The sequence below is a fragment of the Gemmatimonadota bacterium genome (assembly GCA_026706345.1).
In the GTDB taxonomy this organism is placed as follows: domain Bacteria; phylum JAAXHH01; class JAAXHH01; order JAAXHH01; family JAAXHH01; genus JAAXHH01.
The window spans coordinates 1-52,066 of the sequence record JAPOYX010000164.1 but is presented as its reverse complement, the minus strand read 5'-3'; the positions used below and the strand labels follow the sequence as shown (position 1 = coordinate 52,066).

General features: G+C 62.7%; 47 protein-coding genes and 1 pseudogene. 35 read left to right on the top strand and 13 right to left on the bottom strand.

Annotation, left to right across the window (positions count from 1 at the left end; all coding sequences use genetic code 11):
• Positions 1–326: 326 nt before the first annotated feature.
• The 4 genes from OXG98_10840 to OXG98_10825 all read right to left on the bottom strand — a co-directional run bounded on the left by OXG98_10840 (position 327) and on the right by OXG98_10825 (position 6,986).
• Positions 327–1,997, bottom strand: coding sequence for a thiamine pyrophosphate-binding protein (locus OXG98_10840; GenBank protein ID MCY3772500.1), 1,671 nt, complete (start codon positions 1,995–1,997; stop codon positions 327–329).
• 125 nt (positions 1,998–2,122) lie between these two features.
• Positions 2,123–3,484, bottom strand: a complete 1,362-nt coding sequence (locus OXG98_10835; GenBank protein MCY3772499.1) for a DUF4340 domain-containing protein — start codon at positions 3,482–3,484, stop codon at positions 2,123–2,125.
• Between the two features lie 2 nt (positions 3,485–3,486).
• A complete protein-coding gene (locus OXG98_10830; protein ID MCY3772498.1) occupies positions 3,487–6,237 on the bottom strand; it encodes a Gldg family protein in 2,751 nt (916 codons plus the stop codon).
• Entirely contained in the window at positions 6,234–6,986 is a 753-nt protein-coding gene (locus OXG98_10825; GenBank protein MCY3772497.1) for an ABC transporter ATP-binding protein, read from the bottom strand. Before OXG98_10825 ends, OXG98_10830 begins: the two co-directional genes overlap by 4 nt.
• Before the next feature lie 262 nt (positions 6,987–7,248).
• Here OXG98_10825 and OXG98_10820 point away from each other — a divergent pair, with 262 nt between their 5' ends.
• From OXG98_10820 to OXG98_10750, 15 genes are all read left to right on the top strand, one after another.
• A complete protein-coding gene (locus OXG98_10820) occupies positions 7,249–7,518 on the top strand; it encodes a hypothetical protein (GenBank protein ID MCY3772496.1) in 270 nt (89 codons plus the stop codon).
• Between the two features lie 332 nt (positions 7,519–7,850).
• Positions 7,851–8,486 carry a type 1 periplasmic binding fold superfamily protein gene (locus OXG98_10815; protein ID MCY3772495.1) on the top strand — a complete coding sequence of 212 codons (636 nt, stop codon included), beginning with the start codon at positions 7,851–7,853 and terminating at the stop codon, positions 8,484–8,486.
• A gap of 56 nt (positions 8,487–8,542) precedes the next feature.
• Positions 8,543–10,891 carry a TonB-dependent receptor gene (locus tag OXG98_10810; GenBank protein MCY3772494.1) on the top strand — a complete coding sequence of 783 codons (2,349 nt, stop codon included), beginning with the start codon at positions 8,543–8,545 and terminating at the stop codon, positions 10,889–10,891.
• Positions 10,892–11,102: 211 nt separating this feature from the next.
• Positions 11,103–11,372, top strand: coding sequence for a hypothetical protein (locus OXG98_10805; GenBank protein ID MCY3772493.1), 270 nt, complete (start codon positions 11,103–11,105; stop codon positions 11,370–11,372).
• 413 nt (positions 11,373–11,785) lie between these two features.
• Entirely contained in the window at positions 11,786–12,433 is a 648-nt protein-coding gene (locus OXG98_10800; protein ID MCY3772492.1) for a type 1 periplasmic binding fold superfamily protein, read from the top strand.
• A gap of 82 nt (positions 12,434–12,515) precedes the next feature.
• Positions 12,516–14,867: a TonB-dependent receptor gene (locus tag OXG98_10795; protein ID MCY3772491.1), complete on the top strand. Its 2,352-nt coding sequence runs from the start codon at positions 12,516–12,518 to the stop codon at positions 14,865–14,867.
• 4 nt (positions 14,868–14,871) lie between these two features.
• On the top strand, positions 14,872–17,157 hold the full coding sequence (locus OXG98_10790; protein ID MCY3772490.1) for a DUF5916 domain-containing protein: 2,286 nt from the start codon (positions 14,872–14,874) through the stop codon (positions 17,155–17,157).
• A 147-nt stretch (positions 17,158–17,304) separates the two neighbouring features.
• A complete protein-coding gene (locus OXG98_10785) occupies positions 17,305–17,664 on the top strand; it encodes a DUF2237 domain-containing protein (GenBank protein MCY3772489.1) in 360 nt (119 codons plus the stop codon).
• A gap of 141 nt (positions 17,665–17,805) precedes the next feature.
• A complete protein-coding gene (rpmG, locus tag OXG98_10780) occupies positions 17,806–17,967 on the top strand; it encodes a 50S ribosomal protein L33 (GenBank protein MCY3772488.1) in 162 nt (53 codons plus the stop codon).
• A 23-nt stretch (positions 17,968–17,990) separates the two neighbouring features.
• Positions 17,991–18,230, top strand: coding sequence for a 50S ribosomal protein L28 (gene rpmB / locus OXG98_10775; protein ID MCY3772487.1), 240 nt, complete (start codon positions 17,991–17,993; stop codon positions 18,228–18,230).
• Positions 18,231–18,241: 11 nt separating this feature from the next.
• The gene (locus tag OXG98_10770; GenBank protein ID MCY3772486.1) at positions 18,242–18,757 is read left to right on the top strand and encodes a molybdenum cofactor biosynthesis protein MoaB; all 516 of its coding nucleotides are present in this window, start codon (positions 18,242–18,244) and stop codon (positions 18,755–18,757) included.
• A 61-nt stretch (positions 18,758–18,818) separates the two neighbouring features.
• Entirely contained in the window at positions 18,819–20,273 is a 1,455-nt protein-coding gene (locus OXG98_10765; GenBank protein ID MCY3772485.1) for a M20/M25/M40 family metallo-hydrolase, read from the top strand.
• Between the two features lie 10 nt (positions 20,274–20,283).
• Entirely contained in the window at positions 20,284–20,832 is a 549-nt protein-coding gene (locus tag OXG98_10760; protein ID MCY3772484.1) for a hypothetical protein, read from the top strand.
• 2 nt (positions 20,833–20,834) lie between these two features.
• Entirely contained in the window at positions 20,835–21,407 is a 573-nt protein-coding gene (locus tag OXG98_10755) for a HupE/UreJ family protein (protein ID MCY3772483.1), read from the top strand.
• A gap of 116 nt (positions 21,408–21,523) precedes the next feature.
• On the top strand, positions 21,524–21,952 hold the full coding sequence (locus tag OXG98_10750; protein MCY3772482.1) for a SufE family protein: 429 nt from the start codon (positions 21,524–21,526) through the stop codon (positions 21,950–21,952).
• 137 nt (positions 21,953–22,089) lie between these two features.
• Here the strand turns inward: OXG98_10750 and OXG98_10745 are convergent, their stop codons facing one another.
• Complete coding sequence (locus OXG98_10745; GenBank protein MCY3772481.1) at positions 22,090–23,031, bottom strand: aldo/keto reductase; 942 nt, start codon at positions 23,029–23,031, stop codon at positions 22,090–22,092.
• A 378-nt stretch (positions 23,032–23,409) separates the two neighbouring features.
• Between OXG98_10745 and OXG98_10740 the strand changes: the two genes are divergently transcribed.
• The 6 genes from OXG98_10740 to OXG98_10715 all read left to right on the top strand — a co-directional run bounded on the left by OXG98_10740 (position 23,410) and on the right by OXG98_10715 (position 30,460).
• Positions 23,410–24,057 (top strand): DUF1326 domain-containing protein, encoded by a 648-nt coding sequence (locus OXG98_10740; protein MCY3772480.1) that lies wholly within the window; start codon positions 23,410–23,412, stop codon positions 24,055–24,057.
• A 60-nt stretch (positions 24,058–24,117) separates the two neighbouring features.
• Positions 24,118–24,999 (top strand): DMT family transporter, encoded by an 882-nt coding sequence (locus OXG98_10735; protein MCY3772479.1) that lies wholly within the window; start codon positions 24,118–24,120, stop codon positions 24,997–24,999.
• A 141-nt stretch (positions 25,000–25,140) separates the two neighbouring features.
• On the top strand, positions 25,141–25,668 hold the full coding sequence (gene dcd, locus OXG98_10730; GenBank protein MCY3772478.1) for a dCTP deaminase: 528 nt from the start codon (positions 25,141–25,143) through the stop codon (positions 25,666–25,668).
• 101 nt (positions 25,669–25,769) lie between these two features.
• Complete coding sequence (locus OXG98_10725) at positions 25,770–27,485, top strand: PfkB family carbohydrate kinase (GenBank protein MCY3772477.1); 1,716 nt, start codon at positions 25,770–25,772, stop codon at positions 27,483–27,485.
• A 62-nt stretch (positions 27,486–27,547) separates the two neighbouring features.
• Entirely contained in the window at positions 27,548–28,456 is a 909-nt protein-coding gene (locus OXG98_10720) for an HAD hydrolase family protein (GenBank protein ID MCY3772476.1), read from the top strand.
• 135 nt (positions 28,457–28,591) lie between these two features.
• Complete coding sequence (locus OXG98_10715) at positions 28,592–30,460, top strand: bifunctional homocysteine S-methyltransferase/methylenetetrahydrofolate reductase (protein ID MCY3772475.1); 1,869 nt, start codon at positions 28,592–28,594, stop codon at positions 30,458–30,460.
• A 114-nt stretch (positions 30,461–30,574) separates the two neighbouring features.
• Here OXG98_10715 and OXG98_10710 read toward each other — a convergent pair whose 3' ends face one another.
• Positions 30,575–31,276 (bottom strand): hypothetical protein, encoded by a 702-nt coding sequence (locus OXG98_10710; GenBank protein MCY3772474.1) that lies wholly within the window; start codon positions 31,274–31,276, stop codon positions 30,575–30,577.
• Between the two features lie 234 nt (positions 31,277–31,510).
• Positions 31,511–33,454 (bottom strand): DUF2339 domain-containing protein, encoded by a 1,944-nt coding sequence (locus OXG98_10705; GenBank protein ID MCY3772473.1) that lies wholly within the window; start codon positions 33,452–33,454, stop codon positions 31,511–31,513.
• 239 nt (positions 33,455–33,693) lie between these two features.
• Here OXG98_10705 and OXG98_10700 point away from each other — a divergent pair, with 239 nt between their 5' ends.
• The 6 genes from OXG98_10700 to OXG98_10675 all read left to right on the top strand — a co-directional run bounded on the left by OXG98_10700 (position 33,694) and on the right by OXG98_10675 (position 38,951).
• Positions 33,694–34,782 (top strand): Gfo/Idh/MocA family oxidoreductase, encoded by a 1,089-nt coding sequence (locus OXG98_10700; protein ID MCY3772472.1) that lies wholly within the window; start codon positions 33,694–33,696, stop codon positions 34,780–34,782.
• Positions 34,769–35,755: an aldo/keto reductase gene (locus OXG98_10695; GenBank protein MCY3772471.1), complete on the top strand. Its 987-nt coding sequence runs from the start codon at positions 34,769–34,771 to the stop codon at positions 35,753–35,755. Before OXG98_10700 ends, OXG98_10695 begins: the two co-directional genes overlap by 14 nt.
• Before the next feature lie 71 nt (positions 35,756–35,826).
• Positions 35,827–36,159, top strand: coding sequence for an L-rhamnose mutarotase (locus tag OXG98_10690; protein MCY3772470.1), 333 nt, complete (start codon positions 35,827–35,829; stop codon positions 36,157–36,159).
• Positions 36,160–36,828: 669 nt separating this feature from the next.
• Entirely contained in the window at positions 36,829–37,722 is an 894-nt protein-coding gene (locus OXG98_10685; GenBank protein MCY3772469.1) for a phytanoyl-CoA dioxygenase family protein, read from the top strand.
• Between the two features lie 61 nt (positions 37,723–37,783).
• Positions 37,784–37,969, top strand: a complete 186-nt coding sequence (locus tag OXG98_10680) for a hypothetical protein (protein ID MCY3772468.1) — start codon at positions 37,784–37,786, stop codon at positions 37,967–37,969.
• 115 nt (positions 37,970–38,084) lie between these two features.
• Positions 38,085–38,951, top strand: a complete 867-nt coding sequence (locus OXG98_10675; protein ID MCY3772467.1) for a peptidyl-alpha-hydroxyglycine alpha-amidating lyase family protein — start codon at positions 38,085–38,087, stop codon at positions 38,949–38,951.
• 82 nt (positions 38,952–39,033) lie between these two features.
• Here OXG98_10675 and OXG98_10670 read toward each other — a convergent pair whose 3' ends face one another.
• A complete protein-coding gene (locus OXG98_10670; protein ID MCY3772466.1) occupies positions 39,034–39,267 on the bottom strand; it encodes a hypothetical protein in 234 nt (77 codons plus the stop codon).
• Between the two features lie 87 nt (positions 39,268–39,354).
• Between OXG98_10670 and OXG98_10665 the strand changes: the two genes are divergently transcribed.
• The 3 genes from OXG98_10665 (at position 39,355) to OXG98_10655 (ending at position 41,884) form a co-directional block, all read left to right on the top strand.
• Entirely contained in the window at positions 39,355–40,185 is an 831-nt protein-coding gene (locus OXG98_10665; protein ID MCY3772465.1) for an amidohydrolase family protein, read from the top strand.
• Between the two features lie 125 nt (positions 40,186–40,310).
• Positions 40,311–41,081, top strand: a complete 771-nt coding sequence (locus tag OXG98_10660) for an NAD(P)-dependent oxidoreductase (GenBank protein ID MCY3772464.1) — start codon at positions 40,311–40,313, stop codon at positions 41,079–41,081.
• Between the two features lie 83 nt (positions 41,082–41,164).
• Positions 41,165–41,884: an NAD(P)-dependent oxidoreductase gene (locus OXG98_10655; GenBank protein MCY3772463.1), complete on the top strand. Its 720-nt coding sequence runs from the start codon at positions 41,165–41,167 to the stop codon at positions 41,882–41,884.
• Between the two features lie 7 nt (positions 41,885–41,891).
• Here OXG98_10655 and OXG98_10650 read toward each other — a convergent pair whose 3' ends face one another.
• Positions 41,892–42,146 carry a hypothetical protein gene (locus tag OXG98_10650; GenBank protein ID MCY3772462.1) on the bottom strand — a complete coding sequence of 85 codons (255 nt, stop codon included), beginning with the start codon at positions 42,144–42,146 and terminating at the stop codon, positions 41,892–41,894.
• A gap of 204 nt (positions 42,147–42,350) precedes the next feature.
• On the opposite strand from OXG98_10650, the gene OXG98_10645 reads away from it, so the two are divergent.
• Both OXG98_10645 and OXG98_10640 read left to right on the top strand, forming a co-directional pair.
• Positions 42,351–43,421 (top strand): lactonase family protein, encoded by a 1,071-nt coding sequence (locus tag OXG98_10645; GenBank protein MCY3772461.1) that lies wholly within the window; start codon positions 42,351–42,353, stop codon positions 43,419–43,421.
• A gap of 9 nt (positions 43,422–43,430) precedes the next feature.
• The gene (locus OXG98_10640; protein ID MCY3772460.1) at positions 43,431–45,455 is read left to right on the top strand and encodes an AMP-binding protein; all 2,025 of its coding nucleotides are present in this window, start codon (positions 43,431–43,433) and stop codon (positions 45,453–45,455) included.
• Between the two features lie 44 nt (positions 45,456–45,499).
• On the opposite strand, the gene OXG98_10635 is transcribed toward OXG98_10640, so the two are convergent.
• Complete coding sequence (locus OXG98_10635; protein MCY3772459.1) at positions 45,500–45,904, bottom strand: hypothetical protein; 405 nt, start codon at positions 45,902–45,904, stop codon at positions 45,500–45,502.
• Positions 45,905–46,216: 312 nt separating this feature from the next.
• On the opposite strand from OXG98_10635, the gene OXG98_10630 reads away from it, so the two are divergent.
• On the top strand, positions 46,217–47,338 hold the full coding sequence (locus OXG98_10630; protein ID MCY3772458.1) for a thiolase family protein: 1,122 nt from the start codon (positions 46,217–46,219) through the stop codon (positions 47,336–47,338).
• Positions 47,339–47,390: 52 nt separating this feature from the next.
• Here the strand turns inward: OXG98_10630 and OXG98_10625 are convergent, their stop codons facing one another.
• From OXG98_10625 to OXG98_10615, 3 genes and pseudogenes are all read right to left on the bottom strand, one after another.
• Entirely contained in the window at positions 47,391–47,678 is a 288-nt protein-coding gene (locus tag OXG98_10625; protein MCY3772457.1) for a hypothetical protein, read from the bottom strand.
• 12 nt (positions 47,679–47,690) lie between these two features.
• The gene (locus tag OXG98_10620) at positions 47,691–47,894 is read right to left on the bottom strand and encodes an integrase (GenBank protein MCY3772456.1); all 204 of its coding nucleotides are present in this window, start codon (positions 47,892–47,894) and stop codon (positions 47,691–47,693) included.
• A gap of 336 nt (positions 47,895–48,230) precedes the next feature.
• Positions 48,231–49,961 (bottom strand): annotated as a pseudogene (locus tag OXG98_10615) (putative LPS assembly protein LptD).
• 236 nt (positions 49,962–50,197) lie between these two features.
• Between OXG98_10615 and OXG98_10610 the strand changes: the two are divergent.
• Positions 50,198–50,371, top strand: coding sequence for a hypothetical protein (locus OXG98_10610; GenBank protein ID MCY3772455.1), 174 nt, complete (start codon positions 50,198–50,200; stop codon positions 50,369–50,371).
• Positions 50,372–51,348: 977 nt separating this feature from the next.
• Positions 51,349–51,828 carry a hypothetical protein gene (locus OXG98_10605; GenBank protein ID MCY3772454.1) on the top strand — a complete coding sequence of 160 codons (480 nt, stop codon included), beginning with the start codon at positions 51,349–51,351 and terminating at the stop codon, positions 51,826–51,828.
• Positions 51,829–52,066 lie beyond the last annotated feature (238 nt).

The following is a 52,066-nucleotide window of genomic DNA, read 5'->3' as shown; positions in this document are numbered from 1 at the left end:
CGCCTTCGACCCGACCGAGGTTCCCATGGCGTTGGCCACGTCGTTGGCGCCTATGGAAAAGGCCATGTAAAGGCCAAGTACCACGGCCAGTATGAGCGTAAATTCGGCTCCCATGGTCCCCGATCCTCCCCTTGCGTCCGGTCGATGTCAGGATAGCGTTCCGGCCCGTCGAGGACCGGAACATCTCAGGTGGGTACAATATGGCGGAACACACCCGTGCCCGCCATGTTTATTTTGCCCGATTTATTGAACGATTTATCGGCTGCGCGGAGGATCCCCGGCACCGGATTCGAAAGATGGAACCGGCAGGGTCTCATCCCGCGAACTCAGTATTTCAGTCCGGTATAGAGTCCTTCGTCCACGGGGACGATCAGGACCCGCGCCTCCCGGTGACGCACCCAGTGCCTGACGGCGTCGCGGACTTCTGCCAGGTTGCCGGCGGCCTCCGCGCCGACACCGAATCCTTCGGCGACCTTCACCCAGTCCACCGGCGCGAAGTCGACCCCCGTCTCGGGCAGCCCCCGGGCCTGCTGGGCGATCTTGATGACCGCCAGCGAAGCGTCGTACAGGACGACGAGCAGGGGCGAGATGCCCGTCCGCCTGATGGTTTCGAGTTCCTGCACCATCATGGCGAAGGCCCCGTCGCCCGTCACGGCCACCACCGGCCGTTCGGGACAGACCGTCGCGGCGCCCATGGCCGCCCCCACGCCGTAACCCATGGAAGAGAGGCCGTTGGACATGAGGAAGGTATCAGGTCCCGGCGCCAGCCAGCGTTGTCCCATGACGTTCTTGTGCGCGCCCACGTCCGAGGAGACGATGGTGTCTTCCGGCAGGGCATCCCGCAGGACGCCGACCAGGTGATAGGGCGACATGCCCTCCGGTCCCTCGGCGGCCGGGGGGTGGTAGACCGCGTCTACGCGCGCTCTCAGGTACCGGATGTCATCGTCCGTCCACGCGCCGCGCCCGGTATAACCCTCCGCGATCCGGCCGAGCAGGCCGGCCACCTCGCCTACGCAGGAAGCGGGCGGGCTCCAGGCGCCGAAGCCCACGGGGGCGTTGGTGACCACGTGCAGCGGCGCATCGAAGTGCCAGAGCCGGGAGATCTCCACGGGATCGAATCCGATGCCCAGGACGCAGTCGCTTTGCTCCAGCCATTCGATGATCCGGTCTTCGCCGGCGGCCGGTGCGATTGTGCCCAGGAATCCGGCTCCGCGCTCGTCGGCGATCCCCTTCGCCTGAACGGTCGTGGTATAGGGCAGGCCGGTATCCCGCAGGAAGCGCCGCACGGTCGGCGCGTCCCTTGTCGCGTCCATGGCGATGCCGACCACGGCAACGGGTCTCTCGGCTTCGTTCAGGGCGGACAGAATGCGGGAGAGATCGGCTTCGCCCGGGGGGGGCGGGAGAGGCGGATACCCTGGCTGGATCTGCCCGGCGCCGGCTCGATTTACAGATCCGCGGACGGCATCCCGATTCCCGGAATCGCCATCGACGGCCGGCTTCCCCGCCACGTCGGACGGCAGGGAAAGGTATACCGGACCCCGCGGCGGACCGGCGGAGGTGGACAGGGCGTTTTTAACGGTGTCTTCGACCGCGGCGTCTTCCAGGTCGGCAGACCATCGGGTGATGGGCGTGAACAGATCGATCAGGGGAAGGTTCTGCTTGTTGCTCCGGTGGTGCCGCTCCGTCGACGTCCGCGCGGAGATGGCCACGATCGGATCGCGGTCCAGGAAGGCGGTGCCGACGCCGAGAACCAGGTTGCATGCACCCGGCCCCAGCGTCGCGACGCACACCCCCGGAATCCCGGTCAGTCGTCCGGCGGCCGCGGCCATGAACGCCGCCGTGGATTCGTGGCCGGTCAGGACGAACCGGATGCCCGCGCGTTCGAGTGCGTCGATCAGTTCCAGCACTTCGCCGCCTGGATGGCCAAAGGCGACGCGGACGCCGGAGTCGTGCAGGGTGCGCGCGATGACCGCCGCGCAGGTCTGATCCTGGTTCAATCGGTCATCCCTGGTAGGGGTTCTTCGAACCGCGTGTACGTATCGTGGCGGGTATGGGATACGCTGTTATCGCCACGCGCGGCGCAATCTCTTCGCACGCGGCGCGATAGTGCCGGGTGAAGCGCTCACTCGGTGGCGACCAGGTCTCCGCGCCTGAGATGGATCCGGTCAAAGCTGTCCGCGGAGATCACGTAGTACCACCGTGCGAAGCGGGCGTTCAGGTCCGCGGAGGTCCGCCGCCCGGTATCCACGTTGCTTTGCCAGGCTTCATGTTTTTCCTGCAGATCGGCATTGGTCCGGTCGGCGTCGGTCCAGAGCGAGTCCGCCCGGCCCTGGAAAGCCAGGTCGCCGGGCCTGGGCGGTTCCGGGAACATGCCCGCGTTGAATCCGGTCGTGATGAACAGGTACCGATTTTCTCCAGGTTCGTCTGAACCTCCGACCCCGGCGCCGCCCGAACCGGCGGTAACCGCGTCTCCGGCCCCGTACACGATCTCACCGAAGCGTAGCGTGTATACGACCCCGTCCGCCGTGCGGACCTGCGTCTCCCCTTCGTTGGAAACCAGCTGGCCGTCCCGGGTGAAGAAGTAGCCTTTCTCCTGCAGGGAGGCCAGGTCGCCGCGGGTTATGTTGATGCCCTCGTTGTCCTCCAGACTCCTGGAAAGGCCGGCCGGCTTGGGACGGACCCCCACGATGGTCAGTTCATCCAGGGCCTTGAGCAGGTCTTCCATCTTCGCCCCGTCGACTTTCTCCCCGCTTCGCATGCGGTTGGCCGTCCAGTCGGGGTCGCCCCGCGTCAGGATGATCGTGTCGCGCTGGTTCAGGACCCGGGTGCGTTCGTCTATGGAGTAGTCCTTCAGGATGACCTGCTCGATCCGATTCTGGTCCACTTCCAGGAGGTCCTTCTCTATCCAGTCGCCGAAACGGGACGACACGTCCACGTCGAAGCGCGCCGCGTAGGTCCGTTTCTGTCCCGGCACCCGGAGGTAGCGGTACCTGCCCTCCCGTCCGGGTACGCTTTTGCCGACGATGAGGTCGGCGAGCAGGTTGTCGTTCCCGTCCTTGACCGTGACGCGCTTGCCCCGTCCGGCCAGGGAGGCGACAGCTTCGTCGAGCGGGTCCACCACGCCCAGGGCCTCGTGATCCGCGGCAACCTCGGCGACCACGTCGTCCTTGCGGACCTCGATGAGTCCCGCGGCGGTACGGGCCAGGCGGTCCCGATCATCGGCCGGGTAGTTGTGATGGGAAGGAATGCGCCAGCGCGTACCTTTGAACACCACGTTGAACGCGGCGACGCTCCCGGTGATCTCGTCGAAATCGATGACCTCCAGCGAGGCCGCTTCGTTGGGATCGGTGAACTCGGGAAAGAAGACCTCGCCCCGGTCGGAGAAGGCCTCCAGCGTCGGATCGGCCGGCGCCGCGAAATAGGCCGCGACGGTCACCAGCGCCGCAACGCCGACGAAGACCAGCGTCTTTCGGGTCTCTTCCATGGTCAGTTCCTCAGCCTTCGCGCGGCGGCGGCCGCATCGTTCTCCCGGCGCCTGCGCCGGAGGAAGATAAATACGCCCAGGAGGAAGACCGGCACGGGTGGAAGCAGGGCGGCGAGGTTCTTGATGGTGTTCTGAATCAGGCGGATCTGACCTTCCATCATTTCCTTGCCGTCCTGGATTCTGGCTTCCTTTTCGGCCTCGATGTTGGTCTTCAGCGTCTCGAACCGCCGGTTCTCCACTTCCTCCAGGTTCCGGACCATGATCCGGCGGGTCTGCTCGTCCAGGTCGGTCCGCTGCCGGACCTCGTCCACGCGGGCCGTGAGCCGGCGGCGGGCCTGGTCCAGGGCCGCCTGTGCCTCCTGTTCGGCTTCGTCCTCGTCCTCCGCCCGTTGCAGGGTGTAGGCCAGAGTCTGCTGTTCGACGGTTTCAAGCGTCCGGTACCGGACCCGCTTGCTGCGCAGCGCGATGAAGGATTCGTCGCCCACCAGTACGTCCATTATGTTCAGGAAAAAGGTGACGTTGTCGAAATTGAACCCCCCGGCGCCTACGCGGCGGATATCGAAGAACTGCTGCGACGCGAAATCCACGTCGGCCACGACGGTCAGGTTCACGGGTGCGGCTTCCCCGGCGCCTGCCGCGCTATTCGTCTCGGGTTCGCCCTCGCGCGCATCCGAAGAAAAGCTCGCGTCTGCCGAACTGCCCGCGCCCGCGAACCCCGCGACGTGGGCGGCGATCGTGTAGACGTTCTGGCTTGCCCGCCGCGGGACGTTGGACAGGACCAGTTGCGAACCGCCGAAGAAGTTGCGCTGAACGAGCTGGGAGTAGGCGGTAAGTCCCGAGACCGCGCCGCTCTGCACCAGGGACGTGAAGGTGAACTCCCCGTTCCCCGATGGCTGCAGCCGGCCCGGGAAGATGAAGACGAGTTCCTGTAGCGACGCGGTGCTGACGGCCTCCTGGTTGAAGGTGTCCGGGTTCTCGTTGCCCGGGGAGGCAAAGACCACTTCCGGCGGGAGGTGGGCCATGCCGGGGTGGGGATTGTAGCGGTCCCACACGATCAGACCGGAGTTCCATTCCACGCCGAAACGGCGAAGCAGACCCTGGATGTCGCCCTTCGGCGCAGGGGGCGGCTGCTGGTTGCCCGCGAAGGGGTTGGCGCCTGCGCCCTTCTGCTCCGAGGGGGACAGGGTCAGGTTGAACGACGGCAGGGGATCCAGGAGAAGCAGCGTGGGATGTCCCGCCGCGATGTAGTCCGAAAGCCGGTCCATGTCCGCCTGCGTCAACGTGTTGGGCAGGGCGACCATGAGCGCGTCCAGGTCGTCCGGATAGTCGTCCTGGGGCTGGACCTGCACCACGTCGTACTGCTTGCGAAGTTCCTCGGTCATGGCCCAGGGCTGCCGGCTCTGCATGGTGTTGAAATCGAATCCACCGAAGAGCCGCACGTCCGTGGAAAGTATGCCGAATTTCGCGCGGTCCGCACGGGCCACCACGCGAAGACTGCGTACCAGTTCGTACTCGACGGGCAGGCCCGTATCCAGGAATCCGATGACCTGTTCTTCCGGACCGCAGGTGACGGCGACCCCCGCGAAGACGTTCGCGAATCCGGACCGGGCGCTCCGCAGGTCCGGCAGTTCGCGGGGCGTGATGCCGAACCGATCCCGGGCTTCCCGGGCCTCGGGAGAGTACATCTCGGTTTCCTCGATGCGCACCTGGACGCGGGAGCCTCCCGCGGCGTCCAGTTCCTTGAGGACGTCCACCAGGTTCGAACGGGTCTGGAGATAGGACTCCGGTACCTCGGGACTCACGAAGGCCTGGATGAACACGGGACGCTCCGGGTCCAGTGCCGACAGCATCTGCACGGTCTCGTCGGAAAGCGAATGGAGCCCTTCGGCGGTCACGTCCACGCGGATTCCAGCACGGCCCAGGATGACGTTCAACCCGACAACCGCCGCGACAAGCGCAGCCGCCCTCGCGCCATGGTGGATTCCCATCCTGTACCCGCCGGCCCGCACGGGCCAGTGGCGCCTGCTGATCACTACCACATTGAGGTAAAGCATAAGGCCCGCGACCGAGACGAAATGGACCAGGCCGGAGAAACTGACGACGCCGCGCGCGAAGTCGTCGAAGGCATTGAAGAGACCCAGGGGCGACAGCAGATCCCGCAGCCCGTCGCTGATCCCGCCCGCGATGGGACCGATGAGCACGAAGGCGGCGCAGAACAGCGCGCCCAGGATGAAGGCGATGGTCACGTGCGCGGTGAGCAGGGACGCCAGCATGCCGACGGCGATGAGGGCGGCGCCGGCAAGCCAGTAGCCGAAGTAGTTGCCGGCCATGAGCCCGAGGTCGGGACTGCCGAGAAACATCAGCACCAGCACGTGACTCAGGGACAGCACGAGCGACGCCGTGTAGACGCCCACCACCGCGAGATACTTGCCCAGGACGACTTCCAGGTCCGTCGCCGGGAGCGTCAGCAGCAGTTCATCCGTTCCCTGCCGGGCTTCCTCGGCCCAGACCCCCATGGTCAGCGCCGGGATGAAAAAGAGCAAGAGGTAAGGGAACACGGCGTTCAACTGGTCGAGGTTTGCCAGGTTGTTCAGGAAGAACGGGACCTGCCAGAAGGCAGCGGCCGCGCTGAGGAATATGAAGAGCGTTACGAAGACATATCCCGTGGGATTGCTGAAGGCCAGGCGCATGTCGCGGCGGACGATGGCCGCCACCACCCCGGTGTTGAGACAGCTGAAAGCACCGACGTTCATTCGCTCGCCTCCCCGCCCTTCGTCGTCTCATCCTCCGCCTCCCCGCCGTCTGCGGTCAGGGCGTAGAAGGCGGCTTCGAGCGATCCGTCGCGGCCCAGGCCGGCGGGTGTGCCGTCGTAGACCAGCCTGCCCTCGTTGATCAGGAGCACGCGGTCGGCGATGACGTCCACTTCCTGGAGGATGTGGGTGGAAAGGAGGATCGTCTTGGTCTGGCCAAGCAGCCGGATGTCCTGTCGGAAATCCCGGATCTGGTTGGGATCGAGCCCGGCGGTCGGCTCGTCCATGATGAGCACGTCGGGGTCGTGGAGCAGGGCCTGTGCGAGGCCTACCCGCTGCTTGTTGCCACGGGACAGCTTGTCGATGGGTTTTTCGAGGGCCTCGTGCAGGTTGCACCGGTCGGTGACGTAGTCCAGGCGGCTGGCCAGCCGGAGCGGATCGAGTCCGCGGGCCTCGCCGAAGAACCGGAGGAGTTCGAGCGGCGTCATGTTCTGGTACAGCGGGCCGTTTTCGGGCAGGTATCCCAGGTGTCTCGACATGGCCAGGCGTTCGCGCCTCACGTCGAGCCCGGCGACTGCCGCGCTGCCCGCGCTCGCGCCGAGATAGCCGCTCAGCATCTTCATCGTGGTGGACTTGCCGGCGCCGTTGGGCCCCAGGAACGCCACGATCTGGCCTTCGGGAATGGTAAAGGTGATGTCTTGCACGGCGACGAACGAACCGTAGTACTTACAAAGCCCATTCGTCTCGATCATGGGTTTTTCGGACACCCCTGTTCTCGCTCCTTTTCAAGCCAAAATTGCAGATGTCCGCGTGTTTTTGGCGTTGCTTTATTTCGCGGCGCGGAATAATAACAAGGGGTCGGGTCCGTGTCAAGACCGTATTCGGCGAAGCCGCGAAATCACTTGACAAATCGGCTGAAATTGCACAGATTTAAGCAACTGAAAACTACTGTTGAAGCTTCGAATTCGTTCGCGATCTTCAGGATTGGTCCAGCCACCACGTGACGAGTCCGGCATGAGACTGCTTACCTTCACATCCGTCCTTGTTTTCGCCTTGCTTTTCGCCAGTGACCCGCATGACTGCGCCGCGCTGGAGACCAGCGCCGCTCATGTGGACCACTGCCAGGGCTGCCTTATTGCCGCCGCGTCCTTCGCGGTACTTGAAAAGTCCTCTTCTACCCTCCCGGACTACGAGTTTGTCTGCCCCGTGGCCGGCGAACCGGAACCCGGATACCCCCGGCTTCAGGACGCGCAACACCGAAACCGCGCGCCGCCCCTTCCCTGACCCGACAGCCTGCAGGCTCAGGCCTCCGGCCGATCGCCCGAATCCTATCGGCGCGGCCCGTGACCCTTCCAGACGTCCAGATTGGTAAGTCCAGACCGCTCGAATCGCCGGCCGTATCGATACCGCCCGGATGATTGCACGCAGGGGTCGAGGGCCGGTTCCAATCGCCGGCTCGGGGTTCACCCGCATCGGTCGGCACCGAAATCGGCAACAGAACCTGTAGTTTTCTGTCAGGGTTATCCGGACCGGCGCCGGATCGCGGTACCTGGTGCCGTTTATGTAAAAGCAGTTCATTTTACTTCACGCAGCACAGCAAAGAGGAGAAGCCCGACATGTTCAAGCATCGCTGGAACGTACTGTCCGTCCTTACCGTCGCGGTATTCGTCACCGCCGCGCTCACGTTCGCCTGCGCCGACGACGAAGAATCCAGTCCGACCGGTCCTACCGAACCGGAAGAACATGAAGAGGACGACCATGGACCGGGTGAAGAAGAACTCATCACGACGCTCAGGATCACGCTTACGCCCAGTGGCGGAGGAGCGCCGGTTACTGTGCAGTTCCAGGACCTGGACGGCGAAGGCGGTAATGCTCCGGTTGTGGGCACGCTGGTCGTAAACGCGGGTACGGATTACGACGGCGCGGTACAGGTGTTGAACGAGTTGGAAAGCCCGGCGGAGAACATCACCGAGGAGGTGGAGGAGGAAGCCGAGGCCCACCAGTTCTTCTATCGAACCCTCGGGGGTTTTTCGCCGGCCACCGTTACCTATGCGGACAAGGAATCCGATTATACGACGAACTCGGGCGCCGATCATCCCGTCGGAGTCGCATTCATGCTTTCTGTCCCCGCTAACGCGCAGGACGGCCAGCTTCGGGTCATTCTGAGTCACTATGATGAAGGGCCCAAGGACGGGGTGACCCAGAGCGACGAGACGGATATCGATGTGACCTTCCAAGTGGAGGTGCGCTAGCAGGTACTAACACGGTCGTGACCTATTCTTAGGAAACGCGCGTCCTGGGATTACCTATGAACGCAACGAAAATCCTGTGCGCCGTCCTGGCGATAGCCTTGTCCGGTCTCGTTCTTCAAGTCGAAGCGCAGACCGTCGCGGTGCGCGGCAAGGTGCTGAACGAATCAGGCGAACCCTTACCGGCGGTGACCGTCATGATGCCGGCGCTCGAGATCGGAGCGTTCACGGACGAAAAAGGCGAATTTCGCCTGGAGAACGTGCCGGCAGGCGCACACACGTTCGAATTCCGCTTCGTCGGCTACCGAACGGTCCGAAGCGAGATAGTCGTCACCGAAAACAGACCGACCGTGCTCGAAGTAGCCATGGAACCGGAGACCCTGATCGGTGACGAGGTAACCGTCACGGGTGACCGGGACCTGGCGGGCGAACTCACCGGGTCCAGTCAGTCCGTCCTTGTTCTGCCCCTGTCCGACCTGGAAGAACGCCGGGGCCAGACGGTGGGCGAGACGCTGGAATCCCTGCCGGGCGTATCCACCCTGACCACGGGTCCCGCCGTTTCGAAGCCGGTGCTGCGAGGCGTCCACAGCGCCCGGGTCCTGGTACTCAATGCCGGCATTACACAGGAGGGCCAGCAGTGGGGCGGAGACCACGCCCCTGAGATCGATCCCTTTTCCCCGGCCCGTATCGAGGTGCTCAAGGGCGCCGCCAGCGTGCAGTACGGCGCCGGCGCCATCGGGGGCGTAATCCGCATCGAACCGCCGGAACTGCCCACGAGACCGGGCCTGGGCGGCCGGATCAATACCAACCTGTTCTCAAACAACAGACAGGGCGCGGGTTCCCTCCTCCTGCAGGGTGCCCTGCGGCGACCGGGGGGACTCAAGTGGCGGGTGCAGAGCAGCCTGCGGCGGGCCGGTGACGCCCAAGCGCCGGTCCACGTCATACGGAATTCCGGGTTCGACGAGCGGGACTACTCGGTGGCACTGGGCTATACGACGGACCGCGTGGACACGGAGGCCTATTTCAGCCATTTCGGCACCTGGATCGGGATCTTCAAAGGAGCCCACATCGGCAACACAACGGACCTGAGAAGGACCATCGAGCGGGGCGAACCGACCATCGTAGGCTCTTTCACCTACGAAATCGACAATCCGCGCCAGCGGGTGGACCACGATCTCCTGTCCGTTCGATCTCTTGTACGATTCGAGGGGAAGGGCAATCTCGAACTCAGGTACGGACAGCAGTACAACCGGCGGGAGGAGTGGGACTCACACGCCAGAAGCGGCGGGGTGGCGAGGCCCGGGTTCTCCCAGGGACTGCAGACCCACAGCGGCGACGCGATCTTCCAGCACGGCAACCTCGGCAACTGGTACGGGAAATTCGGTATCAGTGGCATGCGCCAGGAGAACAAGCGCTTCAGTACCGGATTTCTCATTCCCGATTTCCTGGCCTACAGTGCCGGCGTGTTCGCCCTGGAATCCTGGACGAAGGGAAAGACGACGGTGGAGACGGGCCTGCGTTACGACTACCGGTGGATGGAGATCTACTCGAACACGGGCCGCCGCGCCACCGAGATCGTCGAGGGGGGCATATTCACCTACCGTAACATGACCGGTGTGCTTGGCCTCATCTACGAATTGACCCCGAATACGGCCGTCGCAGCCAATGTCGGCCGGGCCTGGCGGCCGCCGGGGGTGAACGAGTTGTACAGCCACGGCGTCCACCACGGCACGGCGCAGTTCGAAATCGGGGACAAAGAACTGCAAACGGAGTCGAGTCTGAACACGGATCTCACCCTGCGCTACCAGGGAGACAGGGGCCGCGGCGAACTGGGGCTCTTCCGTTCCCATTACAGCAACTACATTTCGCTGCTGCCGGCGGACGATCTGGTCTTGACGATACGCGGGGCGTTCCCCAAATTCATCTATGTCCAGTCCGACGCGGTGATCCAGGGCTTCGACGGGTACCTGGAGTACGAACTGACGCCGCACATTGATACCCATCTGTCCGCCTCGTTCGTCCGGGGACGAAACACCGTGGAGAATCAGCCCCTGTACCAGATGCCGTCCACCAGGTTCATCGCCGGCCTGAGTTTCCACCTGCCCACCGGTGGACGGCTCCTTGACGCCGGCATCGGGTTCGAAGGCCGCTTCGTCATGCGGCAGAACAACTTCCCCGAAGGCATCGACTACGCGGATCCACCGGCCGGCTACGAGCTCTTCGACCTGGACCTGCACGCTGAAATCGCCGTGGCCGACCAGCCCGTGCGCGTGCAATTCGGCATTCGCAACCTGTTCAACCAGCGGTACCGGGATTATCTGAGCCGTTTCAGGTACTTCATTGACAATCCGGGCCGCAACGTTACTTTCGGCATGTCCCTGCCTTTCGGGATGTCCATGGAGGAATAGAAGACGCACGGGTATCAAGCTTGCCCGCGCGCACGGACTGCGGCCTGTTTCTAGCGTGAGGCGACCGTAATATGCACAGCGCGGTGCCCTTCGGCGGCAGAGAAGGAACCACTTGACGAACCAGCGCTCACCGTTCATGTTCACGTAACTGGAATTCAGTCGGACTGTTCCATTTCTTTGACAGATCAAGCCACATGGTGACGGGTCTTCCATGAAACTCCTCACGCTTTCCTGCGTCATCGCATTTGCCGTGTTTTTCACCAGTCCCCCGCACGACTGCGATGAGTTGGAGACCGACGCCGGACATGTGGACCACTGCCAGATCTGCCTTTTCGCCACCGCGTCCTCCGCGGTGCTTGAGAAGTCATCTCCTACCCTCCCGGACTACGATTTTGTCGGCCCCGTGGCCGCTGCATCGCAACCCGGTTACCCTCGAATTCAGGTCGAGCAGCACCGAAACCGTGCGCCGCCTCTTCCCTGACCCGACAGCCTGCATGCTCCGGGTCTCCGGCCGATTGCCTGAGTCCTTCAGGAGCGGCCGTGTCCCCTTCCGGACATCCCTGATTATATGTCCAGACTGTTCTGACCGATCTGACTGTTGAGACTGTTCTGACCGATCTGACCATTCAGATCGGTCAGACCGTTCAGACCGTTCGAATCGCCGGCCGTATCGATACGGCCCGGACGAATCCACACAGATGGTCGGGGCTGGTCCCAGTCAACGGCTCGGAGTTCGCCTGCGTCAGTCAGCACCGAAATCAGTAACAGGACCCGCGGTTACCTGTCAGGGTTGTCCGGACCGGAACCGATCCGCGGATCGCTGTACCTGATCCCTCTTATTTAAAAATCAGATCACTTTACTTCACGCAGCACAGCCAAGGAAGAGAAGCCAAAATGTTGAAGTATCGCTGGAACATACTGTCCGTCATGGCCGCCGCGGTGTTCACCGCCGCGCTGACGTTTTCCTGCGCCGACGATAATGACTCTAATCCGATGGGTCCCGACGATCCGGAAGAACATGAAGAGGACGATCATGATCATGACCATGGTCCCGGTGAAGTAGAGCTCATCACGACGCTCAGAATCACGCTTACGCCCCAGGGCGGGGGAGCGCCGGTCACCGCGCAGTTCCAGGATCTGGACGGCGAAGGCGGAAACGCGCCGGTCGTGGGCAAGATCGTCGTAAACGCGGGTACGGTTTACGACGGCGTGATACAGGAGTTGAACGAGACGGAAAGCCCGCCGGAGGACATCACCGAGGAGGTGAAGGAGGAAGCCGAGGCCCACCAGTTGTTCTTTCATACCCTTGGGGGGTTTGCACCAGCCACCGTTGCCTATGCGGACAAGGAATCCGATTACGTGACGAATTCGGGCGTAGATCATCCCGTCGGAGTCAGATTCACGCTTACTGTTCCGGCTAACGCGCGGAACGGTCAGTTCCGGATCGTTCAGAGTCACTACGATGACGCACCCAAGGACGGCGTGACCCCGAGCGACGAGACGGACATCGAAGTGACCTTCGAAGTCGAAGTGCGGACGTAGTATGGACACGGCCGCGGCCTATTCGTAGACCGGACACGGCCGCGGCCTATTCCCTGTAATCGCGGGCTTGGAGAGTTTCCAAATGAAAGCAATGAAAGTACTGTGCGCCATCCTGGCGACAGCCGTGTCCTGCCTCTTACTACCGTCAGAAGCGCGGGCTGCCACGGTGAGCGGCAAGGTGTTGAACGAGGCCGGCGAGCCGATGCCGGCGGTGACCGTCGTCCTGCCCGCACTCGAGATCGGTGCGTTTACAGACGAAAGGGGCGTTTTCCGCCTGGAAAGCGTTCCGCAGGGCAAACATGCGATCGAATTCCGATTTGTCGGCTACAGGACGATCCGAAGCGAGATACTTGTCACCGAAAACAGGTTCCCCGTGCTTGAAGTAACCATGGAGCCGGAGGCCCTTATCGGCGAAGAGGTCACCGTCACCGGCGACCGGGACCTTGCGGGCGAACTCACCGGGTCCAGCCAGTCCATCCTCGTCCTGCCCTCTTCCGCCCTGGAAGAACGCCGGGGACAGACGCTGGGCGAAACGCTGGAGTCCCTGCCGGGCGTAACCTCCCTCACCACGGGACCAGCCATTTCGAAGCCCGTGGTGCGTGGAGTCCACAGCGCACGGGTGCTGATACTCAATGCCGGTGTTACCCAGGAGGGGCAGCAGTGGGGCGGTGACCACGCGCCGGAGATCGACCCCTTTGCCCCTGCCCGCATCGAGGTGCTCAAGGGCGCCGCCAGCGTGCAGTACGGCGCCGGCGCCATCGGGGGCGTAATCCGCATCGAACCGCCGGAACTGCCCGTGGATCCAGGTATGGGCGGCCGATTCAACACGAATCTCTTTTCCAATAACAGGCAGGGGGCGGCTTCCCTCCTCGTGCAGGGCGCGCTCCGCCGCTCCGTAGGACTCAAGTGGCGGGTGCAGGGGAGTCTGCGCCGCGCGGGCGACGCCCGGGCGCCGTTGCACGTCATACGGAATTCCGGATTCGACGAACGGAACTATTCGGTGGCGCTGGGCCTTACGACGGACCGGGTTGACACGGAGGCCTATTTCAGTCATTTCGGTACCTGGTTGGGGATTTACAAAGGCGCCCACATCGGCAACACTACTGACCTGAGACGGGCCATCGAGCGGGGCGAGCCGGGAATCGCGGGTTCTTTCACCTACGAAATCGGCAATCCGCGCCAGCGGGTGGACCACGATCTTCTGTCCGTACGATCCACGGTACGTTTCGAGCGCTTGGGCAATCTCGAGCTGCGGTACGGTCAGCAGTACAACCGGCGGGAGGAGTGGGACGCCCACGCCCGGGGCGGCCGTACGCCGACAAGACCCGGATTCGACCTGGGATTGCAGACGCACAGCGGCGAAGTGATCTTCCACCACCGCAACTTTGGAAACTGGTACGGAAAGGTCGGCGTCAGCGGCATGCGTCAACGAAACGCGCGGTTCAGCACGGGGTTCCTCATTCCCGACTTCCAGGCCTACAGTTTAGGCGTGTTTGCCTTGGAATCGTGGACGAAAGGCAAGACCACGATAGAAACAGGTTTGCGATACGACTATCGCTGGACGGAGATCTACTCGAACGCAGGCCGGCGCGCTACCGAGATCGTCGAGGGGGGTATTTACACCTACCGCAACATGACGGGGGTTCTCGGCTTGATCCACGAGATGACCCCGGCCCTGGCCGTCGCCGCCAACGTAGGCCGGGCCTGGCGGCCGCCCGGGGTGAACGAGCTGTACAGCCATGGCGTTCATCACGGTACGGCGCAGTTCGAGATCGGAGACAAGGAACTGGATACGGAATCGAACCTGAACACGGATCTCACCCTGCGGTACCGGGGGGATCGGGGTCGCGGCGAACTGGGTTTTTTTCGATCGAGCTACCGAAACTTCATCTCGCTGCTGCCGGCAGGCGATCTCGTGTTGACAATTCGGGGCGCGTTCCCCAAATTCAACTATGTTCAGTCCGACGCGGTGATTCAGGGATTCGACGGATACTTGGAGTACGACACGACGCGGTACATGGGTGCATATCTGTCCGCCTCCCTCGTCCGCGGACGAAACACGGCGGAAAACGAACCTCTGTACCAGATGCCACCCACCCGGTTGATAGCCGGTCTGAATTTCCGCCTGCCCGCCGCCGGGCGCCTGCTGGAAGCCGGGATAGGGTTCGAAGGCCGCTTCGTCCTGCGGCAGGAGGATTTTCCCGAAGGCATCGACTATGCGGATCCGCCGGCCGGTTACAACCTCTTCGACGTAAACCTGCATGGGGAGTTAGCCGTGGCCGACCAGCTCGTACGCATGCAATTCGGTGTACACAATCTGTTCAACAAGCGATACCGGGACTACCTGAGCCGGTTCCGCTATTTTACCGATAATCCGGGTCGGAATGTTACGTTCAGCCTGTCCGTTCCATTCGGGCAGCCCATGGAGGAATAGAAAGATGTACAGTTCTCGCGTGTTCCCGCGCGCCCTGACCACCTTCTGTTTTAGACGTGCGGCGATCGTATGCTGCATGGTCGGGCTGCTGGCTACGCAGACCACCGGCTCCGCGTCCGCACAGGAGCGGGAGATCGTTCCTCTTCGCATCCTGGAAGCGCTGCACATGGATGGCGTCCTGGACGAGGGCATATGGCAGAACGCCTTGGCTGCCAGCGGTTTCACCCAGCAACGGCCGGACGAGGGCCAGCCGGCGTCCGAGCGGACCGAGGTGCGGGTCCTATACGACGAGCAGACGCTGTACATCGGCGTCTGGGCCTACGACTCGGACCCTTCCCAGATCATCGCCACCCAGATGGCCCGGGACGGCGACCTGGCCGACGACGACTACTTCCAGATCATCCTGGATACGTTCATGGACCGGCAGAACGGGATCCTCTTCGCCACCAATCCCGACGGTGCCCGTTATGACGCCCAGGTGCGCAACGAGGGCCGGTCCGAGGGCCGCTTCAACACCAACATCCTGACGGACTGGAACGGCGTGTGGGACGTGTATACTTCCAGGAACGAAGAGGGATGGTACGCCGAGATGGCCATTCCCTGGAGCACGTTGCGCTTCGAAACCGGGGAAGACGTCGATTTCGGGATCAACCTGGAGCGCCAGATCCGCCGCCGCAACGAACAGTCCTTCTGGGCGCCGGTCATCCGTCCCTTCAACATCTCCCAGGTGTCCGTGGCCGGGACCCTGTCGGGCATGAACCTCACGCGGCACGACCACCGCTACTTGCAGGTTACGCCTTACTCCCTGGGCGGGGCTACGTGGACCTACGACCCGGGCACGACCAAGCGGGACGACGACTTCGACGGCGGTGTGGACGTCAAGTACGGCCTGACCAACAACCTGTCCCTAGACCTGACCTACAACACGGACTTCTCCCAGGTGGAGGTGGACGACGCGCAGGTCAACCTTACGCAGTTCAACCTGTTCTTCCCCGAGAAACGCGCCTTCTTCCTTGAGAACGGCGGGCTTTTCCGCTTCGGAGTGGCCCGGGAGACGGAACTCTTCTACAGCCGCAACATCGGCCTGGCGCGCGATGGTACCGGCGCGCTAAGGCAGGTGCCCATCACCGGTGGCGGCCGCCTGACGGGCAAGGCCGGCCGCACGAACCTGGGGCTTCTGCTCATGCGGACCGGCGACGAGCGATTCGGTGAATCCAAGATCGAGGACAACATCTACGCCGTGGCGCGGATCAGCCAGGACGTGGGCGAGAAATCCAACGTGGGATTCATCGTCACCAACCAGCGGATCGGCGGCGGCGACTACAACCGGGCGGCCGGCGGCGACTTCAACCTGGCCATCGGTCCCAAGCTGGCCGTCAGCGGATTCCTGGCCGGCACCACCTACCAGGCGGGTGAGGACAGCGAATCGGGCTTCGCGGGAAGGCTGTGGTCGCGCTGGAACGGACCCCTGTGGCAGTTCGAGGGCCTGTACATGGGCGTATCCGAATTCTTCAGTCCCGGCATGGGCTTCTTCAGCCGCCGGAGCCTGGCCCGGAATTTCGGGGGATTCCACGAGGTCTCGGCCCGTGCGTTCTTCACGCCCGAACCCACAAACAGCATCGTCCGCCGGTACTTCCCCCATATCGTGATAGGCGCCACTTTCGGGGACGACGGTACGCAGCTGACCCGTCGGGAACACTATCACTGGGAGCTGTTCTTCACTGGCGGCGAACAGGCGGGAATCACGCTGGACCGCGCCTTCCGGCGGATCAGCGAAGACACGCGCCCTATTCTGGGCGTCAAGCTCCCCGCGGGGAATTACACGGACGCGTCTTCGCGCATGCATTACACGACGAACCTGAGCAAGCCCCTGTTCGCCGATTTCCAGCTCATCCTGGGCCAGTACATCAACGGCGACCGGCGTTCGCTGAATCTCGAGGGCGGACTGCGCGCCGGGTCGAAGTTTACCTTCGGACCCAGGTACGAGCTCAACGACGTGACGCTCACCGACGTCGGGGACAGGAAACGGGAGGTCACGGCCCACATCTTCGGCGTCCGTTCCAGCTACTCATTCTCGCCCGACCTGTCGCTCAGTACGCTGGTGCAGTGGGACACCCAGCAGGACCGGTTCGTGTCGAATTTCCGGTTCAACTACATCATCAGCCCGGGCAGCAATCTCTTTGTCGTGTACAACGAACGGCGCGACAACGAGGACGTAGGGGAAACCCTGCTCGGCGACCCGCTGGACCGGACGCTGGTAGTCAAGCTGGCCTACCTGTTCGACTTGTAGACTGATTCCCGTTCACTCCGTCCGACGGCCGCCGGACCGGCCCATCCGGCCCGTTCGACCCATTCGACCCATTCGGTCCATTCGGTCCGTTCGGCCCGTTCGGTCTGCTCGGTCCGCGGTAATCGGCTGCCTGGACTCAAGTTGCTCATGAACGTACTCGGCGGAACACTCACGGGCTGTTCGACGGATCCCCTGACCGGGTTCTACCGCGACGGAGCCTGCAATACCGGATCGGGCGACGCGGGCGTCCACGCCGTCTGCGCGGTGATGACCGAGGAGTTCCTGGTGTTTTCGAAGGCGGCGGGAAACGACCTCAGCACGCCCGTACCCGCCTTCGGCTTCCAGGGCCTGAAACCCGGCGACCGCTGGTGCGTGTGCGTGAACCGCTGGAAAGAGGCCTACGACGCGGGCGCGGCGCCGCCGGTGGTGCTGAGCGCCACCCACATCATGGCCCTGGAGTTCGTGTCGCTGGAAGAACTGAAAGCCTGTGCCATGGACGAGGCATAGGGCCGGCGGCTCGTTGTGATCCGCAAGACCGGCGTTGCGGGATTTGTTTTATTTCCTTGATTTTCCCGCGCAGGCCCATTAGATTTCATCGCCTGAATGGCAAAACCGGCATTCTGAAGATCTGTTCGTCAGGAGTACAGCATGGCCAAGAGCAAAAACCGTGACCTCGTAAAACTCAAGAGCACGGAAAGCGCGCATTGCTACTACACCAAGAAAAACCGGCGTAATACGACCGCCCGTATCGAAATCAAGAAGTACGATCCCACGCTGCGGCGGCACGTGATGTACCGGGAGACGCGGTAGCGGCGTTCCTGGAGGTTTATCCCATGTCGAGAAAATGCAAGTTGACCGGAAAAGGGCCCCTGGTCGGCTTCAACATATCCCATGCCCATAACAAGACCAAGCGGCGCCAGTATCCTAATCTCCAGTTGAAGCGTATCTACGTGCCCGAACTGGGACGCACGGTGCGCATCAAGATGTCCGTCAGCGCCCTGCGGACGGTCACGAAGATGGGGCTGATGCCGTTCCTGAAGAAACAGGGACTGCGGCTGCAGGACGTGCTGTAGTATCCGGTCTCATGTCATTGAAGAGCACCTCATTCCACAAGTCCCAAGCGGCCGTTCGCGGGCCCGTGGGTGTCGCTGTCGTTACGGTGAGCGATTCCCGCACGCCGGAAACGGACGTCAACGGCAATTACCTCCGGACGAGCATTGAGGAAGCGGGCCACCGCGTCGCCGGCTACCGCCTGATCCGGGACGAACCGGACCAGGTCGAAGCCGCCCTCGAGGACTGCACGGGTGAGGACATCCAGATCGTTATTTTCAACGGGGGCACCGGCATCTCCCGGCGGGACCGGACCTTCGACGTACTGAACCGCAAACTGGAAAAGCCCCTGCCCGGGTTCGGCGAGCTTTTCCGCATGCTCAGCTATGACCAGGTCGGTTCCGCGGCAATGATGTCCCGCGCCACCGCGGGCGTGTACCGCAACACGGTGGTCATCTCCACGCCCGGCTCCCCGGCCGCGGTGGAACTCGCGTGGGAGAAACTGATCGCAACCGAAATCGCCCATCTGGGCTGGGAACTGACCCGGTGACCGTCACGGACCGGGTACGTCTTTAGTTCCATCTATATTTCGAAACAATACGGAGGCCTTCATGCTGTTCCCCTATCAGGATGCCGCAACCGGGGTCGCGCGCCGCGTAATCCTGTTCTCCTTCCTCACCCTCTGTCTTGCCCTCTCTTATTCGCTTGTCGATACGCACGAAGCCCGCGCCCAGACCGAGGACGAAAAGACCGTCACCGCGATCTTCAACGAACGGCTGACCTCGGGAGAGATGTACTACCTCCTAGAAGATCTGTGCAAGAACATCGGACCGCGGCTCAGCGGTTCGGAAGGCGCGGAGCGCGCCGTGGCATGGGCCAAAGAGGTGATGGAGGACTACGGGTTCGACCGGGTCTACCTGCAGGAAGTCATGGTGCCCCACTGGGAACGGGGCGGTCCGGAGCAGGTGCGGATCGTCGACGTCGAGGAAGGCATGATAGAGCTGCGCGCTCTGGCCATCGGAGGATCGGTGCCGACGGCACCGACGGGGATCACGGCCCCGGTGGTCGTGGTCCACTCCCTCGAGGAAGTGGAAGAGCTCGGCCGCGAGGCCGTTGAAGGGAAGATCGTCTTCTACAACCGGCCCTTCGACCAGACGGTGATCGCGACCGGGCCCGGCTACGGCGGGGCCGTGGACCAGCGTTTCGCCGGTCCGTCCCAGGCGGCGAAGTTCGGCGCCGCGGGCGTGGTGATCCGCTCCGTCGCCTCGAACTTCGACGACGCGCCCCATACAGGCGGCCTGCGCTATCTCGAAGACGTCGAGCGCATCCCCGCCGCGGCCCTGGGCTTCCAGTCCGCCGACCGCCTGGTCCGGGTGCTCGAGGACCAGCCCGAAGCCAGACTCTATATGCACCTGTCCAGCAAGTGGCACCCCGACGCCCTTTCGCACAACGTGATCGGCGAGATCCGGGGCAGCGAACGGCCGGACGAGATCATCCTGGTGGGCGGCCACCTCGATTCATGGGACGTGGCTGAGGGCGCCCACGACGACGGCGCGGGTGTGGTCCACTCCCTCGGCGTGCTGCGGACGTTCCAGAAACTGGGCATCCGGCCCCGGCACACCATTCGGGCCGTCCTTTTCATGAACGAGGAAAACGGCCTCCGCGGCGGCCTCAAGTACGCCGAGGTAGCGAAGGAAACGGGCGAGAAGCACCTGATCGCCCTCGAGAGCGACGCGGGCGGCTTCAGTCCGCGGGGATTCGGCGCGTCCGTCGACGATGACGTCCTCGAAAGGTTCCGCTCGTGGCTGCCTCTGTTTCCCCAGAACACGATCGCCTACATCAACAAGGGCGGCGGTGGCGCGGACATCAATCCGCTCCGCAGGGAGACGGGCACCCCGACCATCGGATTCATCCCCGACTCGCAACGGGCTTTCGACTACCATCACGCGCCCACCGACGTCTTCGAAGCGGTGAACCGCCGGGAGCTGGAACTGGGCGGCGCGTCCATCGCCACGTTGATCTACCTGATCGACAAGTACGGCCTCAGGGACGAAAAGGCGCAGTAGGAAGGGGGCGATGACGACGCTCAGGATCTTCCTCTGCCTCTTGTTCGTTCCCGTGATCGAACCTGTCCCGGTCCTTGATCCGTCTGCGGTTCTGCGTCCGTCCGTTGCGCGGGCCCACGTGTTCTACGTGAGCATCGCGCGGGTCAAGTGGAACGCGGACGAAGCGCGCCTCGACGTGTCCGTGCGGATCTTCACGGACGACCTGGAGGAGGCCATCGTGGCCGAGGGCGGCCCCCGGCTCAGGCTCTGGACCGATCAGGCCCGGGAGGACCGTGACCGGCACGTGTCGGACTACCTGGCCTCCCGGCTGGCCTTTCGAGTCAACGACGTAGACCGGCAACTGACCTACGTCGGCATGGAGGACGCGCTTGACGCCACGGCCTGCCTGGTGCAGATTACGGGTGTGGACCGCGTGGAGACGATCGAGGTCGAGAACCGGATCCTGATTGATATGTTCGACACGCAGGCCAACGTGATGCGGTTCGAAATCGGCGGCGAGAAGAAATACGTCAACCTGAGTAAGAAAACCGTCACGGGGACGGTGCGTTTCGGGGCATGACGATGTCCGAATTCCAGGTCTATCTGCAACTCGGTTTCGACCATATTTCGGACCTGAACGCCTACGACCACATCGTTTTCATCATCGCCCTATGCGCCGCCTATCCGCTGAACCGGTGGCGTTCGGTGCTCTTGCTCGTCACGGCTTTCACGGTCGGGCACTCGATTACCCTGGCGCTGGCCACGCTCCGCCTTGTCCTGGTCCCGTCGGACCTGGTCGAAACGCTCATCCCCGTGACGATCCTGGCGACCTGCCTGATGAACGTCTACAGGCCGTTCGAGGGGAAAATCGGCCGGAAGACGAGCTATGGACTGGCCCTGTTCTTCGGCTTGATCCACGGCCTGGGTTTCTCGAACTACCTGAGGGCGCTGCTCGGCATGGAAGAATCGATCGTCGTGCCGCTCCTGTCCTTCAATATCGGACTGGAGCTGGGCCAGTTGATGATCGTGGCAATCTTCGCGGCCGTGGCCTTCGTGATCCTGCGGATCCTGGGAACGCCGCACCGCCAGTGGAACCTCTTCGTATCGGGCGCGGCCGCCGGGGTTTCGGCCATGTTGCTGCTGGGAGCGAGTTGAGCAGGGCTGCGGAAAGGGCATGATCCGCGGACCGGGTGCGCCGGGTTGAACCACGCACCGGGCAGACCAGACAAGACTGGTCTGACTGGCTGGATCCGCAGGGAGGAAGCGCTATCGTGACGCTTGACACGACGATAGAAGAAGTGCTGGAAGACTTCGAATACCTGGACGACTGGGAAGAGCGCTACCAGGAGATCATCGACTTGGGAAAGAAGCTTCCGTCCCTGGATGATGCCTACAAGACGGAAGCGTACAAGGTCAAGGGATGCGTGAGCCAGGTGTGGCTCGTGCCCCACGTCGCGGATACCCTGCCGCCGACCATCACCTTCGACGCCGACAGCGATGCCCACATCGTCCGCGGCCTCGTGGCCATCCTGCTCATGGTCTATTCCGGCAAGACGCCGCGGCAGATCCTCGACGCCGACATCGAGGGCATCTTCGACCGGCTGGACCTGGCTTCCCACCTCAGTCCGAGCCGAAGCAACGGTTTTCGTTCTATGGTCAAGAAGATCCGCTCGATCGCGAGCGGCGCGTTGGCGAACTAGACCCGTCGGCCGCCAGGCCAAAGCCGGTCCTCGCCCCCGGCCCACTGTCCGACTGACGTTCTTCCGATGCCCGTGGCGTGCATGGTCCGCATGGTCCGGCGAGCGTGCCCGTCGGCTGCCAACCTGCCGTTCTCCACCTATCCACCCAGCCCGGCAATGATCTCGTCGACTTGCCTGCGGTGCTCATCGGACAGTTCCCAGCCTACCGCGTCGATGTTCTGTTCCACGTGTGCCGGCCGCGTCGCCCCGCACAGGACCGACGTGATCCCGGGCTGGCGGGCCGTCCAGTGGATGATGAGTTGGGCGAGTGACTTGCCGTATTCGTCCGCTATCGGCTTCAACCGGTCGAGCGTATCGAGCGTACGGTCCAGTGCTTCGCCCTGGAACCGGGGATCTTCGTTTCGGGAGTCGCCTTCCGGAAACCGGTGGCCGCGTCCGTACTTCCCGGTCAGTAATCCCTTGTACAATGGCCAGTAGGAGATTACGCCGATGCGGTTTTCCCGGCAGTGCGGCAGGATCTCCGCCTCGATGTCGCGGATCAGCGGGTTGTACGGCGGCTGGTCCGAGTGCAGCGGCGCATGGCTTGCGAAACTTTTCATCTGGGCAACGTCGTAATTGCTCACGCCGATCGCCCGGATCTTGCCCTGCTCCCTCAGCTCGGCGAGGGTTACGGCCGTTTCCTCGAAAGGCGTGTCCTCGTCCGGCGCGTGCACCTGGTACAGGTCGATGTAGTCGGTATTCAACCGTCGCAGGCTCTCTTCGACCTGCTCCAGAACGCGCTTCCTCGAACTGTCGCGAAGCAACGCGGCGCCGTCCCAGTACAGGCCGCATTTCGTCGCCAGGACGATCCGGTCGCGTCTGCCCGCGATGGCCCGTCCAACCAGCCTTTCCGACTCGCCGCTGCGCCCGTACATGTAGGCGGTGTCGATGAGGGTGATGCCGCCGTCCATGGCCGCCTCAAGCGCTGCCAGGGAGGCGTTGTCGTCGATTCCGGTCCACCCGACGCCGGCCATGGGCCAGCAGCCCATGCCGACGACCGATACCGTCAGTCCCGATTCACCGAGTGCTCTGTATTCCATGTTCCTTTCCTTTGGCAGAAGGTCCGGGAAGGCCGCGTACCGGTTGAAGCCGCCACAGGTGCCGGCATTGGTCGGGCCTTGCGCCGATTCAGATCTGATACTGGTTAAGACCGGCCGCCGGAGAGGCCGGACCGTTCCCGCGATTGATTCGATTTGCGATTGACTTGAAGGGCGGGAAGAACATATATTGAATATACTGAGATGTTCCTGGTACGGTAGAATATACCGCGGATCTTTTTCGCGTTCAATCGATATTGATCAGGACAAGGGCAGCGATCTGCCTTCGAACCTGGCCGCCGGCTACGCGATGAATTTACCGGGCCGGATGCGCTGACCCGCGAAATCCGACGCCATAAACCGCAAGGCAGGGAGGCAAACATGCTGAAAACCGTATGCTCACTCATGGCCGCGATCGTCCTCGCGGCATCCCCGGCGCTGGCGGGTTCCCCCTCGGTTGCCGGCGATTACGTGGAAGTGCGCTCCAACCACATCCTGGGCGGCGGCTGTACCTACTCGGCCGAGGCGGGCGGTGATGCCAACCAGGCCGTGGTGGCATGGCACATCCGTGAAGGGGCGCTGGCCGATCTGTCCGTCGTCGCCGTCATTCTCGGTAAGGGCAACCTGCAACTCGGCCATCACGCCCGCGAAACCGTACTGATGATCGACAGCAAGGCTACGCCGACCCAGCGCCAGGCGCTGAAAGAGACCTTCTCGGCGCGCTATGGCGATCTCTTCGGCACGGTGAAGACGGTGAAGCCCACCGACATATCCTTCCGTCACGAAGGCGGGGATGCGTATGCCGTCTCGGTGGACGGCCAGGTTCGCGTGAACACCCGGACCATGCTGGCGACCGATCACGAGCCCAACTGCGACCGCATGGTGTGGTACGATCCGTTCACGAAGGACGCTTCGGCCACGCTGGTCCAGACCGCCGCCCACGCATACAGTGGTTCGGACCTGATCGCCACGTGGAGCATTCCGAACAAGCGCAGCGCGTACGTGGGTACTTTCGCCTTCACGCCGTAACCCGATCCTCGGCGATCATGAATCAAGGAGCCGGCGAGGCGGTATTCGTTCGCCGGCTTCTTGTTATCTACGGACGGAGAACAGACTACGGCGCTCGGACTCCTTCTGCTGATCACGGCGACCGTCGTGACGTCGTGTTTCGGCCTGATTCTGAAGTCCGCCCACCATAACGGACGCAATGCCCTGGCGGTGGGCAGCCTGAATTATGGCGCGGGCGCCGTGATCTCCGGCCTGCTGATGCTCGCAGACCCGGGCTGGGTCTGGCATTGGACCCCCGTGTGGATCGGCGCGGCCAGCGGATTCTTCTATTTCGTAGCCTTCCGCTTTCTGATCCAGGCGCTTCTGCAGGGCGGGGTCGCCGTGACCCTGGCTATCGTCCGCCTGTCCGTCCTGATCCCCATCCTTTGTTCCATCGTCATCTGGTACGAAATCCCCAACCCGCCGCAGATCGCGGGAATCATTACGGTCTGCATCGCGCTGCCGCTCCTGACGCTCGGCGTGGGCAGACAGGCGGAAATGTCGCTTCGCGGCGTCGCCTGGCTGGTCGGGGCCCTCTTCATCACGACGGGATTCTGCCACCTGTCCCCGAAGGTCTTCAGCGAACTCGCGCCCCAGAGCCAGATGCCGCTCTACCTCTTCTCCCTCTTCGCCGTATCCGGAATCATGGGGTTTTTCTACCTCTGGAACAAACCGATCCGGGCGGGCCTGCCCGAGGTGCGGTGGAGCGTCCTGCTGGGAACGGTCAACGTCGGAGGAACCTGGCTCCTGGTCCTCACCCTCAAGTACCTTCCCGGCACGGTCGTCTTTCCCTTCGTAAGCGCGGTCGGCCTTGTCATCACCACGCTCGTGGCTATATTGTACTGGAAAGAACAGGTGCGCAGGCCGGCCTACGTCGGCATCGCCCTGACCCTGGTCGCGGTCGTCCTGGTGAACAGCGGCTGAGACCATCTTGCGACCCGCGTGTAAGATCGATGTGGATCGGACATCCGGGAATCCTGCGTTGCGTGGCTACCGTACCGCAAGCATGCTGAAATGCGCACCTCGATGTATCGAAACGATTTATACCCAATAAGGACTATCGCAGTGATCTTATCGGGAAAGATGATTCACGAGCGCATTGGAAAAGACATTGTTATTGAGCCATTCGATCCGGCCAGGCTCAATCCAAATAGTTACAATCTTTCACTCGCCAATGAACTCATGATATACGAGGATGACGTGCTCGATATGAAGAAGAAAAACCGCACGCGATCCATTCAGATCTCGGACGAAGGGTACGAGTTGTGCCCCCAAACACTTTATCTTGGCAGGACAGCGGAATTTACCAGGACGGATAATTACGTTCCCATGCTAGAGGGGCGGTCATCAGTAGGCAGATTGGGGCTTTTTGTACACGTAACCGCAGGTTTCGGCGATGTGGGATTTGCTGGCTACTGGACTTTGGAGATGTTCTGTGTCCGGCCCATCAGGATCTATCCGAACGTGGAAATCTGCCAGATTTACTATCACACGCTGGATGGCGATTTCGAGACCTATGAAAGTGGAAAGTACCAAAACAACACGGGCATCCAACCCAGTCGTTTGTATCTCGATTTTATAGACGGCACATAACTAAAGCATGTGTTGATTCTTGTTTTGATCATGGATGACGATTTAAGACTCCGCGTTTTGACGACACCTGCAATGCTGCGGTAACTTGGAGGCGGGACTTCGTGTTTGGTGAGATCGATCGGACTCGTCGCGTAGTGGGCATCGGAAGCAACGTCGTGGACGTGATCTACCGGGTGAACCGGATCGCGGGACCGGAGGAGAAAACCTATATCCTGCCGGATGAAGCAGGCTCGGTCGTGACCGAGATAGCGGGCGGGGTGACGCTGAACCACCTGGCCTGGACGGCCCGGATGGGGGTCCCCGCCGGGCTCTTCGGATTCCAGGGAGACGACCGGTACGGCGCGATGATCCGGGACGAGATGGACCGCCACGGCATCGACCGGTCGGCCATACGGGTCATCGAGGGCCGCGCATCCGGCTTTTCGGTGGTCAATGTGGCCGAAGACGCGGACCGGGCGATCTACATGGCCCGCGCCCTGACCGCGGAGACCACGGCCGCGGACGTGGAGACGCATTTCGACGATTACATTCGTTCGGCCGCCATGGTGACGACGGAGATATCCCAGCTCCCGCTGGACGCCGTCATCGCCGTGCTGCGCATCGCGCGCGAAGCCGGCGTACCCACCGTGCTCGACGTGGATGTCCCGCCGGATTTCGCCATCGAAGTGGCCGGACTCGGATCCGCTGAGGATTTCGAAGAGGCCCTCCGTCTCGCCGACGTCGTGAAACCCGCCAAGGCCGCCGCATTGCAGATAGCGGAAGCCGACACTTCCGAAGAACGGGCCGAGTGGATTTTCAGTCGGTACGGCGCCCGGTTGGTGGCGATCACCGAAGGGGCACAGGGCTCGGTCGTTACCGACGGGAAGCAGACGATTCGCGTGCCCGCGAAGCCCGTGGAAGCCCGGGATACCACGGGCGCAGGGGATGCCTTCCTGGGCGGACTGATCGCTGGACTTTTCCATGGGCTGACTTTGCAGGATACCGCATCGCTGGCCAATGCCTGCGGCGCCGTATGTTGCCGCATCCCAGGGGCTTTCCCGCAACTCGGATCGAGCCGGGATGACGTGATGGCCCTGTACGAAGGCGCTCCGATCCCTGCTCGGAACGCGGCCGAAACAGTGGCCGCCGCGGAAACGGCAACGGTGAAACCCGAAGGAGCCGATTCCGCCGAAACAGCTTCGGGCGCGGCGTCCCCCGGTGCGGCGTTCCCCGGCTCCGCCGGACTGAACGCGGTGGGGCGGACCGCCGAGGCGCTGGCGAAGCTGCATGAAGGCATGTCCGGTACCTACTTCGACGAAGCCATCACGATCATTCGGAAGTCGGAAACCGCGGGCGGGCGCGTACACGTCACCGGCGTGGGCAAGTCCCGCCATATCGGCCGCAAGCTGGCGGCGACGTTGCAGAGTACCGGGACGAAGGCGTATTTCCTCGATCCGGCCGACTGCAACCACGGCGACAGCGGCCAGGTGGCACGAGTGGACGTGGTCGTCGCCCTGTCCCACAGCGGGGAGACCGAGGAACTGCTGGCCGCCGTGGAAACCCTCGCCGCAAACGGCGCGACGATCATTGCGATCACAGGGAACCCGTCATCCGATCTGGCCCGGTCGAGCGCGGCGATCCTGCACGTGCCCGTGGCGGGTGAGGCCGGTCCCCTTGGACTCGCACCGACGGTGAGCACATCCTGCCAGCTCGCCGTGGCCGACGGGCTCGCCATGGCCCTGAAGGCCGGCCGCGGGTTTACCCGGGAAGACTTCGCCCGGTACCATCCCGGCGGGAGTCTCGGAAAGAGACTGAAAGATCGGGCAGAAAGCGGCTGAAGGATAGTGAAGCAGAAAAAGGATAGGGGAATCAGAAAACTGAAGGTTTGGAAAGGAACGCCATGGCCGCCAGAGTACCGAAAGCCAACGACGAAACTCCTGAAATCAAGCTGATCGCCTTCGACCAGGACGACACGGCGCTGTTGCCCGACGGGAAACCCTCCCCCGAGGGGCTGCGCGCCATCGAAGCCGCCCTCGCCCAAGGCCTGGTCGTGAGCTCCGTGAGTGGCCGCAACATCGACCGCAGCAGCGAGCCCTTCAGCGGCGCGCGGCCAGTGTTCGACCGGCTCTACGTCATCGCCAACAACGGCGGGATCATACTCGGGCCGGTCCGCCAGGGGCGAAGGCCCTTGCTCTTCGAAAAGCGGATACAGCGGGATACCTTCCTGGACCTGCTCGACTTCATCGAAGTAAACGGCTTCAACTTCGTGTACAGCTGGCTGCGCGTGACGGAGACCGGTCCCCTGGACAGTGTGATCGCCAACGAATACACCCCTTCCATCGCATCGATAGAGGAGCAAAGCCGCGCCGCCGTCGACCTGGACGACGACCTTATGACGAGACTGAGACAGGGCGATTATCCGCCGCCGCCCAAGATGCTGATCCTGCCGGGCCTGGACCGGCGCGAGGCGGTCCTGGCGGAACTGAAGGCCCGTTTCGCATCCCGCCTCTATCTCGTCAAGACGAACCCGGACCGGATCGAAGCCATGCACGCCGACGTCAACAAGAAGGTCGCCGTCGAGTTCGTTGCGCGCGAGCATGGGATATCCATGGATCACGTGATGGCCGTCGGAGACGGCGACAACGACCTGCCCATGCTGTTCAACGCGGGCCTGGGCGTGATCATGGACAATGCTCACGACGCGGTCAAGGATGCGGGCCGGGCGCAGGGCCTGGTCATCGCCCCGCCGAATCACGAGAACGGCTTTGCCTGGGCGATACGGCGGTACGCGTTGAACAACGGCCGTTGAACCGGGCGCATGGATACGTGCAGAACGGCGGCCCCTGTGCAACGCCACTGAGCGGCGGCCCTGTGCAGCACCATGGAACGGCGGACGGAGCCTGGCATTCCGGGTCCCGCCCACGGCGCTAACGGATCCCCTCCCATGAACACATCCCTCCTCGGCCATCTCCGGTCTTCCATGCTGGTGGCGGACGGCGCCAGTGGTACCATGCTGTACGCCCGAGGCGTGCCCATGGAGGTCTGCTTCGACGAGATCAACCTGAGCCGGCCCGATCTGATCCGGAAGATCCACGAAGAATACGTGGACGCAGGCGCCGGCCTGATCGAAACCAATACCTTCGGGGCCAATGCCCTGTCCCTGTCGAAGTACAACCTGGAAGGCGAGGCGGAAACTCTGAACGCCCGGGGCGTCGAAATCGCCCGGGAGGCGGCGGGGTCCCGCGCCTACGTGGCCGGCGCCGTCGGACCCGCGCGCGGACTGCCCCACCAGGAATACACCGAATCGGACTACACACAGGTATACCGGGAGCAGGTCTCCGCCTTGGCGATGGGCGGCGCGGACGCGATCATTCTGGAGACCTTTCTCCGGCTCGATGAACTCAAAAGGGCGCTGGCGGTCTGCAAGGAGGTATGCGGCCTCCCGGCGGTCTGCCAGCTCGCCGTGGACCAGTATGGGCAGACGGACGACGGGTTCGGCGTAGTGGAGGCTTTCGATCAGCTGCGGGCCGCCGGCGCCGACGTGGTGGGGGTCAATTGCCGCAGCGGCCCCAAGGGCCTGTTGGACGCCCTGGCGCCGGTTCCCCTGTCGGAGGGGCTGGTGCTTTCCGCCTTTCCGAACGCCGGTTCCCCCGTCTACGTGGATGGACGGTTCATCTACGAGGCGACTCCGGAGTACTTCGCGACCAGCGCGCTCCGATTGCGCGACCAGGGCGTGCGACTGATCGGCGGGTGCTGCGGCACGATGCCCGAGCACGTGCGAGCCATGGCCCAGGCGCTGGAAGGCCGGGAGATCGTCACGCGCAAGAAGGTCGTCCCCGTGGAAGTCCATGCTCCGGCCCGACCGGCCCGTCCGGCACGCCCGCCCCGCAAGCCCCCGGCGGCCGAGCCGACGATCGTGGACCTGGTCCACAAGCGGGTGACCGTCATCGTCGAGCTCGACCCGCCCCGGGACCTGGATCACGAACCTATCGTGCGGGGCGCCAGGGCACTGAAAGCGGCCGGCGCCGACGCCCTTACCATGGCCGACAATTCCCTGGCCGTCACGCGGATCAGCAACATGGCCGTGGGGCAGATCGTCAAGGAGGAAGCCGGTATTCGGCCGCTGTTGCACATCACCTGCCGCGACCGGAACCTGGCCAGCCTGCAGTCCCAGGTGCTGGGCCTGCACGCCCTGGGCATCGACCACGTCCTCGCCGTCACGGGCGATCCCGTGAAATTCGGCGATCAGCCGGGAGCGAGCAACGTGTACGACGTCTCATCCGTCGAACTCATCCGGTTGATCAAGCGAATGAACGAGGGGGTGGGATTCTCGGGGCGCGTCCTGAACGGGAGGACCGCGTTTACCGTGGCGGCGGCTTTCGACCCCAACGGACCCAACCTGGAAAGAAGGATCAGGAGGCTGGAAAGGAAGGTCGAAGCCGGCGCCGACATGATCATGACGCAGCCCCTCTTCGACCGCCGCCAGGCAAGGCAGTTATACCAGGCGACCCGGGATACCGGCGTACCCATTCTGCCGGGCGTCATGCCGCTGGTCAGCGGTGGCAACACAGAGTTCCTCCACAACGAGGTGCCGGGATTTGTCGTGCCCGACGACGTGCGCGCGCGCATGGCCCGATTGGACCGGGGGAGAAAAGCCCGGCGGGAGGGCATCGCGATCGCACGGGAACTCATCGAGTCCGTCCTGTCGTACTTCAACGGCCTCTACCTGATCACGCCGTTCAACCGTTATCCCATGACGGTGGAACTTACGGAGTTTGCCCTGCAGGCGTCGCCGCGCAAGGAGATCGGATAGAAATCACCCGGTCCTCGGATCGCTCGAATTGAGGATTACTGGGTCCGCGGATCGTCCTGCGTGCGCATCGTCAGGGCCGTAGATCGCTCGGCGCGTAGATCGCTCGGACCAGCACTAGCCGCCATAAAGCAGGCTGGCGATGATCGACCCGGCAATCACGAGCATCATGATCATCAACTTGTTGGCCGCCGATGTCACGCATTGCTCGATCTTGAAGTCCTGTGATTTGAATTTTTGCTCCACTAGATCGAATTTACCTTCGGTCTTTGCGTCCAACGCCGCTATCTCCTTCTCTAAGCTCCCGAATCGGCTTTCGTTTCTTTTGTCCATCGCCGCCAGTTTCTCGTCCATCGCCGCCAACTTCTCATCGATAGCCGTGAATCGGCTTTCGTTTCTTTTGTCCATCGCCGCCAGTTTCTCGTCCATCGCCGCCAACTTCTCATCGATAGCCGTGAATCGGCTTTCGTTTCTTTTGTCCATCGCCGCCAGTTTCTCGTCCATCGCCGCCAACTTCTCATCGATAGCCGTGAATCGGCTTTCGTTTCTTTTGTCCATCGCCGCCAGTTTCTCGTCCATCGCCGCCAACTTCTCATCGATAGCCGTGAACCGGCTTTCGTTTCTGGCATCCGACGCGGTTACCTTCTCATTGAGGGCCTGGAACCGGCTTTCGTTTCTGGCGTCCGACGCGGTTACCTTCTCATCGAGGGTCTGGAATCGAGTTCCCAGCATATCTACCAGTGATTGAAAAGCGGAGTTCCCTTCCTCCACTGTCGCGAAAGCCTCGGCTTGCGGTTCCTTTACCTTGTTGTCTCCCATGATACCCTCCTTGAGGATGAGCGGATGAGTTATGATTCTACCTCATCAGTCGGAGGGTGCCTTGAGTTTCTCGAGAAAAAAGTTGAATTGTAGTGATCGGGCCCGAAAGGCTGGAGCCGGGAATGCAATCTGATCGAGAAGTTGATCGAATCGGGATGGCAATCGACTCAGGCGGCGATTGAATCAGGCGGCGATTGAATCAGGATGTCGCTCGATCCCGGAACGCGGACCGGATCAGGAAGCCGGCCGGTTCCGGTAGTAGAGGTAGGACACGGCGATGAGTATGGCGCTCAGGCCGAGGAAGGCGGCGATACGGTAAAGGGTGTCCAGGAACATGAGGTCGAAGACGAAGACTTTCACCACGGTGATGCCGAAGTAAACGATGGCGGCGGCACGAAGCGCGCGGATGTCCATCCACCTTCCCAGGATCATGACCATCGCCGCGCCAAATACCCATACCCCCGAAACGGCCAGTTGACGCAGGTTTTGCAGTTGCTCCGGGGAACCGTCCGCGAGGGTGGAGATCAGGCGCCCGAAGTAATCCAGGGTCTCCAGCGTGCCCCAGACCAGGAGAAGCGCGGTCCACGCGACGTGAAAAGCGTTCCACAGCCAGCGGCCTCCCCGTGAATCGAGCCGGTCCCGCATCATGCCGGTACAGGCGAGCAACGCGCCCGCCAGGACCCAGTACGCGGCGGTCCGAACATCACCCTCCGGTGGACCGTGGACTATCTCCACTTTCACTGGAATTTCCACCAGGTATAGTCCCAACACGGTCAGAGCAAAGAGCGCCGTGCCCGCGTGCCGGACGACAGGTCGCTGGAATCGTACTCCGTACCAGAACAGTGCGAAGGCTTCTATGGCCCATGCGACCAAGGCCGCGTAGCTATCGAAATACATGAACGGCGCCAGGACCGCCAGGACCACTGCCGTCGCGGAATAGAACGATACTGCGGGGGTGTCCTCCGTACGCCGCGCTGTCACGCCAGCCAGGGCGAAATAGGCCAGGGACAGGATCACCGTCGCAATGACCATCGCGTAGTTCCAGGCGTAGTTCGGATTAACGAACTGAATGCCAAAAGAGGACCACACGCCTTCCGTGTGGCGGAGCAGGCTGACGAGCATCAAAAACAGGCCGATGATATTGATTGCTCCGGCCGTCCACCGCCACCGGCGGTTTCCGGGTTCCTCCGTGAAGGAGCGGCAAAGATCCAGTGCCGCGAACATCGCCCACCACAGGACCAGGAAGACCAGGGCCGTCGCGAATCCTTCGGGCAGGTCGGCCCGGAACGACCAGATCAGGAACGTCCCGTAGGTCGCCGCGATGCCCAGCGGCTCTGGCAGTCTCCAGGGGCGCCGCTTTAAAAGGACGGCGATCAGTCCGGCGTTGAGCAGGGTGACGTACACGAAGAGACCGAGGGTGTTCAGATCGGTGGTTACGAGCAGGAAGGGCGTCAGGAATCCACCCGCCCATCCCAGCAGGGCAATGGCCCGCGCGTCATAGCGCAGGGAAAGCAGCAGGTTCGTGGCCGTCACCAGGGCCATCAGCAAGAAGGCAACGGGTTGTGGAATGAGATAGTAGAAGTCGTAGGCGGCGTAGATGGACAGGTACAGGATCGCGGCGCCCGCCCCGGTCAATCCCTGCGCGAAGACGCGCATGTGGCGCCGATGGAACCTGTGGCCGCCTCCGATCAGCAGCAGGCCGGCCGTTCCGCCCAGGAGCACGCGCGCCGTCTCATTCAGCCAGTCGTTGTCGAAGGCGTATTTCAGGAAGAAGCCCACGCCGAAAATGAGCGCGAGGGCGCCCACGCGATTCAGCAGCTTGCCGCCGATCAGGGTCTCCCACTCTTCGCGGGTGCGGTGCCGGAGCAGGCTGGATGTCCGGCCGGTTCCGGCGACGGGTTCCGCGGAGACGGGCTGCGCCTGGAGGGGAACGTCGGCGTGCGGCGGCGCGGTGCCGACGTGCTCCTCGGCCACGTTATCCGCATCTTCCCCGACCACGGCTTCCGCTATCGGTCCTTCGCTGCCGGAACGGCCCGATATCCCGGCCGACGGGTCTGTGGTTTCCCGGAAGTGCCGCCTGATGGCCTCCTCGAGATGCTTTACACGTCCCGAGAGGGACAGGTAGGTCCCGATGAGAAACAGGAGCAGGATTACGTTGAGTACAATCAATAGTTCCATACGGATCGCATTCTACGCTATTCGGGGGTGCCGTGTCAAGTCAGTCTGTCGGGTTCAGACGACGCTCAGGGCCGTCTTGGGGATCGTTGACACGTCCCATGGCGCCGTCTATATTCCGTTATTCGATTTCCGAGGTTTTCGCAGGCTCGCGTTTTTTGCAGGCTCGTGTCAAGTAATGCGTCTTCGCATGTAGCATAAAACGCCCTTACACTATAAACCTTCTTTGGGAGGAGTGTTTGATGTCCACGGTCTATCGCGTCGGCATAATCGGGTGCGGCAGTATCTCGCACCTCCACATGACAGGATACCTGGGGGAGCCGCGGTTCGAGGTCGTGGCGCTGTCGGACCCGGTGGCCGAGGCCAGGCAGGATTTCGGCGACCGCTACGGAATCGAAAATCGCTATGCCGACGCCCGCGAGATGATGGACACCGAAGGTCTCGACGTCGTCAGCATCTGCACCTGGCACAAGCTGCATGCGCCGCTGACCATCGCCGCGTGCGCGCGCCGGCCCAGCGCCATTCTCTGCGAGAAGCCCATGGCCGTCAACATGGGGGAATGCGATGAGATGATGATCGCGGCGCGCCGGAACGACGTCAAGCTTGCCATCGCCCACCAGCGCCGGTTCAACCCGGTCTGGACCGACGCCCGGAACCTGGTGGCGGAAGGCGCGATCGGCGATGTGCGGCACGTACACTGCAGCGGCAGCCAGGGCCTGCTCAACGACTGCTCCCACATGTTCGACTTCATGCGCTACGTCATGAGCGATCCCGCGCCCGAATGGGTGATCGGGAACATCGAACGAAAGACCGACCGGTACGAGCGCGACATCCGGATCGAGGACCGCAGCGCGGGCATCGTGGGCTTCGACAACGGGGCCGTGGGGCAGCTCCTGCAGGAGCTCCATCCGGAACGGAGGCAGGGCGGCTACCTCTACGGCACCGACGGCATGATGGACGTGAACGAACAGCGCGTGCTGCTCATCAATTCGAAAACCGGCGGCTGGGAAGAGCGCCCGTCGACCGGCGAGGACCCCAGCGTGGGCCAGGCCGTGGAGCTGGCGGACTGGATCGAGGGTAAATCCGAACACCGGGGCGAGGCGTCCAACGGCCGGGCCGCCGTGGAGATCATCATGGGCATCTACGAATCCGCCCGCCTCCACGAGGTCGTCCAGATGCCCGTACGCACCCACAGTTCGCCCATCGAGGAGATGATCGAGGCGGGAGACCTGCCCGTGGAGCGCCCCGGCCGCTACGATATCCGGGCCTTCCTGCTGCGCGGGGAGTCCATGCAGGGCGAGAGGCCGGACGAGCCAGATGACGAAGAATGACCGGGCGGAGATCGGCCGCACGGGCCTGATGATCAGCCGCCTGGGCCTCGGCGGCGCACCTCTGGCCGGGTTGTACCAGGGTGTTACCGACGAGCAGGCCGGCCGGGTCGTAAATACCTACCTGGACCACGGCCTGGGATTCTTCGACACGGCCCCGCTGTACGGCAGCGGCGTGAGCGAGACCCGCCTGGGTGCGGTGCTGTCGGATCGCGTTCGCAACGCCTTCGTGCTCGCCACCAAGGTGGGCCGCCTCCTCGTGCCCGACCCGGCACGCGACCAGGACGTGTGGTCCGACGACCTCCCGCCCGTCGGCCCGGTCTTCGACTACAGCTACGACGGAACCCTGCGCTCCCTGGAGGAAAGCCTCGATCGCCTGGGTCTGGACCGCGTGGACATCCTGCATATCCACGATCCGGACAACCACTACGAGGAAGCGATGAAGGGCAGCTACCGGGCGCTCGTCAGGATGCGCGATGAAGGCGTTGTCCGGGCCGTCGGCGTCGGCATGAACCAGGCGAAAATGCTGGTCCGTTTCGCCCGGGAAGGCGACTTCGACTGCTTCCTCTGTGCGGGCAGGTACACCCTGGTGGATCACACGGCGCTCAAACGGCTGCTGCCTCTGTGCGAAGAACGGAACATCAGTCTCATAATCGGCGGACCCTACAACAGCGGGATCCTCGCCCAGGGCGCCGTGGAAGGGGCGAAATTCGACTACCGGAAGGCGCCGCCCGGGATCATGGAGAAGGTGCGCCGCGTCGAAGCGGTATGCAATCGCCACGGCACGCCCCTGAAGGCCGCCGCGCTACAGTTCCCCCTGGCGCATCCGGCGGTGGCCGCCGTCATTCCAGGCGCGCGGTCGCCGGAGGAAGTGGACGAAAACGTGAAGATGTTCGAGGTCGAGATCCCCGCCGATTTCTGGACCGAATTGCGCGAGGAAGGATTGATTCCCGACGCGGCGCCGACGCCGGCATGAGAAATCGCAGCGGGCGTTACGCGCCGACGCCGTCGTGACGAACGTCATTTCAGCCATCACAAGGAGCCCCAATGGCAACGCCCCAACGCTACGGCATGGTCCTCAAGGTCAGGCCGGAACGGATAGAGGAATACAAGGAATATCACGCCGAGGTCTGGCCCGGCGTGGCGAAGATGATCACCGAATGCAACATCACGAATTACTCCATCTATCTGAAAGACGATTACCTCTTCTCCTATTTCGAGTACGTGGGCGACGACTTCGAGGCGGACATGGCCAGGATGGCCGCCGACCAGGTCACCCAGGAGTGGTGGGACGTCATGATGCCGATGCAGGATCCGCTGCCGACCCGGAAAGAAGGCGAATGGTGGGCGGAGATGGAGGAAGTGTTCCATCAGGACTAGTTGCAGGGCGTCGTTTTGTCAGGGAACCGTGCCTTGACAGGCACTTTACCCGTTCGTCCTCTTTTCAGATCCTTCCGCCGGAGCCGAGACCAGGACTTGCCTGGTGTGCTTCCGCATGCTTGCCGCGGTAAGTCTGGACGCAGTAAGTCTGGCCGTGGCCATCCTTACCGACCAGCCGTCCCCATCCGGTATAGGAGATCATGATGAACATTGTTCCGTCCATTGTACCGTTCACGTTTTGTCTGAACATATATGTGTGTCTACATTCTGACCGCGTGCGGTAGCGACTCACCCACCGAACCGGCTGTTCAGATACCAGCCAGAATAGATGTAACTCCTCGTTCACTTACTTTTGAATCGGTTGATCAGACCCTGACCCTGACTGCGAAAGTGATCGACACGAATCAAAATGAGATAACAGGAGCCGTTATAGAATGGTCGACAAGTAATCCGATGGTAGCCACGGTAACCCGAGGTACAGTTATCTCTACGGGGTGGGGAACAGCACAGATTACGGCACAGTACGGTCGCTTGTCCAGAACAGTGCAGGTGACGGTGGAACTGTAGAAAGGCGGGATCGGATTTCTGACGTTGCCAACGGTCTTTTAAAACATTAAGATTCGTTGTGTGTGCCATAAACAGAACCGACCGTATAGGAGGCATTAGCCCATGGCCCTGACCGAAGCGCAATTGGAAGCGTTCCACGACCGCGGCCTGGTGGTCGTCGAGGACGTGCTGACCGACGCCGACCTGGATCCCGTGATCGACACCATGACGGAGTTTGTCGACCGGCGTGCGCGGGATCTGCTCGCCGAGGGCAAGATCACCGACCTTTACGAGGATGAACCCTTCCTGACGCGCTACGCTCGTTTGTTCGCCCAGAGCGCCGAGATCGGAAGCGGTCTGGACATCTACGATCTGCGGGCGAAGCCAGTTTTCGATTTCCTCAGAAACGACAACCTGCTCGACGCCGTGGAGTCCTTCGTCGGACCCGACATCACCTGCTCGCCCATCCAGCACCTGCGGGCCAAGCCGCCGTCTCGGCTGGACGGCAGCCCGTCGTACAACGTGCCCTGGCACCAGGATTCCGGGGTGAGCTGGGCGGAGTCGGACCGGACCCTCGCGCTCACCTGCTGGCTGCCCCTGGTGGACGCCACGGTGGAGCGGGGATGCCTGGAGGTGATCCCGGACGTGATCCACACCGGCCATCTCGACCACGTGTCGGACGCGGGCACGAGCATACAACCGGACCTCATGCCCGAGACCGATGCGGAACCGGCCGAAGTGCGCAAGGGCGGGGTCGTCTTCCTGAGCCAGTATACGCCCCACCGGTCCACGCCGAACCTGACCGAATGGGACGTGCGGTGGAGCCTGGACCTGCGGTACGTGGCCTACGGCGCGCCGACCGGGCGCCCCTTCTTCCCCGATTTCTGCGTGCGGAGCCGCGCCCATCCGGAGCGGGTGCTGACCGATCACCAGGCATGGGCCGACAGCTGGGTCGCTGCCCTGGAAGAGCAGAGCCGTGATCCCAAGCAGGCGCACAGGGTTGCGCAGGAACCCTGAGTGCTTTAAAACCGGGAGACGCACCATGCTTTGAGGCACGACCTCGGGCGCCAGGTTTGGCGTGCTCATTTTCAGTCTGGTCATACCCGGGCTGGGGCAGTTGTACCAGGGCCGCAGGCCCGCCGCGGTCGTGCATTTTGTCCTCGCGGTCCTGCTCTGGCTGTTGGGCTACGGCTGGATCGTGCATCTGTATTCGGCTGTCGAGGCGACATGGCAGCATCCTGACGGCTCGCGGTGCGACACGTAACCCCCGTGTTCCGTGATTTGGCGGCAGCAACGGTACGGGCTGGCCAGCCCGGACCAGACCAGCCCGCCGGACTCTGGGTACGGAGAACCAAATTCAACAGGAAAGAGGTAAATCCATGAGCTTCGGTGACGGAGCCTACACGTACGAGGTGCAGGAAAACTGGTGGACCCTGCCCGAGGGATGGTCCTTCGGCTGGATCACCGGCGTGGCGTGCGATTCCCGGGACAACGTGTACGTCTATTCCCGCAGCGAGCATCCCCTGGTCGTATTTGACCGGGACGGCCGGTTCGTCAAGACCATTGGTGACGGCATCCTGAAGAACGCCCACGGCATCTACATCGACGGCGAGGACAACATATTTCTGGTCGACTGGCTGGACCACTGCGTCCGAAAGTTCGACCGGGACGGCAACCAGGTGCTGGTAATCGGCACGCCCGGCGTTCCGAGCGCAAACGACGGCGGTCCATTCCGCAAGCCGACGGAAGCGGTTGTCGCGCCTAACGGCGATATCTACGTGTCCGACGGCTACGACAACGCCCGGGTGCACCGTTACGACGCCGAGGGGAATCACATCCACTCCTGGGGCGGCTGGGGGGACGGCCCTTCCCAGTTCGCGCTGAGCCACTGCGTCCGCATCGACCGCTATGACCGGCTCTGGGTGTGCGACCGCGAAAACCAGCGTATCCAGCTTTTCGACCTTGAAGGCGATTTCATCGAGGAACGCCACGTTCCTGGCAAGCCCGATACGGTCTACTTCGATCCGGTGGAAGACATCGCTTACGTGGCCGAACTGGAACAACAGGTGGGTATCTACACCCTGGACGGGGAGCTGGTCAGCAGCTGGGGCGGCGGACGGCGGAGCGCCCGGCCCGGCGAGTTCGCCGGCTGCCCTCACGGCATCTGGATGGACTCCCGAGGCGATCTCTACGTCGGCGAAGTGCAGGCCGATGCCAGGTTGCAGAAGTTCGTGCGGACGCGCTGATCCGGTCTGATCCTATCTGTTAAGCGGAGCCGCTGATCCGGCCTGTTAAGCGGAGTCGCTGATCCGGTCTGTGCGATGACAGTCAGGGAGCCGGTTTCTGCCCGGGCGAATTCCCAGGCGAAATCCCGAGGTGTCCTTCCACGCGGGAAACGCGGGTGTTGAGATTCCTCATTTCCCCCCGGATCGACTCGAATCCCTGCCGCATCTCCAAACGAAGGTCCCTGCCCGACTGGCCGAAACAGGTCAACAGGCCAAGCGCGAAAATACCGACCGCCGATATGGCCTGCAGGCCCAGGATCAGGTTTTGTCTTGCCATTCCAAACGCACCTCACTTTCTCCTTGATTTAATCTGTTTTCGCCTCGACATTAGCAGTTCGTTTCAAACTCACAGCATACGAGATCCATGCGCATCATCGACCCCCATACCCACGTCTGGGTCAACGACCCCGTCTTTCCCTGGCCCGCGGAAAACGACGCCCCGCCCGCCGAGGACCGGACGGTCGAAATGCTCCTGGCCCTGATGGACCGGCACGGCGTGGAAAAAACCGTCCTGGTACAGTACATCGGCTACCGTTGGGACAATGCGTACGTATCCCACGTTCTGCGCACGTACCCGGACAAGTTTGCCGGGGTCTGCCGCGTCAACCCCGAAGACCCCGCCGCGCCGGACCACCTCAGCCGTTGGGTGGAGGAGCACGGTTTCCAGGGCGTGCGGCTGAGCCCCTCCGAAGGGCCGGCGGGCGACTGGTTCCGCGGTCCCCTCATGCCGCCAATCTTCCAACGCGCCGAGGAGCTCAGGGTCCCCCTGCTCATGCTCACGCGGCCGGGCCGCCTGCCCGACCTGGCCGGCCTGCTGGACCGGTTTCCCGGCCTCGACGTCGTCGTGGATCACATGGCTGACGCGCATCCAGACCGGCCGGACGAAATGCAGGCCGTCCTCGACCTGGCCCGGTACCCCCGGGTCTACGTGAAGATCAGCCATACCTGGTCCATTTCGAATCAGGGCTATCCCTGGCCCGATACCCACGCCATGGTCAAGGCCGTGTACCAGGCCTTCGGAGGGCGCCGCATCATGTGGGGCACCGACTGGCCCGTCTGCCTGGCGAACGCCGAGTACGGCCAGACCCTGTCGGTCGTCCGCGACGAAATGACGTTCATCGCGCCGGAAGACATGCCCCGCGTGCTGGGCGGCACGGCCCTGGACCTGTGGACTTTCGACGACCCCAAGGCCTGAAGTAGTCCTCCGGCCTGGACTGCGCCACCGGACGCACACGGGAAGGTCGGGAGTGTGACCTTATAGGATTGGTCGGAATCTAGCCGGATAACTCGTAGAAAAAGTTGAATCGCAAAGGAGCAACCATGGAAATCCTGATTACCGGCGCCGCCAGCCGGCTGGGCCGGGCCGTCGCCGAAGCCCTGAAGGGCCACCGGCTCTGTCTCGTGGACGAATCGCCCGTCGAATTGCCGGCGGGGACCGGGGGCGAAACGCGCGGCCAATCGCCCGGAGACACCGTCGAGGGCAGCCTGCTCGACCAGGACTTCGTCTGGCGGGCGGTCCGGGGCATGGACGCCATCGTCCATACGGGCGAGCCGCCCCGGGACCTGCCCGAATCCGAGGTGGAGCGCGAGAAGCATCTCCTGGAGCTGGCCACGCGGGGCACGCACCAGCTCTTCAAGGCCGGCGTCGAGGCCGGCGTCAAGCGTTTCGTCTACGGCGGGACGCTCGACCTCTTCCGGCCTTATCCGGACGACGTGTATATCGGCGAGTTGTGGAAGCCGCTGCCCGAGCCCGATATGCCCGCCATGTCCCGCTACCTGGGCGAGCACACCGCCCGGGAGTTCGCCCGGGACTACATGGTGACGGTGACGGGCCTTCGGCTGGGGACCCTGGTCAGCGAAGAGGAGGTGGCCGGCCAGGCGCCCGACCTGCTGTGGCTGGACTACCGGGACGCGGCCCAGGCCTTCCGGCTGGCCCTGGAGCGGGACGCGTCGGACCAGGTCTGGTGGACGAGCCGGTACGCCCTGTATCACATCTGCGCCGACCTGGAAAACCCGAAGTACCTCATCAACCAGGCCCGCGATCTCGGCTACGCGCCGGTCCACAACTTCGCCGCGAACTGGCGGGACTAAAGGAGAGGTATGATGTTCATTCCTGGAATCGACGCGAACTGCGGACCTCGGCGCTCCCCGGTAATCGGATCGAGGTGTCATTCATGAAGAAGGTCCTGCTGCTCGGGGCGTCCGGACTCATCGCGCCCCACATCATTCCCGCGCTCGAAAAGGACTACGATCTGCGGCTGGCCGACATCAAGGACCACCCGGACGGCAAACCCGTCCTCACTGTGGACGTCCGCGAATACGGCCAGGTACGCGAGGCCATGGAGGGCGTGGACGCGGTCATGAACTTCACGGTCCTGCGCCACGACGACACGCTAAGCTTCCAGGTCAATACCATCGGGGCCTGGAACGTGATGAAGGCGGCCGCCGACGCCGGGATCAGGAAGGTGATCCACACCGGTCCGGCGCAGACGCTCCTCGCATACGTTCACGACACGGCCGTCCCGGTCGACGCGCCCGACGCGCCGTCCAGCGACTATTACTTCATCACCAAGCACATGAGCAACGAGATCGTCCGGAGCTTTGCCCGGCACCACGAGATCCACACGGTCTGCTACCTGTTCCAGGGCCTGGCGCCCCGGCCGACGGAGCACACCGGCAAAAACTCGACCCGGGGCTTCCTCATCATCCACGACGATCTCGCCGTGGCCTGTCGCCAGGGCCTCGAACTCCCCGCGGTGCCCGGTTTTTACCAGGCCTTCAACCTGCACAGTCACTACGGCCCGGGGCAATACAGTCTCGAGAAGGCCGAACGCATCCTGGGCTACGCCCCGCAGGAGGAATGGTGGAAGTGGCAGCGGAGGCCGGTGGGGTAGCTGGAGGTCAGTCCAAGAAGATTATGAGCGTAATGGTGACCTGGAGACCAATCATAGCAAGCACACAGGTAAGCAGGGTTTTTCTCCACCAACGGGCATCGCTCTTCATGTCCTTCAACTGGTCGGCGTTGTATTCCATGAGTTCCCGCATGCTGTCGTCCGATGTTTCCAGGCCGGACAAACGGCTTTTAACGTTTTGGTCCTTGAAGTACACTTCCTCCATCAGTTCTTCGGTGTCTCTTTGAGTTTTGTGGTTATTCATCTTTGAGTTCTGCTCCTGTCGGTGTATGCATGGCATCGCTGACGTGAACCTTTATACTCTGTTGTACCCGGGTCATATATATAATTAGTTGAAATAACGTTAACAATCTCGTTGGTTTTTTAAAGTAAGACGACTGTAATCGATTGCAGTCGGGATAGCGAACTCATACCAGGACCATTTCAGCCCATCAAGGAGAATCACCCAATGTCCAGTAACGCCCGGACCGTACGCGTTTTCGTCGGCACCTACACACAGACCACCAGCAAGGGCATCTACGTATACGACGTCGATACCGACACCGGCGTCATGGAGTACGTCAGTCACGTGGGGGGGATCACGAACCCGTCGTTTCTGGTCCTGACACCGGACGCCCGCTTTCTCTACGCGGTGGGCGAGACGGGCGATCCCCACGGCGGTGTCTTCGCCTACGCCGTGGATGCGTCCGGCACGCTCACGCCCCTGAACAGCCAGTCGTCCGGCGGCGCCGGTCCCTGTTCCATCGACGTGCACCGGAGCGGCCAGGCCGTGCTCGTCGCCAACTACGGCGGCGGGTCCGTGTCCTCCTTTCCCGTGAACGACGACGGCTCCCTGGGCGAGGCGGCGTCGGTCATCCAGCACACCGGTTCGAGCGTCGACCAGAGCCGTCAGCAGGAACCCCACGCCCACATGATCCGCCACGACCTGGACTACAACTTCGTCTTTTCGCCGGACCTCGGGACCGACAAGGTGATGATCTACGCCCTTGATCCGGATACGGCGGTCTTGACGCCCCATGGCGAGGCCTCGGTGCCGCCCGGATCCGGGCCCCGGCACATCGAGTTCCATCCCAATCGCCGGTTCGCCTACGTGATCAACGAGATGGGGAACACGATCACGACCTTCGCCTACGACGGGTCGGCCGGCACGCTCACCGCATTGGAAACGGTGACGACGCTGCCCGACGACTACGGCGAGGTCAGCCACACGGCGGACATCCACATCACCGACGACGGCCGGTACCTCTACGGCTCCAACCGGGGGCACGACAGCCTCGCCATGTACGCCGTGGACGCGGAGTCGGGCCGCCTGACCCTCCTCGGCATCGTGCCCACGGGCGGCGAGAACCCGCGCAATTTCGGGATCGATCCGACCGGGAGCTTCGTCCTCTGCGGCAACCAGAGTTCGGATACGGTCACCTATCACCGTCTCGACCCGGATACGGGTCTTCTCCATCTCTCGGGCGTCGTGGCTGATATCCCCATGGCGGTGTGCCTGAAGATGATCCTGGTGGACTGATTCCGGCCCATGTGCACGCAACAAGACCAGGCCTGGCGGAAGTTCGTCGACCGTTTGCGGCGCGAGCCCATGCCCTTCGAGGATCACCTGGCGGCCTTCAAGCGCATATTCGAAGGACGACGCCCGGAGGACGGACCGCCCGTGGCCTGGGCGCCCGACGATGCGACCGTCCGCCGGTCGAACCTTCAGTCCGGCATGGCGGCCGTGGGTATTGGCCGCTACGACGATTTCCATGCCTGGTCAGTCCGCGACCCCGCCGCCTTCTGGACCCACACCCTCAAGAGGCTCGGCATCGTTTTCACGAGACCGCCGGACGACATCCTCGACCTGACCGGGGGCGTCCGCGATCCCCGGTGGCTGCCGGGCGCGGAACTCAACATCGTCGACAGCTGCTTCACCACCGATCCCGATCGTCCCGCGGCCATCACGCCAGGTCCGGACGGCCGGTCGCTCTGCACGACGACCTACGGCGAACTCGAACGCCTCGTCAACCGCGCCGCCAAGGGCCTGCGCGAGCGGGACCTGGCGCCCGGCCAGGCCATCGCGCTCTACATGCCCCTGAACCTGGAATGCGTGACCGCCTACCTGGCCATCATCCGCGCGGGTTCACGGGTCGTCTCCATCGCCGACAGCTTCCCGGCGGCGGAGGTGCGCCGCCGCATGGCCATTGCCGGCGCCCGCTGCATCGTCACCATGGACCGCTACGTCCGCGCGGGCAAAACCATACCGCTCTACGACACGGTGGTCGAGGCGGGTGCGTCCACGGTCATCGTCGTGCCGTCGGCCGGCGACGCGTCCATGGACGATGTCCCGTCGCCGGGCGCCGACCCTGCCGCGTCCGCATCAAACGCGCCCCGGCTCCGCCCCGGCGACATCGTCTGGCCCGATCTCCTGTCCGGCGACGACGCCTTCGAATCCGTGACCGGCGACCCGTACCGTACGACCAACATCCTGTTCTCGTCGGGGACCACCGGCGAGCCGAAGGCCATCGCCTGGAACCACCTGACGCCCGTCAAGAGCGCCATGGACGGATACTATCACCAGGATATTCACGGTGACGACGTGACGGCCTGGCCGACCAACATCGGATGGATGATGGGGCCGTGGCTCATCTACGCCACCCTGGTCAACGGCGCGTGCATGGCCCTGTACCCCGGTGCGACGAATCCCCCGGATTACCCGCGTTTCATCGGCCGCGCCGGGGTCACCATGCTGGGCGTCATCCCCTCCCTGGTACGGGGCTGGAGGCACAGCGGCGCGACCGACGGTGCCGACTGGCCGTTCATCCGCGTCTTCAGCTCCACGGGCGAACCCGCCAGTCGAAACGACTACCTGTGGCTCATGAGCCGCGCCGGGTACCGGGCGCCCGTGATCGAATACCTCGGCGGCACGGAAATCGGCGGCGGCCACCTGGCCTGCACGGTCCTTCAGCCCTGCTCGCCCGCGGCATTCACCACGGCGAACCTCGGCGTGGATTTCGTCATCCTGGACGAGACCGGCGCGGAAGTCCGGGAGGGGGAAACCGGCGAACTCTTCCTCGTGCCGCCCGCCCTGGGCATGTCGCAACGGCTGCTCAACGGGGACCACGACGAAGTATATTACGAGGGCTGTCCGGCCGGACCGGAAGGCAAGGTCCTGCGCCGGCACGGGGACAACATCCAGCGGCTTCACCGCGGCTGTTACCGCGCCCAGGGACGGGCGGACGACGGGATGAACCTGGGCGGTATCAAGGTCGGCCCCCTGGAACTGGAACGGGTCGTGGACGGACACCCCGCCGTCTACGAGAGCGCGGCCGTGGCGGTGCAGCCCGAGGGAGAAGGAGCGGAAAGGCTGGTCGTCCACATCGTCCTTGAAGGAGGATACGGCGCTGCCGATCCCGATTCCCTAAAAACGGAACTCCAGGCCCTGGTTTCCTCCAGGCTGAATCCACTGTTCAAAATCTACCGGGTCGTCATGGTGGACGAACTCCCCCATACCGCTTCAGGCAAGCTGGTCCGCCGTACACTGAGAGACCGGATGAGGCCCGGCAGTTAAGTTCTTGTCGCTCCGCGCCGCTTCGCGGATCAGTTTCCTGGCACTCACTCCCGCCCCAGCGTCAACGCCCTGACTTCCCCTTCCACGCGGCCAAGCCTTGTGTTCATGTCGTGTATATCCGCCCTGATATCAGCGTGCTCTTCCTGCATCTCCTCCCTGATCGCCTTGAATCCCTCCTGCACTTCGCTCCTGAACGAGCGCATTTCAGCTCTGACCGCCTTGAATTCCTCCTGCATTTCCGCCCTGAACGCCTGCATTTCTGTCCTGAATGACCGGAATTCCTCTCGCATTTCGATGCGCAACTCACTGGTGGATTGCCCTATCCAGGTGATGACGGCGATCACAAGTATACCGACGGCAGCCAGCGCCTGGATGAATACGATCAGTTTCCGGTACATCCTGTTCCCCGTTATCGTTTCGCGCTCATGATTCATTACTGTTGAAGACATTGGACCACATCCGATTCATCGTTTCCCTTTCGACCTGTCAGATAGTATCAGTCGAAGTCCATTCCGAATTCTCGTACTTTTTTTACTTTAGTCGAGGTTCCGCACGGGTTATCCCACGCAGAAGCCGCTTTTTTGCTCGATAGAATCACTAAATGGGAATTGCGTAAAACGCTGCTTCCAGTGTTAATTGTGCTATTGGCTCTTCTTTTCGCCGTTTTGAGATGGGTCGGACCCTGACATCTTGAGCAAGCAGCGCGGTCAGGAATGCATCCTGAGTACGACTGACCGCTCCACCCCCGAAAGGCACCCCACATGACCCTCAAGCGCGTCGCCATCGTCGCCGGCGGCCGGACGCCCTTCATCAAGTCGGGAAAGGCCTTTGCCGAGCTCGATTCCCTGGCCATGGCCCAGCACGCCGTGCGCGGCATGCTGGACCGGAGCGGGATCGACCCGGAGCTGATCGAATCCGTCGTCTTCGGCACGATGACGCCCGACCCGCTGAAGCCCAACCTGGCCCGGGAACTCGTCTTCGAGGCCGGCCTGCCGATCCGCGCCGAGGCCCATACCGTGGCCTCCTACTGCATCACCGGGCTGCGGGCGGCCACGGTCGTCGCCGACGCCATCGCCGGCGGACGCATCGACGTGGGCCTGGCCGGCGGGGTCGATTCGCTGACCCGCGCCTCCATGGACCTCTTCCGCGAGCCGTCCACGGGCCTGACCATGGGCGAACACATGGAGCTGACCTGCAAGGAGTGGGATATCCCGCGCGAAAGGCAGGACGAGGTGGCCCTGGCCAGCCATCGCAACGCCGTGGCAGCCCGCGACAAACTGGCCGGCGAGATTCATCCGCTGCTGGGGGAGGAAGCCGATTCCGGACCGCGGGCCGACACCTCGCTCGAGGCCCTGTCCGCGCTGAAGCCCGTCTTCGACCCGGAGAACGGGACGCTCACGGCGGGCAACTCGTCGCCCGTGACCGACGGCGCAGCGGCGGTGCTGATGATGAGCGAGGGAAAAGCCGCCGAATGCGGCCTGGAACCGCTGGCATACATCGAGGGCATGGCCTACGCCGCCCACGACCCTTCCGAGGGGCTGCTCATGGCGCCGGCTATCGCCGTGCCCCGGGTCCTCGAAAGCGGCAACGTGTCCCTGGCCGACATGGACCTCGTCGAGATCCACGAGGCCTTCGCGGCCCAGGTCCTGGCCAGCGCGGCCGCGTGGGAGCGGGGCTGGAGGGGCGCGCCGACGGGTCCGGTCGACTGGTCCCGCGTGAACGTCAACGGCAGCTCCATCGCCGTGGGCCATCCCTGGGCGGCCACGGGCACGCGCATCCTGACGACCCTGGCCAACGAGATGCAAAGGCGTGACGCCCGCTACGGTCTGGTCAGCATCTGCGCCGCCGGCGCCATGGCGGGCGCGTTCCTGCTGGCGCGTTAGGAGCCGGGCCAGGAGGCGTTCATGGAAGCGTTGCCCGCGTAGTTGGGGAGATTTATTTGAACAATCTTACAACAATGGCCACTACGCCTATCAGGGTAGGAATTCCCAGGGTAAGAATGACCTTCAGCATGTAGGCTTTGTCAGGTACATGTTTCAACGTCTCTTCCATCTTCACCCCAGCATCTCTGAGATCATCTACTTTCACTGCTGTGTCGTTCGTGGACACTTCCAGCCGGTCGAGCTTGAAATCCCTAAGTCGATTCCCATTACCGCTTCCACTGCTCGAACCGCTGCCTTCTCCAGCAGGTTCGCCTGTTAACTCGCGTTTGGGCAAAGTCATTAGACCACCTCTCTACTCGAGAAACGACTTGACCAGCGGAACGACGACACACGCCAGCACGACGCCAAGTATCCATTTAATCAGTTTAATGTCGCTCCGCATGGAAGACAGTCTCCGCTCGTAGTCCGCGATTTCTTCGGCGGCTTCGCTGGCGGCGGCTTCCGGAGCACCAGCGGCTACGAGTGCGGCGTAGGTTTTGGATAGCATGACCGGCATGATATGATCGATTGATTGAAAATCCTTACCGTCTGTAAACGAAAATATACGGCACGCGTGGCACGCGTTTGGTTTTCGTTGCTACTCATTTGAATCCGAAAAACACCTGCGCGAGTCACTTGCTGCGCGAAGATCTTCCGAACTGGTCCTGGCCTGTCCTTCTTTTCCTTTAGTCGGAAGCCAGGTGTCTCTTCTCGATGTTTTTCTTTTTATTTCGTAATTTGAGATTTCCGCACGGCCTGCCCGTTGCGTTCCGGGCGGAACGCCCGCTACGGCCTGGTCAGCATCTGCGCCGCCGGGGCCATGGCGGCGCAGATGCTGGCGCGTTAACCGCCCTCACTCACCCCCGCTCCGCCGTTCCTGCTCGATCTTCACGTCCGGATGGGCTACGAGGTTGAGCCGGAAGTAAATCCCCTTGTTGATGCCGTTCGGGACCCACCGGAAGGTGAATTCCCAGCAGTGCAGCTGCCGGTACAGGTCCAGGCTGTGGGAGACGATCTTCTTGCGGCGGTAGTCGTAGTTGATCGAGTGCTGGACGCGCCACTTGTCGGTCACGCGGTTGGACAGCCGGAGCGGGTTCGTGATGTCGGCCAGGCCGAACCGGTTCGTGGCCCGGATTTCGTGACTGCTGGTGCTGAATCCATCTTCGGCGTCGGGGCTGCTGCGCCGGATGGAGTAGCGGTGCGAGAGCCGCACCGTCCAGGGGCCCTTCACCTGGGCGAACCGCTGGTCGAACCGGTCGTCGCCGTACCCGCCGTACCCGCCGAAGTCGCTCCCGAATCCGCCGCCTGAAAACCCGCCGCCTGAAAATCCGCCGCCGGAAAAACTGTCGCCGAACGATCCGCCGAACTCGTCGTCCCCGAAGCCCTGGCCGCGCCCGTCCCTGCGGGGCCCCACGAGGTTGAGGGACGTATTGATCGTCATGCGATCCAGCCAGGGCCGCCGGAACGCGTCGGTGTCGGGATCGTAGAAATCGTGGTTCAGCGACAGGTTCAGGTTCAGCCGGCGGCTCGGGATGCGCACGGTGGTCTTGAGGTCCGCAAGCTTCTTCGTATCGGCCTGGAAGTTGTAGGAGGTCGAGGCGTTGACGTACACCAGGTTGTACTTCTTCTCGCGGTTCTCGTGCTCCGTCCTGGCCTGCAGGATGTTCTTCAGGGAGAAACGCATCGACTTCCGGACGCTTCGCCCGCCGGTCTGGGTGAAGGAAATCTGGGGCGTGGCCACGTGACGTATCGCGTTCAGCCGGCCGATCTTCGGCTGGAACAGGCCGTACAGCGTCGTGGTGGCCGACATGCCCACCGAATGGTCTTCCGTCGTTTCGATCTTCTTGTCGGATTCCTCGCCCGTGTCCTGCTCCCAGGTCCGGGTGTACCGGGCCTGCGGACGTATTTTCAGCCAGCCCATGAGCTTCTGCGGCGCGCTCAGGTTGAAGGCGTTGGAAAAGGTCCGGATGGTGTCGTGCCGGTAGAGGTACCGGGTATCCGGGCCCGTATAAGTCGTGTCCCGGCCGAGCCGCACGTTGTTCCTGCGGTTTCGCAGCGAGTTGTTGAACCCGAACAGGATGGAGTGATACCAGCGGTCCTCGATCTTCGTGCGGGGCCGGTCGAAGTCCGGCATGCTGCCCCGCCGGGTCTGCCGCTTGGGCGGCTGTATGATCGGCCGCGTCGCGAACCGGAACCGCAGCGTGGTGGTCGGCCGGCTCGGCCTGCCGGTCGTGCTGGACGTGGACGTGCTCAGGTTGAGGCTGTTCCGCCCGAACTTCTTGTCCACCGAGAAGCTGGAACGCGTGTTGGACCTCAGGCGCCCGGGGTCCGTCCCCCGCGTCGTCGAATGCAGGTACTGCAGCGATTTGGCGAGGGAGGTCTGTCCGCGGATCGTCAGGCCCGGGAGCAGTTCCTGCCGGTGCTGCCCGGCGATATCCCAGCCGGTCGTCTTCCCGCTGAAATCGGTTCGCCAGGAGCCGCTGGCCCTGCCCCGCAGCCGGCGGTCCTGCCGGTACTGGAACCGCGGTTTCAGCAGGAACCCGGTATTGGCCTCGACGTCCCCGGTGACCTTCAGGTCGAAGTACTCGTTCGTTGCGCAGGTACCGGCCCTCCTCCACGCCGCTGCCGTAGTTCGGTACCGTAAGGCCGGAGTGCCGGCCGCTCTTCACCGAGAAGACGTATACGGGGAGATAGAAGACCGGTATGCCGAATATGTACGCCGTCGCGTGCCGGACGACCGCCTTGTCGTCGGGGACGACCTTCGCTTCGCCCAATCTGAGATAGTAGTGCAGGTGGTTCGGGTTGTCGCAGGTGGTGTAGGTGCCCTCCTCGATTTCGAAGGTCCGGTCGGCGTTGAGCCGGATGAGTTCGCCGTTGAAGAACCCCTCCTCGTACTGGGTGCGGCCCTTCCAGATCTGTCCCTCGCCCGTCTTCATGTCGTACTGCATGCGATCGCCCACCACGACGTTCATGTCGTCCTGCAGCCGCGGGTAGGTGTTGGTCTCGGGATCGATGTCCGGCGAAGGGGGCAGGAAGTCCGCGGTCAGCAGCTCGTTATAGGTGTGATATCTCAACCGGCCGGCCGTCAGCTCGACGTCGCCGTATTGCAGCTCGGCGCTTCCGATCATCTCCAGCGTGCTGTCGCTGAATACGTATTCGATGGAGTTTGCGTTGTAATCGATCACCGGCAGATCCGTCGTATCGGCCGTGGCGCCGGCCCCGCTCTCGCTCCCTCTGCCGCCGGAAGGGATCTGCGCGAGGGACGACCCGGGGAGGTACAGGCATGCCAGCGACAGAAAGACCGCCAGGAGCCGCATAGGCAGGAACCGCATGCGCGGCACTCGCATAGGAAGCAGCCGCATGGCCAGGAGCCGCGTGGCACCGGTCAACCGGCATTTATCTTTACATTTATTATAAAGAATATGAATAATATGCCTCGTTCTTACGAAATTGTGTTGACCCGGTGTCGCGGGACCGTTTTAAATTCGATGACTCGGGACCGTTCCTTCGCTTCACTGCGTAATCTAAAAAGAACGGGTTCGCGGCGAAAGCGTTTCGTTTCATCTCCGGTCAGGGCGGAAGCCCGGTGGATAAAAGAATTTCCAAAGAAAATCTATTGACATGCCGGGCGGCCGGCACTATACTTGCAATTAGTATGGACTTTTCGGGCGGAAACCCCGTGGACGCGTGGGCTTCCCCCGGGTACGGCCGGATGCGCCTCCGGCCTCCCAGGTCGACATCATCATACTTCACTATCCGTCTCCGAAGCATGGTCAATGATCCGTCGCCATCCGGGTCGGCCTGTGAAGCCGGTTCTTTGAAAACTTATACGGTCAGTAAGAGTTATGGTTGCAGCAGCGATGTAAAGAATTGTGTTGCAAAGCAGTAAAAAGATTCATTTTTTCCTTGCGTTATCGGAACAAACCATATTATATGGGGTGAAAACCCGTACTTTTTTTGGCGGAGGAGAGATGGCAAGAGTCGTATTTCTTTTGATTGCCACGCTTGTAAGCCATGACGCATATGCCCAGTTGGATCTCAATCTCGGCTTGTCCGGCAACAGGTCCTATTCTTGCCTTGCAGATTTCACCGATTCGGAAATTGGGTACGGAGTTCGGGTTGAATTGGCGGGGGATTTGAACGACCGGTTTCAGTTCATCGGCAACTTGTCGCTTGACAGACACAACAAGGATTATTCGTCCCTCCCGGTCATGGCCGGGTTAAGAGTGTCCACCACTTCGGATGACGACATGTTCTGTTTCGTTCAGGCTACGGGAGGAAGTTCCTACAGGGTCATGGGCGAGGGAGACAATGAGACCGCCTGGATAGTGAACGGCGGTATCGGCACGGTGTGGAACAGGCTCGGAGCGATAGTGGAGTACAATATTTCACGCGACAAGTGGAGTTGGGTATCTGTTCGTACATTCATAAGGTTACCACTGGGTTTTTAGTGTCCATGCCAAGACGAGGGCATATGGGAAAGGAGTGCATATAGATTGCATACTTTAGTACAAAAGCAGATTGTAAAGTGCAGTTCTCATCTACGGGAGATACAGATGCATTACTTCATAGTAGTACTGATTGCGTTCGCTCTCAGTATATATGGATGCGAAGGGACGACCGGCCCGGCAGGTCCGCCGGGCGCGCAGGGTGCGGCTGGCGCTCAGGGTGCGGCTGGCCCGGCTGGTG

What these genes read in the sequence shown, in the direction of transcription:
- OXG98_10835 (MCY3772499.1), bottom strand. Translation starts at nt 3,484, where the DNA reads ATGGAAGAGACCCGAAAGACGCTGGTCTTCGTCGGCGTTGCGGCGCTG.
- OXG98_10830 (MCY3772498.1), bottom strand. Translation starts at nt 6,237, where the DNA reads ATGAACGTCGGTGCTTTCAGCTGTCTCAACACCGGGGTGGTGGCGGCC.
- OXG98_10825 (MCY3772497.1), bottom strand. Translation starts at nt 6,986, where the DNA reads ATGATCGAGACGAATGGGCTTTGTAAGTACTACGGTTCGTTCGTCGCC.
- OXG98_10820 (MCY3772496.1), top strand. Translation starts at nt 7,249, where the DNA reads ATGAGACTGCTTACCTTCACATCCGTCCTTGTTTTCGCCTTGCTTTTC.
- OXG98_10815 (MCY3772495.1), top strand. Translation starts at nt 7,851, where the DNA reads ATGTTCAAGCATCGCTGGAACGTACTGTCCGTCCTTACCGTCGCGGTA.
- OXG98_10810 (MCY3772494.1), top strand. Translation starts at nt 8,543, where the DNA reads ATGAACGCAACGAAAATCCTGTGCGCCGTCCTGGCGATAGCCTTGTCC.
- OXG98_10805 (MCY3772493.1), top strand. Translation starts at nt 11,103, where the DNA reads ATGAAACTCCTCACGCTTTCCTGCGTCATCGCATTTGCCGTGTTTTTC.
- OXG98_10800 (MCY3772492.1), top strand. Translation starts at nt 11,786, where the DNA reads ATGTTGAAGTATCGCTGGAACATACTGTCCGTCATGGCCGCCGCGGTG.
- OXG98_10795 (MCY3772491.1), top strand. Translation starts at nt 12,516, where the DNA reads ATGAAAGCAATGAAAGTACTGTGCGCCATCCTGGCGACAGCCGTGTCC.
- OXG98_10790 (MCY3772490.1), top strand. Translation starts at nt 14,872, where the DNA reads ATGTACAGTTCTCGCGTGTTCCCGCGCGCCCTGACCACCTTCTGTTTT.
- OXG98_10785 (MCY3772489.1), top strand. Translation starts at nt 17,305, where the DNA reads ATGAACGTACTCGGCGGAACACTCACGGGCTGTTCGACGGATCCCCTG.
- rpmG (MCY3772488.1), top strand. Translation starts at nt 17,806, where the DNA reads ATGGCCAAGAGCAAAAACCGTGACCTCGTAAAACTCAAGAGCACGGAA.
- rpmB (MCY3772487.1), top strand. Translation starts at nt 17,991, where the DNA reads ATGTCGAGAAAATGCAAGTTGACCGGAAAAGGGCCCCTGGTCGGCTTC.
- OXG98_10770 (MCY3772486.1), top strand. Translation starts at nt 18,242, where the DNA reads ATGTCATTGAAGAGCACCTCATTCCACAAGTCCCAAGCGGCCGTTCGC.
- OXG98_10765 (MCY3772485.1), top strand. Translation starts at nt 18,819, where the DNA reads ATGCTGTTCCCCTATCAGGATGCCGCAACCGGGGTCGCGCGCCGCGTA.
- OXG98_10760 (MCY3772484.1), top strand. Translation starts at nt 20,284, where the DNA reads ATGACGACGCTCAGGATCTTCCTCTGCCTCTTGTTCGTTCCCGTGATC.
- OXG98_10755 (MCY3772483.1), top strand. Translation starts at nt 20,835, where the DNA reads ATGTCCGAATTCCAGGTCTATCTGCAACTCGGTTTCGACCATATTTCG.
- OXG98_10745 (MCY3772481.1), bottom strand. Translation starts at nt 23,031, where the DNA reads ATGGAATACAGAGCACTCGGTGAATCGGGACTGACGGTATCGGTCGTC.
- OXG98_10740 (MCY3772480.1), top strand. Translation starts at nt 23,410, where the DNA reads ATGCTGAAAACCGTATGCTCACTCATGGCCGCGATCGTCCTCGCGGCA.
- OXG98_10720 (MCY3772476.1), top strand. Translation starts at nt 27,548, where the DNA reads ATGGCCGCCAGAGTACCGAAAGCCAACGACGAAACTCCTGAAATCAAG.
- OXG98_10715 (MCY3772475.1), top strand. Translation starts at nt 28,592, where the DNA reads ATGAACACATCCCTCCTCGGCCATCTCCGGTCTTCCATGCTGGTGGCG.
- OXG98_10710 (MCY3772474.1), bottom strand. Translation starts at nt 31,276, where the DNA reads ATGGGAGACAACAAGGTAAAGGAACCGCAAGCCGAGGCTTTCGCGACA.
- OXG98_10705 (MCY3772473.1), bottom strand. Translation starts at nt 33,454, where the DNA reads ATGGAACTATTGATTGTACTCAACGTAATCCTGCTCCTGTTTCTCATC.
- OXG98_10700 (MCY3772472.1), top strand. Translation starts at nt 33,694, where the DNA reads ATGTCCACGGTCTATCGCGTCGGCATAATCGGGTGCGGCAGTATCTCG.
- OXG98_10695 (MCY3772471.1), top strand. Translation starts at nt 34,769, where the DNA reads ATGACGAAGAATGACCGGGCGGAGATCGGCCGCACGGGCCTGATGATC.
- OXG98_10690 (MCY3772470.1), top strand. Translation starts at nt 35,827, where the DNA reads ATGGCAACGCCCCAACGCTACGGCATGGTCCTCAAGGTCAGGCCGGAA.
- OXG98_10685 (MCY3772469.1), top strand. Translation starts at nt 36,829, where the DNA reads ATGGCCCTGACCGAAGCGCAATTGGAAGCGTTCCACGACCGCGGCCTG.
- OXG98_10675 (MCY3772467.1), top strand. Translation starts at nt 38,085, where the DNA reads ATGAGCTTCGGTGACGGAGCCTACACGTACGAGGTGCAGGAAAACTGG.
- OXG98_10670 (MCY3772466.1), bottom strand. Translation starts at nt 39,267, where the DNA reads ATGGCAAGACAAAACCTGATCCTGGGCCTGCAGGCCATATCGGCGGTC.
- OXG98_10665 (MCY3772465.1), top strand. Translation starts at nt 39,355, where the DNA reads ATGCGCATCATCGACCCCCATACCCACGTCTGGGTCAACGACCCCGTC.
- OXG98_10660 (MCY3772464.1), top strand. Translation starts at nt 40,311, where the DNA reads ATGGAAATCCTGATTACCGGCGCCGCCAGCCGGCTGGGCCGGGCCGTC.
- OXG98_10655 (MCY3772463.1), top strand. Translation starts at nt 41,165, where the DNA reads ATGAAGAAGGTCCTGCTGCTCGGGGCGTCCGGACTCATCGCGCCCCAC.
- OXG98_10650 (MCY3772462.1), bottom strand. Translation starts at nt 42,146, where the DNA reads ATGAATAACCACAAAACTCAAAGAGACACCGAAGAACTGATGGAGGAA.
- OXG98_10645 (MCY3772461.1), top strand. Translation starts at nt 42,351, where the DNA reads ATGTCCAGTAACGCCCGGACCGTACGCGTTTTCGTCGGCACCTACACA.
- OXG98_10640 (MCY3772460.1), top strand. Translation starts at nt 43,431, where the DNA reads ATGTGCACGCAACAAGACCAGGCCTGGCGGAAGTTCGTCGACCGTTTG.
- OXG98_10635 (MCY3772459.1), bottom strand. Translation starts at nt 45,904, where the DNA reads ATGTCTTCAACAGTAATGAATCATGAGCGCGAAACGATAACGGGGAAC.
- OXG98_10630 (MCY3772458.1), top strand. Translation starts at nt 46,217, where the DNA reads ATGACCCTCAAGCGCGTCGCCATCGTCGCCGGCGGCCGGACGCCCTTC.
- OXG98_10625 (MCY3772457.1), bottom strand. Translation starts at nt 47,678, where the DNA reads ATGACTTTGCCCAAACGCGAGTTAACAGGCGAACCTGCTGGAGAAGGC.
- OXG98_10620 (MCY3772456.1), bottom strand. Translation starts at nt 47,894, where the DNA reads ATGCCGGTCATGCTATCCAAAACCTACGCCGCACTCGTAGCCGCTGGT.
- OXG98_10605 (MCY3772454.1), top strand. Translation starts at nt 51,349, where the DNA reads ATGGCAAGAGTCGTATTTCTTTTGATTGCCACGCTTGTAAGCCATGAC.